At 55.5% G+C, this 56,455-nt stretch carries 54 protein-coding genes (2 of these 54 only partly in view); 26 read left to right on the top strand and 28 right to left on the bottom strand.

From position 1 onward, the window contains the following. Positions 1–529, bottom strand: partial view of a GntR family transcriptional regulator gene (locus tag FOC35_RS14195; protein WP_172569241.1) — the 5' portion only. The gene continues 194 nt to the left of window position 1, outside the view; only the first 529 of its 723 coding nucleotides appear in the window; the start codon lies at positions 527–529; its stop codon lies off the left edge, out of view. 106 nt (positions 530–635) lie between these two features. Here FOC35_RS14195 and FOC35_RS14190 point away from each other — a divergent pair, with 106 nt between their 5' ends. Continuing rightward, positions 636–2,201, top strand: coding sequence for an EAL domain-containing protein (locus FOC35_RS14190; RefSeq protein WP_172569240.1), 1,566 nt, complete (start codon positions 636–638; stop codon positions 2,199–2,201). Here FOC35_RS14190 and FOC35_RS14185 read toward each other — a convergent pair whose 3' ends face one another. Further along, the gene (locus FOC35_RS14185; protein ID WP_172569239.1) at positions 2,202–2,675 is read right to left on the bottom strand and encodes a helix-turn-helix domain-containing protein; all 474 of its coding nucleotides are present in this window, start codon (positions 2,673–2,675) and stop codon (positions 2,202–2,204) included. It lies immediately after the preceding gene. 139 nt (positions 2,676–2,814) lie between these two features. Further along, positions 2,815–4,332, bottom strand: a complete 1,518-nt coding sequence (norR, locus tag FOC35_RS14180; protein WP_172569238.1) for a nitric oxide reductase transcriptional regulator NorR — start codon at positions 4,330–4,332, stop codon at positions 2,815–2,817. 222 nt (positions 4,333–4,554) lie between these two features. Between norR and norV the strand changes: the two genes are divergently transcribed. Further along, a complete protein-coding gene (norV, locus tag FOC35_RS14175; protein WP_172569237.1) occupies positions 4,555–6,000 on the top strand; it encodes an anaerobic nitric oxide reductase flavorubredoxin in 1,446 nt (481 codons plus the stop codon). Continuing rightward, on the top strand, positions 5,997–7,133 hold the full coding sequence (gene norW, locus FOC35_RS14170) for an NADH:flavorubredoxin reductase NorW (RefSeq protein ID WP_172569236.1): 1,137 nt from the start codon (positions 5,997–5,999) through the stop codon (positions 7,131–7,133). Before norV ends, norW begins: the two co-directional genes overlap by 4 nt. 101 nt (positions 7,134–7,234) lie before the next feature. Here the strand turns inward: norW and FOC35_RS14165 are convergent, their stop codons facing one another. Further along, complete coding sequence (locus FOC35_RS14165; protein WP_172569235.1) at positions 7,235–8,314, bottom strand: oxidoreductase; 1,080 nt, start codon at positions 8,312–8,314, stop codon at positions 7,235–7,237. A gap of 176 nt (positions 8,315–8,490) precedes the next feature. Between FOC35_RS14165 and FOC35_RS14160 the strand changes: the two genes are divergently transcribed. Genes FOC35_RS14160 through FOC35_RS14145 form a run of 4 tightly spaced genes read left to right on the top strand, consistent with a single transcriptional unit; the run spans position 8,491 to position 13,327 of the window. Beyond that, complete coding sequence (locus tag FOC35_RS14160) at positions 8,491–9,996, top strand: sugar ABC transporter ATP-binding protein (protein ID WP_172569234.1); 1,506 nt, start codon at positions 8,491–8,493, stop codon at positions 9,994–9,996. Then, positions 9,993–10,988 (top strand): ABC transporter permease, encoded by a 996-nt coding sequence (locus FOC35_RS14155; RefSeq protein WP_172569233.1) that lies wholly within the window; start codon positions 9,993–9,995, stop codon positions 10,986–10,988. The genes FOC35_RS14160 and FOC35_RS14155 overlap by 4 nt, the downstream gene beginning before the upstream one ends. A 26-nt stretch (positions 10,989–11,014) precedes the next feature. Next, positions 11,015–12,079, top strand: a complete 1,065-nt coding sequence (locus FOC35_RS14150) for a sugar ABC transporter substrate-binding protein (protein ID WP_172569232.1) — start codon at positions 11,015–11,017, stop codon at positions 12,077–12,079. 9 nt (positions 12,080–12,088) lie between these two features. After that, positions 12,089–13,327, top strand: a complete 1,239-nt coding sequence (locus FOC35_RS14145; RefSeq protein WP_172569231.1) for an LVIVD repeat-containing protein — start codon at positions 12,089–12,091, stop codon at positions 13,325–13,327. 244 nt (positions 13,328–13,571) lie between these two features. On the opposite strand, the gene mtnK is transcribed toward FOC35_RS14145, so the two are convergent. Next, complete coding sequence (mtnK, locus tag FOC35_RS14140) at positions 13,572–14,771, bottom strand: S-methyl-5-thioribose kinase (protein ID WP_172569230.1); 1,200 nt, start codon at positions 14,769–14,771, stop codon at positions 13,572–13,574. Between the two features lie 107 nt (positions 14,772–14,878). On the opposite strand from mtnK, the gene mtnA reads away from it, so the two are divergent. Next, positions 14,879–15,904, top strand: a complete 1,026-nt coding sequence (gene mtnA, locus FOC35_RS14135; protein WP_172569229.1) for an S-methyl-5-thioribose-1-phosphate isomerase — start codon at positions 14,879–14,881, stop codon at positions 15,902–15,904. A gap of 116 nt (positions 15,905–16,020) precedes the next feature. On the opposite strand, the gene FOC35_RS14130 is transcribed toward mtnA, so the two are convergent. Together FOC35_RS14130 and mtnC are read right to left on the bottom strand one after the other, a co-directional pair. Beyond that, complete coding sequence (locus tag FOC35_RS14130) at positions 16,021–16,563, bottom strand: acireductone dioxygenase (RefSeq protein ID WP_172569228.1); 543 nt, start codon at positions 16,561–16,563, stop codon at positions 16,021–16,023. Next, complete coding sequence (mtnC, locus tag FOC35_RS14125) at positions 16,560–17,243, bottom strand: acireductone synthase (RefSeq protein ID WP_016537695.1); 684 nt, start codon at positions 17,241–17,243, stop codon at positions 16,560–16,562. Before mtnC ends, FOC35_RS14130 begins: the two co-directional genes overlap by 4 nt. 150 nt (positions 17,244–17,393) lie before the next feature. Here mtnC and FOC35_RS14120 point away from each other — a divergent pair, with 150 nt between their 5' ends. Beyond that, positions 17,394–18,554: a pyridoxal phosphate-dependent aminotransferase gene (locus tag FOC35_RS14120; protein ID WP_172569227.1), complete on the top strand. Its 1,161-nt coding sequence runs from the start codon at positions 17,394–17,396 to the stop codon at positions 18,552–18,554. A 31-nt stretch (positions 18,555–18,585) separates the two neighbouring features. Here FOC35_RS14120 and FOC35_RS14115 read toward each other — a convergent pair whose 3' ends face one another. From FOC35_RS14115 to upp, 3 genes are all read right to left on the bottom strand, one after another. After that, positions 18,586–19,287 carry a DnaA inactivator Hda gene (locus FOC35_RS14115; RefSeq protein WP_216845789.1) on the bottom strand — a complete coding sequence of 234 codons (702 nt, stop codon included), beginning with the start codon at positions 19,285–19,287 and terminating at the stop codon, positions 18,586–18,588. A gap of 97 nt (positions 19,288–19,384) precedes the next feature. Further along, on the bottom strand, positions 19,385–20,671 hold the full coding sequence (uraA, locus tag FOC35_RS14110) for a uracil permease (protein WP_039898604.1): 1,287 nt from the start codon (positions 20,669–20,671) through the stop codon (positions 19,385–19,387). A gap of 85 nt (positions 20,672–20,756) precedes the next feature. Then, entirely contained in the window at positions 20,757–21,383 is a 627-nt protein-coding gene (upp, locus tag FOC35_RS14105; RefSeq protein WP_016537699.1) for a uracil phosphoribosyltransferase, read from the bottom strand. Positions 21,384–21,607: 224 nt separating this feature from the next. Here upp and purM point away from each other — a divergent pair, with 224 nt between their 5' ends. The 4 genes from purM (at position 21,608) to ppx (ending at position 27,081) form a co-directional block, all read left to right on the top strand. Beyond that, entirely contained in the window at positions 21,608–22,645 is a 1,038-nt protein-coding gene (gene purM, locus FOC35_RS14100) for a phosphoribosylformylglycinamidine cyclo-ligase (protein ID WP_172569226.1), read from the top strand. Next, the gene (gene purN / locus FOC35_RS14095) at positions 22,645–23,283 is read left to right on the top strand and encodes a phosphoribosylglycinamide formyltransferase (RefSeq protein WP_016537701.1); all 639 of its coding nucleotides are present in this window, start codon (positions 22,645–22,647) and stop codon (positions 23,281–23,283) included. The genes purM and purN overlap by 1 nt, the downstream gene beginning before the upstream one ends. A 173-nt stretch (positions 23,284–23,456) precedes the next feature. Then, complete coding sequence (gene ppk1 / locus FOC35_RS14090; protein WP_172569225.1) at positions 23,457–25,517, top strand: polyphosphate kinase 1; 2,061 nt, start codon at positions 23,457–23,459, stop codon at positions 25,515–25,517. 22 nt (positions 25,518–25,539) lie between these two features. Continuing rightward, complete coding sequence (ppx, locus tag FOC35_RS14085; RefSeq protein WP_016537703.1) at positions 25,540–27,081, top strand: exopolyphosphatase; 1,542 nt, start codon at positions 25,540–25,542, stop codon at positions 27,079–27,081. A gap of 3 nt (positions 27,082–27,084) precedes the next feature. Here the strand turns inward: ppx and FOC35_RS14080 are convergent, their stop codons facing one another. Then, entirely contained in the window at positions 27,085–29,343 is a 2,259-nt protein-coding gene (locus FOC35_RS14080) for an EAL domain-containing protein (RefSeq protein ID WP_172569224.1), read from the bottom strand. 341 nt (positions 29,344–29,684) lie between these two features. On the opposite strand from FOC35_RS14080, the gene FOC35_RS14075 reads away from it, so the two are divergent. The 4 genes from FOC35_RS14075 to FOC35_RS14060 all read left to right on the top strand — a co-directional run bounded on the left by FOC35_RS14075 (position 29,685) and on the right by FOC35_RS14060 (position 32,436). After that, a complete protein-coding gene (locus FOC35_RS14075) occupies positions 29,685–29,876 on the top strand; it encodes a YfgG family protein (protein WP_071704107.1) in 192 nt (63 codons plus the stop codon). A 160-nt stretch (positions 29,877–30,036) separates the two neighbouring features. Then, positions 30,037–30,456 (top strand): VOC family protein, encoded by a 420-nt coding sequence (locus FOC35_RS14070; protein WP_172569223.1) that lies wholly within the window; start codon positions 30,037–30,039, stop codon positions 30,454–30,456. Between the two features lie 188 nt (positions 30,457–30,644). Continuing rightward, the gene (locus FOC35_RS14065; protein WP_172569222.1) at positions 30,645–31,646 is read left to right on the top strand and encodes a fatty acid desaturase; all 1,002 of its coding nucleotides are present in this window, start codon (positions 30,645–30,647) and stop codon (positions 31,644–31,646) included. After that, positions 31,639–32,436 (top strand): phosphate/phosphite/phosphonate ABC transporter substrate-binding protein, encoded by a 798-nt coding sequence (locus FOC35_RS14060; protein WP_172569221.1) that lies wholly within the window; start codon positions 31,639–31,641, stop codon positions 32,434–32,436. The genes FOC35_RS14065 and FOC35_RS14060 overlap by 8 nt, the downstream gene beginning before the upstream one ends. Positions 32,437–32,843: 407 nt before the next feature. Here the strand turns inward: FOC35_RS14060 and FOC35_RS14055 are convergent, their stop codons facing one another. From FOC35_RS14055 to FOC35_RS14035, 5 genes are read right to left on the bottom strand one after another with little or no spacing between them, the layout of a single operon-like run. Next, a complete protein-coding gene (locus FOC35_RS14055) occupies positions 32,844–34,175 on the bottom strand; it encodes an NtaA/DmoA family FMN-dependent monooxygenase (protein ID WP_172569220.1) in 1,332 nt (443 codons plus the stop codon). A 45-nt stretch (positions 34,176–34,220) separates the two neighbouring features. Further along, positions 34,221–35,120, bottom strand: a complete 900-nt coding sequence (locus FOC35_RS14050; RefSeq protein ID WP_016537711.1) for an ABC transporter substrate-binding protein — start codon at positions 35,118–35,120, stop codon at positions 34,221–34,223. Between the two features lie 37 nt (positions 35,121–35,157). Then, positions 35,158–35,826, bottom strand: coding sequence for an ABC transporter permease (locus FOC35_RS14045; RefSeq protein WP_172569219.1), 669 nt, complete (start codon positions 35,824–35,826; stop codon positions 35,158–35,160). Then, positions 35,826–36,455: an ABC transporter permease gene (locus FOC35_RS14040; RefSeq protein ID WP_172569218.1), complete on the bottom strand. Its 630-nt coding sequence runs from the start codon at positions 36,453–36,455 to the stop codon at positions 35,826–35,828. The genes FOC35_RS14045 and FOC35_RS14040 overlap by 1 nt, the downstream gene beginning before the upstream one ends. Further along, positions 36,448–37,527, bottom strand: a complete 1,080-nt coding sequence (locus tag FOC35_RS14035) for an ABC transporter ATP-binding protein (protein WP_039898610.1) — start codon at positions 37,525–37,527, stop codon at positions 36,448–36,450. The genes FOC35_RS14040 and FOC35_RS14035 overlap by 8 nt, the downstream gene beginning before the upstream one ends. 261 nt (positions 37,528–37,788) lie before the next feature. On the opposite strand from FOC35_RS14035, the gene FOC35_RS22895 reads away from it, so the two are divergent. Next, positions 37,789–37,920 (top strand): hypothetical protein, encoded by a 132-nt coding sequence (locus FOC35_RS22895; RefSeq protein ID WP_256380158.1) that lies wholly within the window; start codon positions 37,789–37,791, stop codon positions 37,918–37,920. A gap of 15 nt (positions 37,921–37,935) precedes the next feature. Here FOC35_RS22895 and FOC35_RS14030 read toward each other — a convergent pair whose 3' ends face one another. Beyond that, entirely contained in the window at positions 37,936–38,856 is a 921-nt protein-coding gene (locus FOC35_RS14030; RefSeq protein WP_172569217.1) for a LysR family transcriptional regulator, read from the bottom strand. A 185-nt stretch (positions 38,857–39,041) separates the two neighbouring features. On the opposite strand from FOC35_RS14030, the gene FOC35_RS14025 reads away from it, so the two are divergent. Further along, entirely contained in the window at positions 39,042–39,659 is a 618-nt protein-coding gene (locus tag FOC35_RS14025) for a LysE family transporter (RefSeq protein WP_172569216.1), read from the top strand. A 51-nt stretch (positions 39,660–39,710) separates the two neighbouring features. Here FOC35_RS14025 and FOC35_RS14020 read toward each other — a convergent pair whose 3' ends face one another. Next, the gene (locus FOC35_RS14020) at positions 39,711–40,916 is read right to left on the bottom strand and encodes a M24 family metallopeptidase (RefSeq protein WP_172569215.1); all 1,206 of its coding nucleotides are present in this window, start codon (positions 40,914–40,916) and stop codon (positions 39,711–39,713) included. 95 nt (positions 40,917–41,011) lie between these two features. Continuing rightward, positions 41,012–41,845 carry an enoyl-CoA hydratase/isomerase family protein gene (locus FOC35_RS14015; RefSeq protein ID WP_172569214.1) on the bottom strand — a complete coding sequence of 278 codons (834 nt, stop codon included), beginning with the start codon at positions 41,843–41,845 and terminating at the stop codon, positions 41,012–41,014. A 123-nt stretch (positions 41,846–41,968) separates the two neighbouring features. Here FOC35_RS14015 and FOC35_RS14010 point away from each other — a divergent pair, with 123 nt between their 5' ends. The 3 genes from FOC35_RS14010 to FOC35_RS14000 all read left to right on the top strand — a co-directional run bounded on the left by FOC35_RS14010 (position 41,969) and on the right by FOC35_RS14000 (position 43,751). Continuing rightward, positions 41,969–42,331 (top strand): helix-turn-helix domain-containing protein, encoded by a 363-nt coding sequence (locus FOC35_RS14010; RefSeq protein WP_172569213.1) that lies wholly within the window; start codon positions 41,969–41,971, stop codon positions 42,329–42,331. A 106-nt stretch (positions 42,332–42,437) separates the two neighbouring features. Next, positions 42,438–43,286, top strand: a complete 849-nt coding sequence (locus FOC35_RS14005) for an AraC family transcriptional regulator (protein WP_172569212.1) — start codon at positions 42,438–42,440, stop codon at positions 43,284–43,286. A gap of 57 nt (positions 43,287–43,343) precedes the next feature. Then, the gene (locus FOC35_RS14000) at positions 43,344–43,751 is read left to right on the top strand and encodes a DUF2000 domain-containing protein (RefSeq protein ID WP_172569211.1); all 408 of its coding nucleotides are present in this window, start codon (positions 43,344–43,346) and stop codon (positions 43,749–43,751) included. A gap of 90 nt (positions 43,752–43,841) precedes the next feature. Here the strand turns inward: FOC35_RS14000 and FOC35_RS13995 are convergent, their stop codons facing one another. From FOC35_RS13995 to guaB, 8 genes are all read right to left on the bottom strand, one after another. Then, complete coding sequence (locus FOC35_RS13995; RefSeq protein ID WP_172569210.1) at positions 43,842–45,125, bottom strand: type II toxin-antitoxin system HipA family toxin; 1,284 nt, start codon at positions 45,123–45,125, stop codon at positions 43,842–43,844. Next, positions 45,125–45,421, bottom strand: coding sequence for a helix-turn-helix domain-containing protein (locus tag FOC35_RS13990; protein ID WP_172569209.1), 297 nt, complete (start codon positions 45,419–45,421; stop codon positions 45,125–45,127). The genes FOC35_RS13995 and FOC35_RS13990 overlap by 1 nt, the downstream gene beginning before the upstream one ends. A 277-nt stretch (positions 45,422–45,698) precedes the next feature. Then, entirely contained in the window at positions 45,699–45,950 is a 252-nt protein-coding gene (locus FOC35_RS13985) for a helix-turn-helix transcriptional regulator (protein WP_172569208.1), read from the bottom strand. Between the two features lie 240 nt (positions 45,951–46,190). Then, the gene (locus FOC35_RS22760; RefSeq protein WP_254065288.1) at positions 46,191–46,670 is read right to left on the bottom strand and encodes a hypothetical protein; all 480 of its coding nucleotides are present in this window, start codon (positions 46,668–46,670) and stop codon (positions 46,191–46,193) included. Further along, on the bottom strand, positions 46,667–47,068 hold the full coding sequence (locus FOC35_RS13975; RefSeq protein ID WP_254065287.1) for a tlde1 domain-containing protein: 402 nt from the start codon (positions 47,066–47,068) through the stop codon (positions 46,667–46,669). Before FOC35_RS13975 ends, FOC35_RS22760 begins: the two co-directional genes overlap by 4 nt. A gap of 12 nt (positions 47,069–47,080) precedes the next feature. After that, positions 47,081–47,560 carry an Hcp family type VI secretion system effector gene (locus tag FOC35_RS13970; protein ID WP_172569207.1) on the bottom strand — a complete coding sequence of 160 codons (480 nt, stop codon included), beginning with the start codon at positions 47,558–47,560 and terminating at the stop codon, positions 47,081–47,083. A 299-nt stretch (positions 47,561–47,859) separates the two neighbouring features. Continuing rightward, positions 47,860–49,437: a glutamine-hydrolyzing GMP synthase gene (gene guaA, locus FOC35_RS13965; RefSeq protein ID WP_172569206.1), complete on the bottom strand. Its 1,578-nt coding sequence runs from the start codon at positions 49,435–49,437 to the stop codon at positions 47,860–47,862. A 67-nt stretch (positions 49,438–49,504) separates the two neighbouring features. Then, positions 49,505–50,971: an IMP dehydrogenase gene (gene guaB, locus FOC35_RS13960; RefSeq protein WP_016537729.1), complete on the bottom strand. Its 1,467-nt coding sequence runs from the start codon at positions 50,969–50,971 to the stop codon at positions 49,505–49,507. Between the two features lie 169 nt (positions 50,972–51,140). On the opposite strand from guaB, the gene xseA reads away from it, so the two are divergent. Continuing rightward, positions 51,141–52,526 (top strand): exodeoxyribonuclease VII large subunit, encoded by a 1,386-nt coding sequence (gene xseA / locus FOC35_RS13955; RefSeq protein WP_172569205.1) that lies wholly within the window; start codon positions 51,141–51,143, stop codon positions 52,524–52,526. A gap of 4 nt (positions 52,527–52,530) precedes the next feature. On the opposite strand, the gene FOC35_RS13950 is transcribed toward xseA, so the two are convergent. Continuing rightward, entirely contained in the window at positions 52,531–52,752 is a 222-nt protein-coding gene (locus tag FOC35_RS13950) for a zinc ribbon domain-containing protein (protein ID WP_172569204.1), read from the bottom strand. Between the two features lie 257 nt (positions 52,753–53,009). Between FOC35_RS13950 and FOC35_RS13945 the strand changes: the two genes are divergently transcribed. The 3 genes in view from FOC35_RS13945 to FOC35_RS13935 are tightly spaced (each overlapping or abutting the next) and all read left to right on the top strand, a layout consistent with a single transcriptional unit that may run on beyond the window. Continuing rightward, complete coding sequence (locus FOC35_RS13945) at positions 53,010–54,458, top strand: amidase (protein WP_172569203.1); 1,449 nt, start codon at positions 53,010–53,012, stop codon at positions 54,456–54,458. Beyond that, positions 54,451–55,761 carry a cytosine permease gene (locus FOC35_RS13940; RefSeq protein WP_172569202.1) on the top strand — a complete coding sequence of 437 codons (1,311 nt, stop codon included), beginning with the start codon at positions 54,451–54,453 and terminating at the stop codon, positions 55,759–55,761. Before FOC35_RS13945 ends, FOC35_RS13940 begins: the two co-directional genes overlap by 8 nt. After that, positions 55,754–56,455: the 5' portion of a cysteine hydrolase family protein gene (locus FOC35_RS13935; protein WP_172569201.1), read on the top strand. 9 nt of this gene lie beyond the right edge of the window; only the first 702 of its 711 coding nucleotides appear in the window; the start codon lies at positions 55,754–55,756; the stop codon falls past the right edge of the window. Before FOC35_RS13940 ends, FOC35_RS13935 begins: the two co-directional genes overlap by 8 nt.

Raw genomic sequence — 56,455 nt, 5'->3', positions numbered from 1 at the left:
TCACCACCGCCTGGTAGCTGGTCAGCAGGTGAGAAATGCGGTAACCCTTGCTCAGAACGTATTGTTGCAGCGAGCTTTCAATGGCCTTCTGGTTCAGGTCAGGGAAATCTTTTACCGGCATGCGCGAGGTTTCAATCTGCACTTTGCGGTTGTCTACCAGCCGCAGGCGGCAAAACTGCCAGATAAACTCGTCCTCGTTCAGGCCAAAAACCTGCTGCTCGTCGCGGTCGGGTAATTTCTTATGCAGGCTAACTAGCCGAAACGCAATGCGGTCGAAGTGTTTTTCAGTTATCGAGTTGTACACCAGTGGGCTATTGCGGGCCTGTTCGTTAATCCAGACGCCCGATCCCTGAATAATCGTCACCACGCCAATACTCACCAACTTTTCCAGCGCCTGGCGAATAGTAAAGCGCGAAACGCCGTATTCTTCAGCAAGCTGGCGCTCCGGCGGCAATTTACGCGGCCCCGGGCTTGCGTGCTGGTAAATTTTGCTCAGCAAATCCTGAGTCACAAATTCTTTTTTTTTCATCGCTGGCTCCTGTCCTTTGCGCTGAAACATAACACTGCTGCGCCGCCTGAACTATGCTGGCAGATAAATTCCTCTGACTTTTCACTTCTGACGCCAGGACACAACTATGGCAGGCAAAAAACTGGTCAGCATCGTTAACGCCGTGCTGATCCTCGCGGTACTGCTGCCGATACTGCTCAGCATTTACCTGGCGCATAACAAGGCCGAAAAAACCTTTCACAGCGAGCTGGAAAATTACGCCGACCGCGCGCTGCTGCGCAGCGAAAAAGTGATGGATCAGGCCGTTGAAGCACTCAAGCAAATCAACCGCTTCAGTAGCACATATTGCACCCGGCCTCACCTTGAAGCGATGCGCCGCGTAGCCTTTGATTTTCGCTACATTCAGGAAGTGCTTTACCTGGAGAATAATCGCGCCCGCTGCTCCTCGCTTGAAGCCAACAACAACGGCGCACAGCTTGGCCCACCTGACACCATCGGCCCGCAGGGGTTTTCCGCCTGGTATACCGACACCACCGATCTGGGCTTTCAACGGCCAATGATTTACGTCGGGAAAACGCCGCACGTCGTGGTTATCGATCCCGTCGCGTTTATTGACGTTATCCCTTTTGGCCATAACCCGGTCAATATCGCGATGGTTGGCCTTGAGCACGACAGGCAAATTGCCAGCAACGCCACGCTGCCCAATGACGGCTGGCATGCGCGGATACGCAAAGGCACAACCACCTGGTCGGACGGGCAAAACGATTACGTCATTCGCCGCGCGCCGGAACTGGGGCTGGCGATGATAGCCTGGGCGCCCAGCGCTCCGCTGCAAACGGCCTGGTATAAGCAAATGGTTATCTGGCTGCCCATCGGTATGCTGTTTAGCCTGAGCGCGGGCTGGTTTATCACCCGCCTGCTGCGCCGCCTGGAGTCGCCGGAAACCCGCATTCAGGACGCCATTCGCGGCCGCGAATTTAGCCTCGAATACCAGCCCATTATCGATTTGAAATCGGGTGAAGGCGTAGGGGCAGAGGCGCTTATACGCTGGCGTCTGCCGGACGGGAGCTTTATCAGCCCGGACATTTTTATTCCGATTGCCGAGCAAACCGGGCTGATCACCCAAATTACCGGGCTGGTTATCAATAAAGTCTTCAGCGAAATGGGCGACTGGCTGCACGCCCATCCGGGGCACCATATTTCCATCAACCTTTCGCCCTCCGACGTGCTGAGCGACCGCATCCTGCCGCTTATCAAACCGCTGCTGCTCAAGTATCAGATTAAGCCGGAGCAAATTGCGCTGGAGATAACCGAGCGCGGCTTTGCCGACCCGGCCACCAGCGCGCCGATTGTGGCGCAATACCGCCAGGCTGGGCACCCAATCTACCTTGATGACTTCGGGACCGGCTACTCCAGCCTGAGCTACTTGCAGGATCTCGCCGTCGATATTTTGAAAATCGACAAATCCTTCGTTGACGCGCTGGAGTATAAAAACGTCACGCCTTACATCATCGAAATGGCGAAAACGTTGAGTCTCGATACCGTAGCTGAAGGGATTGAAACCGCGGCTCAGGCGGCATGGCTACGGGAGCACGGGGTGACTTACGGGCAGGGCTGGCTTTACAGCAAAGCCCTGCCGAAGCAGGCATTTATCGACTGGATAGCGCGTAATCACGCCATTTGCCACCGTTAGCTATTTACGCAAAAGCTGCTGGAGGCGCTGCTGCTGGCGGCGCTCAAGCCAGCCTTTAAGGACAAATAAGCGCAGCCCGCCCATCACCAGCAGCGCGCCCCAGATAAGCGTCGGCCACAGAAACCAGTAACTTCCCGGAGAAGTCAGCAGGTTAATTGCGGCTAAACCGGCGCAGACAATCGCCCATACCAGCACGGAACGGTAGTAGCGATATTCGCGGGCAACGCGCCGTTTAGCCTCCTGAATGCGCATATCCAGCGCCTCTTCTGGCTCTGCCCCCGGGTCGCCGCCGTCGTCGTACAAATCGGTGACATTAAGGTCAAATGCCGCGGCGATGGCGCTCAGCGTTTCCAGGCTGGCCTGGCCGCCGTTTTCAATTCGCTGAATAGTTCTGACGCTCAGGGAAGAGAGCTCGGCGAGCTGTTCCTGAGACCAGGCGCGGGATAAGCGCAATGCTTTAATCTTGTTACTCATGGCTGGACATCCTCAAATGATTGAACCCGCCCTTACTATGGCCCGGCATGAGCAAAGCCAACACGACGCCGACGCGACACCAGCCTGACAGTAACCCGACACCGCCTGTCACCCGGGGCTGGCGCGGGCTTTGTGCTGATTATTTTACCCCGAGCCTCTTTGCCAGCCGGTGCAAATTGGCCACGTCCACGCTCAATTGCCTGGCGCTTGCCGCCCAGTTATGTCCATTGTTTGCCAGCGCTTCAATAACCATAGCTCGCTGAAAGGCGTCGGTCGCCTCTCTTAAATTTTCGACCTGCGGCAGCGGCGCTAAATCTGGCTGATTGGGAACAACCTCTGGCTGCCCGGAAAGCTGGAAATGATGAGGCAGCAGCACCAGTTCCCCTTCGGGATGGTTGGCGCGGGCCAGCACAATGGCGCGATAAATAGCGTGCTCCAGCTCGCGAATGTTTCCCGGCCAGCCGTAATGCATCAACTGCCGGCGGGCAGCCTCGCTCAAGACAACCTGCCGCAACCCCATTTTTACCCGGCTTTGCTCGCAGAAAAAACCGGCGAGCAGGGCAATATCCTCTCCGCGCTCGCGCAGCGGCGGAACATGCAGCGGGAACACGCTCAGGCGGTGGAACAGGTCGGCACGAAATTCTCCGGCCAGCACCTGCTGCTTAAGGTCACGATTGGTCGCGGCCAGCACACGGACGTCAACGCGCTGGCTGCGGTCATCGCCTACCCGCTGAATATCGCCATATTGCAGCACCCGCAGCAGCTTGGCCTGCAAAGCCAGAGGCAGCTCGCCAATCTCATCCAGGAACAGGGTGCCGTTGTCCGCCATTTCAAACTTGCCGGTGCGGTGGTGAATCGCGCCGGTAAATGCTCCTTTCACATGCCCGAACAGTTCGCTTTCGGCGACGCTTTCCGGCAGCGCGGCGCAGTTCAGATAAACCAGCGGGCTTGCTGAACGGGCCGATCCGGCATGAATTGCCCTGGCCACCAGCTCTTTTCCCACCCCGGTTTCCCCGGTGATCAGCACGTTTAAATCAGAAGCGGCAACGATATTGATCTCTTTTTTCAGCTGAGTAATCCCCGCCGACAGGCCGATCATCTCGCCAGCATTACCGCCGCCCGCCGCAGGCTTCGGCGCGCCTTCCGGCGTCTGCTTTTCCAGCCGCTCCAGCAGCAGCGCATTATTCAGCGCCCCGGAAGCCAGGACGCCAATCAGCCTCAGCTCTTCATCGCTGAAGCTGTCGAACTGTAGGGGATCCATTCCGTCCACGGTCAATGCGCCAATCAGGCTCTGGTCAGCAAACAGCGGCAGCCCAAGGCAGGCATGCACCTTCAAGTCTTCATGCTCGGGAATCAAACCATCATAAGGGTCCGGGAGCTCGCTGTCCGCCGGGAAGCGCACCACGTCCCCGGCTCTGGCAATGGCTTCAAGACGCGGGTGGGCATCAAGCGCAAAGCGCCGCCCCAGAACATCCGGCGCAAGGCCGTCGATAGCGAGCGGGTAGAAATAGCGTGCTTCATAGCGCAGGAGCGCGGTGGCATCGCCCCCCAGCAGGGTTCGCAACGTGCGGATGACGCGGGAAAAACGGTCGGAATGGCTAATACCGCTTTGCAGCTCAATGGCAATAGCCGCCAGAGAAGATAACGACAGGCTCATGGTCAGGCTCCGGAAAAGACAATGAGCCAAGCTTACGCCCGCATAGTCATAATGACAAATAGAGCAGTCATAAAGACTATTTTTATAATTGTCATTTTGACAACATACAAAATCAATAAAAATAATTAAACATTAAAAATCAAAGCAATACAAAACTGGCATAAAAACTGTAATAGAGCCTGTATCAGGACAAATAACGCTATTACATCAGTGAGGTTTTACATGGCTATTCAGGTTAAAAACAACATTCAGTGGGTTGGCCAGCGTGACTGGGAAGTTCGCGATTTTCACGGCACCGAATATAAAACCCTGCGCGGCAGCAGCTACAACAGCTATCTAATCCGTGAAGAAAAAAACGTGCTTATTGACACCGTGGACCATAAATTCAGCCGCGAGTTTGTGCAGAATCTGGAGCGTGAAATCGACCTCAACACGCTCGACTACATCATCATCAACCACGCGGAAGAAGACCACGCGGGCGCGCTGACCGAACTCATGTCCCGCATCCCGAACACGCCAATTTACTGCACGGCAAACGGCATCGACTCCATCAACGGGCATCACCATCATCCGGAATGGAACTTCAACGTGGTGAAAACCGGCGATACGCTTGATATCGGCAACGGCAAACAGCTTATCTTCGTCGAAACGCCCATGCTGCACTGGCCGGACAGCATGATGACCTACATGACCGGCGACGCGGTGCTGTTCAGCAACGATGCCTTCGGCCAGCATTACTGCGACGAACATCTGTTTAATGATGAAGTGGACCAGACCGAACTGTTCGAGCAGTGCCAGCGCTACTACGCCAATATCCTGACGCCGTTCAGCCGCCTGGTCACGCCGAAGATTACCGAGATCCTCGGCTTTAACCTGCCGGTGGATATGATCGCCACTTCTCACGGCGTGGTATGGCGCGACAACCCGACGCAAATCGTCGAGCTGTACCTGAAATGGGCAGCCGACTACCAGGAAGATCGCATCACCTTGTTCTACGACACCATGTCGAACAATACCCGCATGATGGCGGATGCCATCGCCCAGGGCATTACCGAAACCGACCCTCGCGTGGCTGTGAAAATCTTCAACGTTGCCCGCAGCGATAAAAACGAAATTCTGACCAACGTTTTCCGCTCCAAAGGCGTGCTGGTCGGCACCTCGACCATGAACAACGTGATGATGCCGAAAATCGCCGGGCTGGTAGAAGAGATAACCGGCCTGCGCTTTCGCAATAAACGCGCCAGCGCCTTCGGCTCTCACGGCTGGAGCGGCGGCGCGGTAGACCGCCTTTCTACTCGTCTGCAGGACGCCGGTTTCGAAATGTCTCTAAGTCTGAAAGCGAAATGGCGCCCGGACGGTAATGCGCTGGAGTTATGCCGCGAGCACGGTCGCGAAATCGCACGCCAGTGGGCGCTCACCCCGCTGCCTGCGGCGCAGAATAGCGTAACAGAAGCCGCTCCGGCAGCCGCAGAGCCAGCGGCAAACACCGATCTCGGTCCCTGCATGCAGTGCAGCGTTTGCCAGTGGATTTACGATCCGGCGAAAGGTGAACCTATGCAAAACGTTGAGCCGAATACGCCGTGGAGCGAAGTGCCGGATAATTTCCTCTGCCCTGAATGCTCGCTGGGCAAAGACGTCTTCGACGAACTGGCTACGGAGGTCAAATGAACCACGGCATCGTGATTATCGGCTCGGGCTTTGCCGCCCGCCAGCTGGTTAAAAATATCCGTAAACACAATGCAGAGGTGCCGATTCGGCTGATTGCCGCCGACCGCGTCGATGAATACAACAAACCCGATCTCAGCCACGTCATCAGCCTGAATCAGCGTGCCGAAGAGATGACCCGTCAGCCGGCAGGAGATTTTGCCGAACAGTACAACCTGACGCTACACGCCAACAGCTGGGTCAGTAGCATCGACCCGAAAAACAAGCGGGTGAAGTCTTCAGGGCGAGAGTGGCAGTACGACAAGCTGGTGCTGGCGACCGGCTCTTCCGCCCTGCTCCCGCCCATTGTGGGCAAGGAGCTGATGCTGACGCTCAATAGCCAGCAGGAGTATCAGGCCTGCGAGTCCAGACTGCGCGATGCTAAACGCGTGCTTATCCTCGGCGGCGGGCTGATAGGCAGCGAGCTGGCGATGGATTTTTGCCGGGCGGGCAAACAGGTCGCGCTGGTGGACAACGCCGGTCACCTGATGGCTTCTCTGCTGCCGCCTGAAGTGAGCGGAAGGTTGCAGTCAAAATTCAGCAGGATGGGCGTTGAACTGCTGTTTAATCAGCGCCTGGAATCGATAAGCGAAACGGAGCCGGGATTGTGCGCCACGCTCAACAACGGGCGAAAAATCTATGCTGATGCGGTTGTCGCGGCTATTGGCCTGCGCCCGAACATCGGCCTGGCTCAGCACGCAGGGCTGGAGGTAAACCGAGGGATCAAGGTGAGCAGCCAGCTGCAAACTTCCGATCCGGATATCTATGCCCTGGGCGACTGCGCGGAAATCGACGGAAAAGTGCTGCCGTTCCTGCAACCGATACAGCTAAGCGCCATGACGCTGGCGAAAAACCTGCTCGGCGCGGAGCAACCGCTGAAGCTCCCGGCAATGCTGGTAAAAGTGAAAACGCCCGAAATGCCGCTGCATCTGGCAGGGGAAACCCAGCGCGAGGATTTATGCTGGCATATTACCGCCAGCGGCGAAGGGCTGATTGCCAAAGGGCTGAACGCCGAACAGCAGCTGAAGGCGTTTATCGTTAGCGAGGAGCATATGAAGCTGGCGTTTGCTTTAGTGCGGGAGTTGCAGTTAGGGTGAAATGCCCTCACCCCGGCCCTCTCCGGGAGGAAGAGGGTGGAAAAAAGTAAGCTTCTGCACCGGGTTTTATCCTCTCCCCCTGTGGGGAGAGGGGCAAATCTTTACAGCGCCTCAACCTTCTCAAAAGCCGCTCTTAAAACCTCCGGCGAAAGCGCCAGAGGCAAAGCGTGTATAGACTCCCCGGTCTGCAAAGTGCGGGCAATCACCTTATCCAGCTCGGCGCGATGATTAATATCCACATCCAGCTGCGCCAGCCGAGTGGGCAGGTTGAAACGCTTGTACGCCCGGGTAAGCTGAGCCAGCACGTCGTCCTGCCCCAACAGTGCGCTCTGTACCAGAATTCCGTAAGCCACTTTAGTTCCATGAAGGAAACGGTCAGTTTGCGGCAGCGTCGTCAGGCCGTTATGTACCGCATGAGCGGCGGCAACGCGGGTATAGCGGTCACCCAGGCCGCCGACCATGCCTCCTCCGGCAACGATCGCCTCAACCACATCCAGAAACGCCTGACTTAATTCGCCGTTATTCTGGTCTTCCAGCGCCTGCTCGCTGCTCTCCAGCAATACATCGCGAATAGCCAGCGCCGCGCCAATCCCCAGACGAACGGTTAGCGGAAGATTTTTCGGCTCAGGACTAAGCACCACCGCCTCATACCACTTCGCCAGCGTATCGCCGATGCCCGCCAGCAGGTATTCCTGTGGCGCACGCAGAATAATTTCCGGCTCCACCAGCACCAGATGGTTGGCATCGTTGAAGATTTCATAGCGCAGCGCCTGCCCGGCATCGTTATACCAGACCGACAGCGGCGTCCAGGCCGCGCAGGTCGCGGCGATAGTCGGAATCGCCACCACAGGAGCGTTCAGCCTTCTTGCCACCACTTTGGCCGTATCCAGCAGCGCGCCGCCGCCAATGCCAATCACCACCTGCCGCTCGCCGGACAGGGCAACCAGCTTCTGCACTTCGCTCTCGCTACAGTGGCCGCCAAAGACAATGTGCTTCGCGCCCGGGAGATTAAATGACGCAGGCAGGAAAGGATGCGCGGCCTCAAAAGCACGCTCACCGTAGATCCACACCGCGTTGTTTAGCTGCTCTTCGCTGTAAAACTCGCTCAGGCGGGCAAGACTACCGGGATGGGAGAAGTAATTGGCGGGGCCGGTAACCACGCGGATAGCGGTGCTGGTCATGATTCATTTCCTTTCATGCGCTGACGGGATATATTCTATGCCGATGATATGTCCAGACATCTGGACGGCTAATATCATTTTGCTTTATCTTATGTCTTTTCGTTCATTGCCCGCAACCCAGAAGGCCGTTAAAAATTCGACAGATCAATTTATTAAACACGGATGCAGGCTCCGCCATGACAACGCTTAACCAGCTCGAGATGCGGCAGATATCCATCGCCTTCGGCGGCTTCAACGCCCTGAGCCAGGTTGATTTTCAGCTAAATGGCGGCTCGGTACACGCCCTGACCGGCGCAAACGGAGCGGGTAAATCAACGCTGATGGCGGTGCTTTCAGGGGCGCACGCTGATTATCAGGGCGAAATCCTGATTAACGGCGAAACGGTCGCTATCCGCAGCCCGCGCGATGCCAAATTGCTCGGTATTCACCTCGTGCAGCAGGAAGTTGACGTAGCGCTTATCCCCGGCCTGAGCGTCGGGGAAAACATCATGCTCGACAAGCTGGCAGAAGCGGGCCACCTCTACAGCTGGCCGCAGATTTACCGGCAGGCGCGCGCCGCGCTGGCGCAGTTGGAAGTGGCAATCGATGTGAAAAAGCGTATTGAGCAGTGTTCGCTGGCGGAAAAGCAGCAAATCCTGCTGGCGCGCGCCCTCTCCCATCGCTGCCGCTTTCTTATCCTCGACGAGCCTACGGCTCCGCTGGACAGCCAGGAGAGCGAGCACCTGTTTCGCGTGGTGCAGCGGCTACAGCAAAGCGGCATCGGCGTGGTGTTTATCTCCCACCGCATTCACGAGCTGAAGGCGATTTGCGACCAGATGACGGTCCTGCGCGACGGCAAACTGGTGGACAGCGGCCCGATGGGGCATCTCAGCGGCGAAGAAATTGTTGAAAAGATGCTCGGCCACCAGCTCGACGATATTTATCCTCCGCACCGCCCGCCGGTTGCGAACAACACGCTGCTTGAGGTGGAAGGGCTTCATGACGATGCGCTGCTGCGGGACATTTCTTTACGGCTGCGTAAGGGCGAGATTCTCGGCATTGCCGGGCTGGCGGGCGCGGGCAAAACCGAGCTGTGCAAGGCGCTGTTCGGTGCTACCCGCAGCACCGTCGCACGCGGCGAATTGAAGGGGAAAAACTGGCGGCCAAAAGACCCGGCGGATTCCGTGACGCGCGGCGTGGTGCTGGTGCCGGAAGAACGCCGTAAAGAAGGCATTTTTATCGACGAGTCGGTCACCATGAACCTTGCGGTCAGCGCCGACAATCAGTTCTCCCGCAGGGGATTATTCGACCACCGCAAAGCGAAGCGCTGGGCGGAGGAAACTATTCAGCGGCTGGGGATCCGTACCAGCGGCCCGGCGCAAGCGCTGCGCCGTCTTTCGGGCGGCAATCAGCAAAAAGTCGCCATCGGCAAGTGGCTGCGCAGCGAAGCCGAAGTGCTGATTTTTGACGAACCGACCAAAGGCGTGGACATCAAAGCCAAAACCGACCTCTTCGTGCTGATAGACCAGCTGGCTCGCCAGGGTAAAGGGGTGATTTACGCCTCCGGCGAGTTTGCCGAACTGGTCGGGCTATGCGACCGCATCTGCGTGCTGTGGGACGGGCGCATCGTCGCCGAGCTTGACGGCCACCAGGCCACCGAAGAAACACTTTTACTCTACTCCACCGGAGGAACGCCCGCGTGAGCAAAGCATTATCCCTTAAGGCCGGCGTTTCCGGCCGCCAGCAGTTTTTTGACTTTCTCTACAAATGGGGGATGTTGCTTACCGTTGTTGCCCTGGTGGCGCTGTTCGGCATCGCTTCAGACAGCTTCCTTGAGCCAAACAACATCATTAACATCCTGCGCTCTATCGCCATCGTCACGGTCATTGCCGTCGGCGTATCGATTTCGCTCACCGTCGGCGGGTTTGATTTGTCCGTTGGCTCCACCGCTTCTCTGGCAAACGCACTGGTCATTTCACTGTTCGTCTGGCACGGCTTTGGCACCACGGAAGCGATTATCACGACGTTGGTGCTTTGTACTCTGGTCGGGCTGTTTAACGCCTTCCTGATAGTGGTTCTGAAAATTCCCGATATGCTCGCCACCCTCGCCAGCCTGTTTGTTATCCAGGGCGTGGCGATGACTTACAGCTACGGCGGCTCGATTACAGAAAATATGGTACTGCCGAGTGGCGACATGGCCGAAGGCACTATTCCTGCAAGCTTCGGCCTGCTGGGCCAGGTGCCGACCATCGTCATCATCATGCTGGTGGTAACCCTGGTGGCACAGCTCGCGCTTTCCCTGACCAAACACGGCCGACGCATGTATGCCATCGGCGGCAATCCGGAAGCAGCGCGCCTTTCCGGCATTCGAACCACCCGCTACCGCGTGGCGGCCTACGTGCTGGCATCTTTACTTGCGGGGCTGGGCGGCATTCTGCTTGCGTCGCGCATTGGCTCGTCGCAGGTCAATGCAGGTGGCGGCTACCTGATGGATGCCGTGGCCGCCGCATGGATTGGCTTTTCTCTTGCAGGTTCCGGTAAACCAAACGCCCTCGGCACGCTGGTTGGCGCGGTGATTCTGGGCGTGCTGCAAAACGGGCTGGTGATGCTCTCCGTGCCCTACTACGCGATGGACATAATTAAAGGCCTGGTGCTGGCTGCAGCGCTGGCGATTACTTACATACAACGACGCTAAAACAACATTCACACAGGGTAACGACGATGAAAAAATTAACCACCTCTTTGCTGGCGCTGAGCCTGCTTTCCGCTCTGCCGGGCTACGCGGCAACCGTCGCTCCGGTGCCGGAAAAGATCGCCGCTCATGACGGCCCTATTCGCATTGCCGTTATCCGCAACCTGGGTTCAGACGACAACACCACGCAGTTTGTTGCCGGTGCGGTTCAGCAGGCTAAAAAGCTGGGCTTTAAGGTCAGCACTTTCCTGAGCAACGGCGACGATGCCCGCTTCCAGGACTTTGTGAACCAGGCCATCAGCCAGAAATATGACGGGATTATTCTTTCTCAGGGCCGCGACCCGTACTCAACCGAGCTGGTAAAAAAAGCCGTTGCCGCCGGTATTGCCGTCTCAGTCTTTGATACTGCCGTTAACGGCGCTATTCCCGGCGTGACCGTGACCCAGCAGGACGATGCCTCGCTGACCGACCTCTCCTTCGGCCAGTTGGTAAAAGACTTCAACGGCAAAGCCAATATCATCAAACTGTGGGTGGCCGGTTTCCCGCCAATGGAACGCCGCCAGACCGCTTACCAGGCGTTGCTAAAAGCTAACCCTGGCATCAAAGAGCTGGAATCCATCGGAGCCGTTTCTTCCGACGTACAGGGCGATACCGCCAACAAAGTCGGCGCGGTGCTGGCTAAATATCCAAAAGGCAAAATCGACGCTATCTGGGGTACATGGGACGCCTTCAGCCAGGGCGCTTATAAAGCGTTGCAGGAGAACGGCCGCACCGAAATCAAACTCTACAGCATCGACGTTTCCAACCAGGATATTCAACTGATGCGCGAAACAAACAGCCCGTGGAAAGTTAGCGTGGCGGTCGATCCTAAGCTTATCGGCGCCACCAACGTGCGCCTGGTAGCCTACAAAATTGCCGGGGAGACAACGCCTGCTACCTATGATTTTAAAGCCGCTGCCATTCATCAGGCGCTGCTGGCAAGCCAGCCGGGGCCGGTAAACGTGTCTTCTCTGGGCAAAATCATTCCGGGCTGGGGCCAGACCGACGACTTTATTGCGCCGTGGTTTGCCACCCTCGAAGCTAAAAACAAATAAGGAGTGCCGATGGCTCTGCCACAACCCGAATACAGCCGCAATATGCGGCTTATCGGCCACAGCGACCAGGGTGGAAAGCCGGACGGCGTGCAGCTGATGGTGCATCGCGGTTACGCCTACATCGGGCATATGGTTTCCCAGGGCTTCTCGATTGTTGACGTGCGTGACCCGAAGCACCCAAAGGCGGCGGGCTTTGTGCCTGCCCCTCCGGGCACCTGGAACATTCATTTGCAGGCGCACGACGACCTGCTGCTGGTTATCAACGCCCGCGACCTGTTTGCCGACGTTCGCTTTGCCGATGAAAAGGTTTACTACACCAAATCGGTGGGTGAAACGGTACGTGACGTTCAGGGCAAGGGCTGGAGTGCCGGGCTGCGTATTTTTGATATCTCCACGCCGGATAAACCAAAAGAAATCAGCTTCCTGTCGCTTAGCGGCATCGGCATTCACCGCTGCTGGTACGTTGGCGGGCGCTGGGCTTATGTTTCGGCGCTGATCGACGGTTTTAGCGACTATATTTTCCTGACTATCGATCTTGCCGACCCGCGCAACCCGCAGGTGGCGGGCAACTGGTGGTTACCGGGGATGAATACCGCCGCGGGCGAGCAGCCGACCTGGCCGGAAGGCAAGCGCTATGCGCTGCACCACGCAATAATCAGCGGCGACACGGCGTATGCCAGCTGGCGCGACGGCGGCCTGACGCTGCTGGACGTTTCAGACCGCTCGCAGCCTCAGCTCATCAGCCACCGCAACTGGAGCCCGCCGTTTGGCGGCGGCACCCATACCGCGCTGCCGCTGCCGAACAGAGACTTGCTGGTGGTGCTGGACGAAGCGGTGCTGGACAATCAGGAAGACGGCGAGAAGCTTATCTGGCTGTTTGATATTCGCGACCCGGCGAATCCGGTCAGCATCTCGACTTTCCCGCAGCCGGACGAAATTGATTATGTGGCAAAAGGCGCGCACTTTGGGCCGCACAACCTTCACGAAAACCGACCGGGGAGCTTTATCAGCGACACGCTGATTTTTGCGACGTATCAAAACGCGGGCGTCAGGGCTTACGATATTTCCAATCCGTATCGCCCGGTAGAAACCGGAGCGCTGGTTCCGGCCGCGCCAGAGAAAATGATGGATACCCGGCCAGGACGACCGCGCATTATCCAGTCCTGCGATGTGTTTGTGGATGCAGAAGGGATTATTTACAGCACCGATTATAACGGCGGACTGTCGATTATTGAGTATTTGGGATAGCTTGCCCCTCACCCCGACCCTCTCCCCACAGGGGAGAGGGGGAAAAGGAAGGACCTCGCTGCGGGACTTAAAGCAACTCTTAAGCAGCGGATTATTGCGTGAACGGAATCACCTCTGGGTCTGCATAAACGGCTGTAACCAGTAGAGATAACCTCTACAAGCTCGGCTATGTCCCCGACGAACGCCCTCTTTCATTCCCTCTCCCTCCGGGAGAGGGTTAGGTGAGGGCCCGTAAGGGAAAAACTCAACCTTTCTGACGAACCCTGGCAATAAACTCCTCCACCGAATCCACCTGCCCGGCAATCAGAATCAGGAATTTACCCAGCTCTATTGCGTGGCTGATGCAGGCCAGACGGGTCGCTTCATCTTCAATGCTTTCAAGATCGCTAACGTGAGACAGGCCGACAGAGCGGCGGATAAGCTCGGTGCCGCAGAAACCTACCGCATCAATCCACACTTTTTGCAGGAATTGCTCGACGTAGCCTTCGGTTGCCAGCGCGGCGTCGCGGGTTTCACTGCGGGCCAGAACGGTGAAACGCTCTGTGAAGGTGAGCCACAGTTCCTGAATATCTTTCAGGCGCTGCTCGCGATGGCTTGCCGCATCGCGCGGGCCAAAATGCCCCGGTAGCGCGCAGTAGTTCAGCAGCAGGTTGCCAACGGCAGTGCCGATGTCGAAGCCAATCGGGCCAACGTATCCGAATTCGGCATCAATCGCCTTCAGGCTGCCTTCGGCGACGAAAATCGAGCCGCTGTGAATATCGCCGTGCAGCAGTGCCTCGGCGCTGGAGAAGAATTTATGTTTCAGCTGGGCTACCGCAAGCCTGAGCTCGCGGTCGTTGCGCAGGGCCGCGACCTGCGGCTCCAAATCCGCCGGATAATTATTACGCTCATGAACCTGATACGGATCGTTGAAGAACAGATCCTCGGTGATCTCGCACATTTCCGGGTTAATAAAACGCCCTACCAGCGCTTTTTTCGCGTGCGGATGCAGATAAAAGTCGGAGGTGTGGAACAGCGTTTTTGCGAGATAGTCGCCAAGCTGGCTCGCCGCCTGGGGGTAGTAAGCGCCCTTAACCAACTCGCCGCGCCAGATGCGATGGCTGGAGAGATCTTCCATCACCATCACCGCCAGCTCCGCGTCGTAATGCACCACATTTACCGTGTGCTCCGGGCTGTGCTGATAGTGTTCAACCAGGGTCTGCGCTTCAATACGCGCCCGGTCGAGAGTCAGCGGCCAGGACTCGCCCACGCAGCGCACATACGGCAGCGCCTGCTTGACGATAATCCGGCTAACGCCCTGGGTATCAAAGATTTTAAAGACCAGGTTGAGGTTGCCGTCGCCCACTTCCTGCGCGTCCACCAGCTCTGAGGGCGAAGCCAGCCCGCCAAACTGTTGAGCGTATGCCACTGCATCTGCGGCGTTAAAAGTGCGGTATTGCGACATGGCGAGCCTCTCAGAAAATAAAATTAAACAAGACGTTTGGACGTCTATACATCTGGAAGCCATGTTGGCACAATATGCTGCAACAACGCAACATGGAATTAACACACATGCAGAATTTAAAAACCACCAGCCTTGAAGTGAAGGATAGCCAGCTCTGGATCCTCGACCAGCAGGCGTTGCCGCAGCAAAAAAACTGGCTGGCCGCCCACACTGTAGAACAGCTGGTTGCCCATATTCATACCCTGAGCGTGCGCGGCGCGCCGCTCATCGGGCTGTCTGCCAGCCTGCTGCTGGCGCTGCTGGCGGAACAAGGTTTTTCAAAGCCGCAGCTTGCTGAAGCGCTGGAAACCCTCAGAGCCTCCCGCCCGACCGCCGTAAACCTGATGAACAATCTCGACCGCATGAAGCAGGCCCTGGCGCAGCACGACTTTGTTGCGGCGCTGGGTGAGGAAGCGCTGCGCCTGGTGGCGGAAGATAAAGTGCTGTGCGACAACATCGCTACCGCGGGCGCAACGCTTGTGAAGCCCGGCAGCCGCCTGCTGACCCACTGCAACACCGGCGGCCTGGCTACCGCAGGCGTGGGCACCGCGCTCGGCGTTATCCAGCGGGCCTTCAGCGAGGGCAATGTTGCCAATGTTTGGGTGGATGAGACTCGCCCGCTGTTACAGGGTGGCAGGCTTACCGCTTGGGAGCTTGGCGAGCTGGGTATCCCGTATCAGCTGATCTGCGACTCTATGGCTGCCAGCCTGATGGGGAAAAAACAGGTTGATGCTATTTGGGTGGGCGCAGACCGTATCGCGGCGAATGGCGATGTGGCAAACAAAATCGGCACCTACAGTCTGGCGGTGCTGGCGCATTACCACGGCATTCCGTTTTACGTTGCTGCCCCGCATACCACGCTGGACAGAAGCTGCCCGAATGGCGAAGCGATTCCTATCGAACAGCGTGCGGCAAGCGAGGTCACCGGCGTGACGGGAAGTTTTGGCAGCGTGCAGTGGGCGCCGGAAAACGCGACGGTTTATAACCCGGCGTTTGATGTCACTCCGGCTGAATTGATTAGCGGCTGGATTCTGGACACCGGCGTGGTGACGCCGGAACAGGTTCGGGATGGGGTATTTTTACCGCTGAAATAACCCCCCCTCATCCTGACCTGCTCCCCAAAGGGGAGAAGGGATAAAAGTACGGCAGCCCCACTCTTTTCCCCCTCTCCCTTCCAGGGAGAGGGCCGGGGTGAGGGTCAAATCACAAACTACGGCAGGCGCGGGTAAGCATCCGCAATCGCATCACCGGTAAAGTGAGCCACCCAGCCTTCCGGGTTATCGAAAATGCGGATCGCGGTAAAGTGCGGCTCGGAACCCATATCAAACCAGTGCGGCGTACCGGCCGGAACGGAGATCAAATCGTTTTTCTCGCACAGGATCTGATAGACACGGCCATCCAGATGCAGGCAGAACAGTCCTGCGCCCTCAACAAAGAAACGCACTTCATCTTCGCCGTGGGTATGCTCGGAGAGGAACTTGGTGCGCAGCACGTCTTTTTGCGGGTTATCGGCACGCAGGCTGATAACATCCCAGCTTTGGTAGCCCTTCTCTTCCACCAGTTTATCAATAGCGTGCTGATAGGCATTGATGACCGTTTCAGGCGTAGGGTTGGCTCCTAAATCCTGGTTCGCTTCCCAGCGCTCAAAACGCACGTCTTTAGCGTTTAGCTGATCGCGAATTTGCTCCGCATCCGTGCTGTGCCATACCGGCTCCTTTGCTTCGGTATCGGTAAAAATGGTTAATGCGCTCATGAAGAAAACGACTCCGGATTAATGTGGTCGAAACGGTTGACCTGGCGATGACTGCTGGCTTCGTCGGCCTCGCCGCGAATCAGCTGTACGGTATTCCAGCCCGCTTCCCGTGCGGCATCCAGCTCCTGGTGAATATCAGACAAGAACAGCAGCGCTTCGGGCGCAATGCCGGTCTGCTGCGCGATGTTGCGATAGGACTGCACTTCACGCTTGGCGCCGACATGGGTATCAAAGTATCCGCTAAACAAGCCGGTGATATCGCCGGCGTCGCTGTAGCCAAACAACAGCTTCTGCGCCGCCACCGAGCCGGACGAATAAACGTACAAATCAACACCCTGCTGCTTCCAGGCCTCCAGCGCGGGCAGAACGTCATCATAGAGATGGCCGGTGAAGTCACCATTCACGTAGCCATCCCGCCAGATTAAGCCCTGCAGCGCCTTCAGCGCGGTAGATTTACGATCTACATCCATGAAGCTAAATAATGTCTCAATCAGCCGGTCAATATCCGCCTGCGGTTCATTAATTTCCGTCCGCAGGTCGTTGAGGATTTCGCTAATCTCGTTGTGGTGCTCGCGCACATACCCGGCCAGCCGCTCGCGGGCGTAGGGAAAAAGGATGTTATGCACGAAGCGGATGTCGCTGGTGGTGCCTTCAATATCGGTAACAATGGCGCGGATCATTCTCTCTCCAGCCGTTAGCTCGGCTTTATGTTGGCAACGAGTGTCATTATTATTTAGACGTCTAAGCGTCTTGATTGCTAAATCTTAACATCGTGTTATAGTCCCGGCAACACAGGGAAACACACGCATCACGTTTAAGGTCGTAGAATAATGAGCCACTCCCCTTTGATTCCAGAAAGCAAACTGCCGGCACTCGGCACCACTATCTTTAGTCAGATGAGCGCGCTGGCGCAGCAACATAAGGCTATCAACCTTTCGCAGGGCTTCCCGGATTTTGACGGCCCACGCTATTTGCAAGAGCGCCTGGCGTATCACGTCAGCCAGGGCGCCAACCAGTACGCGCCGATGACCGGCGTGCAGGCGCTGCGCGAAGTCATTGCCGATAAAACTCAAAAACTTTACGGCCACAAACCTGATGCCAACAGCGACATCACCGTTACCGCTGGCGCAACCGAAGCGCTTTATGCCGCGATAACCGCTCTGGTTCGCCCTGGCGACGAAGTTATCTGTTTTGATCCGAGTTACGACAGCTACGCCCCGGCCGTAACGCTTTCCGGCGGCGTACTCAAACGTATTGCGCTCCAGCCGCCGCACTTCCGCGTTGACTGGCAGGAGTTTGCGGCGCTGCTTAGCCCGCGTACTCGCCTGGTTATTCTTAACACACCGCATAACCCGTCCGCTACCGTGTGGCATAAATGTGATTTTGCCGCGCTGTGGCAGGCCATTGAGCAGCATGAGGTTTATGTTCTCAGCGACGAGGTTTATGAGCATATTTGCTTCGATGAAGAAGGCCACGCCAGCGTGCTTGCTCATCCGCAGCTGCGCGAGCGCGCTATCGCCGTCTCTTCGTTCGGGAAAACCTTCCATATGACAGGCTGGAAGGTGGGTTATTGCGTGGCTCCGGCGGCGCTTAGCGCCGAGCTGCGCAAAGTGCACCAGTACCTGACGTTCGCAGTTAACACCCCGGCGCAGCTCGCCATTGCGGATATGCTGAACGCCGAGCCGGAGCACTATCAGGAATTGCCTGAGTTCTATCGCGCCCGCCGCAACCGCTTTATTGAAGCGTTAGCCGACAGCCGTTTTGAAATTCTGCCGTGCGAAGGCACCTACTTCCTGCTGGCGGACTACAGCGCAATTTCCGACCTGGATGACGTAAGTTTCTGCCAGTGGCTGACGAAGGAAGTGGGCGTGGCGGCAATCCCGCTTTCGGTATTCTGCGCGGACGCGTTCCCGCACAAGCTGATTCGCCTGTGCTTTGCCAAACAAGAAGCCACGCTTGATGCAGCGGCCGAGAGATTGTGCAGGGTTTGAGCCTGAATTCCCCGTCGCAGGACGGGGAAGATTAAAGCCCGAGAATTTCTTTGACGAATGGAATGGTGAGCTTGCGCTGGGCGGTGATTGAAGCGCGATCGAGCTGATCGAGCGTCATAAACAGAGTGCGCATTTCGCGGTCGAGGCGTTTAAGCAGAAAACGACCCACGTCTTCCGGCAGCTCAAAACCGCGCAGGCGGGCACGCAGCTGGAGCGCCTGTAATTTGTCGTTATCGGAAAGCGGCTGTAGCTTGTAGATTTGCCCCCAGTCGAGCCGCGAAGCCAGATCCGGTAATTGCAGATTTAACTGACGCGGAGGGCGATCGCCGGTGATCAGCAGGCGCGTTTTGCCGGACTCGAGAATGCGGTTATAAAGATTGAAGATCGCCATTTCCCACGGTTCATCCCCCGCCACGCATTCAATGTTATCGATGCACACCAGAGAAAGCTGTTCCATGCCGTCGAGCACTTCCGGTACGAACCAGGTGCGCTTATCCAGCGGCACATAGCCCACGGCTTCACCACGTTGGGAAAGCTCCGCGCACGCGGCATGAAGCAGATGGCTTCGCCCGCCACCTTCGCGCGACCAGAAATAGATATACCCGCTGTGATCCTGACGGAGAACCGCTTGCAGCGCGGCTAACAAAGAAGGGTTGTCGCCCGGCCAGAAACTCGCAAAGGTTTCATCGTCGGGAAGATAGAGTGGCAGTGAGAGCTGTGCCGGCGTATTCAGAAGTACCTCAACCATAACAGGCAGAAAATCGCGATGAGTCTACCACAGTTTTGGGGGTGGATAGAACCGGGCGAGGATCCGCCCGGTTTTAAGAGGATTACGACTGGGCGTCGTTCTCTTTGGCGTCCAGAACAACTTCTTCCGGGCGCAGGATGCTAATCAGCTTGAAGATCAGGCTCAGGCCCACGCCAACGATGGTCGCCAGCGCCATGCCCTTCAGTTCGGCCGCGCCGATGTGAACTTTCGCGCCGCTCACGCCGATAATCAGGATAACTGAAGTCAGGATCAGGTTTTGCGCTTTGCTGTAATCCACTTTGGACTCGATCAGCACACGAATACCGGACGCGCCGATCACTCCGTAAAGCAGCAGGGAAACGCCGCCCATAACCGGCACCGGGATAATTTGGATAGCCGCCGCCAGCTTGCCCACGCAGGAAAGCAGAATCGCGATGATCGCCGCGCCGCCGATAACCCAGGTGGAGTAAACGCGGGTGATGGCCATTACGCCAATGTTCTCGCCGTAGGTAGTGTTTGGCGTGGAGCCGAAGAAGCCGGAGAAAATGGTCGAGATGCCGTTAGCAAACATCGAGCGGTGAAGGCCCGGGTCGCGGATCAGGTCTTTTTTAACGATGTTGGCGGTCACCACCAGGTGGCCAACGTGCTCGGCAATCACCACCAGCGCGGCAGGCAGGATGGTGAAGATAGCGAACCATTCAAAACGCGGCGTGTAGAAGGTTGGCAGCGCGAACCAGTGCGCTTCGCGAATTGGAGTAACATCAACCACGCCCATCGCGAAGGAGAGCGCGTAGCCCGCCAGTACGCCGATAAGGATCGGGATAATCGCCATAAAGCCGCGGAACAGCACCGAGCCGAATACCGTTACCGCCAGCGTCACCAGCGAAATGATAATGGTGGTGGAATCAGGCGAACTACCTTCGGCCGGTAACAGGCCAGCCATGTTGGCTGCTACGCCAGCCAGCTCCAGACCGATGACGGCAACAATCGCGCCCATTGCCGCAGGCGGGAACATCACGTCCAGCCAGCCGGTGCCGGCTTTTTTCACAATCAGCGCCACGATGCAGAACAGCACGCCGCACATAATAAAGCCGCCCAGCGCCACTTCATAACCCAGCGGCAACAGCAGCAGCACGGGAGAGATAAACGCGAAGCTTGAGCCCAGGTAAGCCGGGATTTTACCTTTACAGATAAACAGATACAGCAGCGTGCCGAGGCCGTTAAACAGCAGCACCGTGGCCGGGTTAATGTGGAACAGAATCGGCACCAGGACCGTTGCGCCGAACATGGCAAACAGATGCTGAAGACTTAACGGAATCGTTTGCAATAAAGGTGGTCTTTCACTGACCCCGATAGCACGGCGTGTCATGTTGGTTTTCCTCTGAGTATGATTTTAGACGTACGGTGTTTGCTGAAATCAAAAAAAAGCCGACTTTCGAAGTCGGCTGCTTTTATTATTTAGTACCAAATATCTTGTCGCCCGCGTCGCCGAGGCCGGGAATAATGTACCCGTGCTCGTTCAGCCCCTGGTCGATAGAAGCGGTGAACAGCTCCACGTCCGGGTGGGCTTTTTCCAGCGCCGCGATGCCTTCCGGCGCGGCAACCAGAACCAGTACTTTAATGCTGGTGCAGCCCGCTTTTTTCAGCAGGTCGATAGTGGCAATCATGGAACCGCCGGTCGCCAGCATCGGGTCAACCACCAGCGCCATGCGCTCTTCTATATTAGAAACCAGCTTCTGGAAGTAAGGAACCGGCTGCAGGGTCTCTTCGTCACGGTAAACGCCCACCACGCTGATACGCGCGCTTGGTACGTTTTCCAGCACCCCTTCCATCATGCCAAGACCGGCACGCAGGATTGGCACTACGGTAATTTTCTTACCTTTGATCTGGTCGATTTCCACCGGGCCGTTCCAGCCTTCGATGGTGACCTTCTCGGTTTCCAGATCCGCAGTGGCTTCGTAAGTCAGCAGGCTGCCAACTTCTGAGGCGAGTTCACGAAAGCGCTTGGTGCTGATGTCTTGCTCACGCATCAGGCCCAGCTTGTGTTTGACGAGTGGGTGTTTCACTTCCACGATCTTCATACTCTTTCTCCCCCGAGATAGTTGGCTACCACAAAAAAAATCGCCGGATTATACCGCTTTTTTGCCGCTGCGCTACAGCTAATGGGATGATCGAGATCAACCGGACTGGAATGAGTCTATCTCAGGAATTCTTTTCTTGCCGATGATAAGAGGCTCGCAAACGTTTGCCTGCACTGTTAGAATTGCCGCGTTTTTTATTTTATGCCACCCGTGGGGAACGAGCAGTGACCGATAAAACCTCTCTCAGCTATAAAGATGCCGGTGTAGATATTGATGCTGGTAACGCTCTGGTCGACAGAATTAAAGGCGTAGTGAAAAAGACCCGCCGCCCGGAAGTGATGGGTGGACTGGGCGGTTTCGGTGCGCTGTGCGCGTTGCCTCAAAAATATCGCGAACCGGTTCTGGTTTCCGGCACCGACGGTGTGGGCACCAAGCTGCGTCTGGCAATGGACTTAAAGCGTCACGACGCTATCGGCATCGATCTTGTGGCGATGTGTGTTAACGACCTGGTGGTTCAGGGCGCCGAGCCGCTGTTCTTCCTCGACTACTACGCTACCGGCAAGCTGGACGTGGATACCGCCGCCAGCGTTATCACCGGCATCGCCGAGGGCTGCTTGCAGTCTGGCTGCTCGCTGGTAGGCGGCGAAACTGCCGAAATGCCAGGCATGTACCACGGTGAAGATTACGACGTCGCCGGGTTCTGCGTAGGCGTGGTTGAGAAGTCTGAAATCATCGACGGCTCCAAAGTGGCCGACGGCGACGTGCTGATTGCTCTGGGTTCAAGCGGCCCGCACTCTAACGGCTACTCTCTGGTGCGCAAAGTGCTGGAAGTCAGCGGTACCGATCCTCTGGCGACAGCGCTGGAAGGTAAACCGCTGGCGGACCACCTGCTGGAGCCTACCCGTATTTACGTGAAAAACATTCTTGAGCTGATTGAGCAGGTAGACGTGCACGCCATCGCCCACCTCACCGGCGGCGGTTTCTGGGAAAACATTCCGCGCGTGCTGCCGGACAATACTCAGGCCGTTATCACCGAATCCTCCTGGCAGTGGCCGGCGGTATTCAGCTGGTTACAGCAGGCCGGAAACATCAGCCGTCACGAGATGTACCGCACCTTTAACTGCGGCGTGGGCATGCTTATTGCGCTGCCTGCCGCCGAAGCTGATAAAGCGGTTGAGTTGATGCAGGCCAAAGGTGAAAAGGCGTGGAAAATCGGTATTATCAAAGCATCTGATTCCGAAGAGCGCGTGGTCATCGAGTAATGAAACACATCGTGGTGCTGATTTCCGGCAACGGAAGTAACCTGCAGGCCATTATTGACGCCTGCAAGCAGAAGAAGATAAACGGCACCATCAGCGCGGTGTTCAGTAACAAGGCCGAAGCCTTCGGCCTTGAACGCGCCCGCGAAGCCGGCATTGCTGCCCATGCTCTGGCGGCCAGCGAATTCGCCAGCCGTGAAGCGTTCGACCGCCAGTTGATGCAGGAAATAGACGCTTACGCACCGGACGTTGTGGTGCTGGCGGGCTATATGCGCATTCTTAGCCCGGCTTTTGTGGCTCGCTACAGCGGCCGCCTGCTCAACATCCACCCTTCACTGCTGCCGAAATACCCCGGCCTGCATACGCACCGCCAGGTGCTGGAAAACGGCGATGAAGAGCACGGCACGTCGGTGCACTTTGTTACCGATGAGCTGGACGGCGGGCCGGTTATTTTGCAGGCCAAGGTGCCGGTGTTTGAGGGAGATGACGAAGATGATGTTACCGCCCGCGTTCAGCACCAGGAGCACGCTATCTACCCTCTGGTCGTCAGCTGGTTCCTTGAAGACCGCCTGAAAATGCGCCACAACGCCGCGTGGCTGGACGGCGTACAGCTGCCCCCGCAGGGATACGCAGCAGAATAATGACGGTAAAAAGGGCTTCGGCCCTTTTTTTGTATTTATCTCTCATAAAGTTGTCATGGTCAGATGAGAGACTTTCATCTGCATAGTTGGACATTCTCCGCTAAAGCTCGCCATAATAACTGACGTGACGGTGACGGCATTGCCACGTCCACGAAAACGGAGTGTGAGGACTAATGGGTCAGGATAAGCTGTATATCGAAAAAGAACTGAGCTGGTTGTCTTTTAACGAACGCGTTCTGCAGGAAGCGGCGGACAAGCTCAACCCGTTGATTGAAAGGATGCGCTTTCTCGGCATCTATTCCAATAACCTCGATGAATTCTATAAAGTCCGCTTCGCCGAACTGAAACGGCGTATTTTGATCAGTGAAGAACAAGGTTCTCCCTCCAACCAGCGCCACCTGCTGAACAAGATCCAGTCCCGGGTGCTGAAAGCCGACCAGGAGTTCGACGGCCTGTACAATGATTTGCTGCTGGAGATGGCACGCAATCAAATCTTCCTGATTAACGAGCGCCAGCTTTCAGAAAACCAGCAAAGCTGGCTACGCAGCTACTTCAAACACCAGCTTCGCCCGCACATCACGCCGATTCTGATTAACCGCGACACCGACCTGGTGCAGTTCCTGAAGGACGATTACACCTATCTGGCGGTGGAGATTATTCGCGGCGACACCCTTCGCTATGCGCTGCTGGAAATTCCGTCGGACAAAGTCCCGCGCTTCGTGAACCTGCCGCCGGAAGCACCGCGCCGCCGCAAGCCGATGATCCTGCTGGATAACATCCTGCGCTATTGCCTCGACGATATCTTTAAAGGCTTCTTCGACTACGATGCGCTCAACGCCTACTCGATGAAGATGACGCGCGACGCCGAGTACGACCTGGTCACCGAGATGGAGTCCAGCCTGCTGGAGCTGATGTCTTCGAGCCTGAAGCAGCGCCTGACCGCCGAGCCGGTGCGTTTCGTTTACCAGCGCGACATGCCGGATGCGATGGTTGAAATGCTGCGCGATAAGCTGACCATTTCAAACTACGACTCGATTATCCCCGGCGGCCGTTACCACAATTTTAAAGACTTTATTGGCTTCCCGAACGTCGGCAAAGCTAACCTGGTGAACAAGCCGCTGCCGCGCCTGCGCCACATCGGGTTCGATAAATTCCGCAACGGGTTCGACGCAATTCGTGAACGCGACGTGCTGCTTTATTACCCGTACCACACGTTTGAACACGTCCTCGAACTGCTGCGTCAGGCTTCGTTCGACCCAAGCGTGCTGGCGATTAAAATCAATATTTACCGCGTGGCGAAAGACTCGCGCATTATTGATTCGATGATCCACGCCGCCCATAACGGCAAGAAAGTGACCGTGGTCGTTGAGCTACAGGCGCGTTTTGACGAAGAGGCCAACATCCATTGGGCCAAGCGCCTGACTGCCGCCGGAGTACACGTTATCTTCTCCGCGCCGGGGCTGAAAATTCACGCCAAGCTGTTCCTTATCTCGCGTATGGAAGGTGAAGAGATCGTGCGTTATGCGCACATCGGCACCGGCAACTTTAACGAGAAAACCGCGCGGCTTTATACCGACTACTCGCTGTTAACCGCCGACGCGCGCATTACCAATGAAGTGCGTCGGGTATTTAACTTTATCGAAAACCCTTATCGCCCGGTGACCTTCGATTATCTGCTGGTTTCGCCGCAAAACTCGCGCCGCCTGCTGTATGATTTGGTTGACCGTGAGATAGCTAACGCCCAGAAAGGTCAGCCGTCGGGAATAACGCTGAAGCTGAACAACCTGGTCGATAAAGGACTGGTTGACCGGCTGTATGCGGCATCCAGTTCCGGCGTGAAGGTAAACCTGCTGGTGCGCGGCATGTGTTCTCTGATTCCAGAACTGGAAGGCATCAGCGATAATATCCGCGTGATAAGCATCGTTGACCGTTATCTCGAGCACGACCGGGTGTATATCTTTGAAAACGGCGGCGACAAAAAAGTATTCCTGTCTTCCGCCGACTGGATGACCCGTAACATCGATTATCGTATTGAAGTAGCCGTCCCGGTCCTCGATCCGCGTCTTAAGCAGCGTATGCTTGATATCATTGATATCCAGCTAAATGACACTGTAAAAGCGCGCATCATCGACAAAGAACTGAGTAATCGCTATGTGCCGCGCGGCAACCGCCGTAAGGTGCGTTCTCAATTAGCGATCTACGATTATATTAAATCTCTGGAACAACCTGACTAACGCTCTCAGGCGAAGATAAATTATGCCGATATCAAACCATGCTCCACGGCCGCAGGAGTTCGCTGCGGTCGACCTCGGCTCGAACAGTTTCCACATGGTAATAGCCCGTGTGGTGGATGGCGCCATGCAAATCATTGGCCGCCTGAAACAACGCGTGCACCTCGCGGACGGCCTCGGCCCTGATAATAAGTTAAGTGAGGAGGCCATGGAGCGTGGGCTTTCCTGTCTGGCGCTGTTTGCCGAACGTCTGCAGGGATTTGCAGCCGACAACGTGTGCATTGTGGGCACCCACTCGCTGCGCGAGGCCACCAACGCCGCCGAGTTTCTGAAACGTGCTGAGAAAGTTATCCCCTACCCGATTGAAATCATTCCCGGGAACGAGGAAGCGCGCCTGATTTTTATGGGCGTGGAACACACTCAGCCGGAGCGCGGCCGCAAGCTGGTTATTGATATCGGCGGCGGCTCTACCGAGCTGGTTATCGGCGAAGATTTTGAGCCAATGCTGGTCGAAAGCCGCCGTATGGGCTGCGTCAGCTTTGCGCAAAACTTCTTCCCGGGCGGCGCTATCAGCCCGGAAAGCTTTAAGCGCGCGCGTCTGGCGGCCATCCAGAAGCTGGAAACCCTCTCCTGGCAGTATCGTCTGCAAGGGTGGAAAGTGGCGCTTGGCGCGTCCGGCTCGATTAAAGCCGCTCATGAAGTGCTTATCGAGATGGGTGAAAAAGACGGGATGATCACCCCGGAACGCCTGGAGATGCTGCAACAGGAAGTGCTGAAGTTTAAAACCTTCGACTCGCTAAGCCTGCCGGGACTCTCCGAAGAGCGTAAAGCGGTGTTTGTGCCGGGGCTGGCGATTTTATGCGGCGTGTTTGACGCGCTGGCTATCCGCGAGCTGCGTCTTTCAGACGGCGCGCTGCGCGAAGGCGTGCTGTACGAAATGGAAGGCCGCTTCCGCCACCAGGATATCCGTATTCGCACCGCGCAAAGCCTGGCGGAGCAGTACCACATCGACAGCGACCAGGCCCGCCGGGTGCTTGAAACCGTCGAACTGCTTTACCAGCAGTGGGAAACGCAGAACAAGAAGCTGGCTAACCCGCAGATGACCGCCCTGCTGAAATGGGCCGCGATGCTGCACGAGGTTGGGTTGAGCATCAACCACAGCGGCATGCACCGCCACTCGGCCTATATTCTGCAAAACAGCAACCTGCCCGGCTTCAACCAGGAGCAGCAGATGCTGATGGCTTCCCTGGTTCGCTATCACCGCAAGGCGATTAAGCTTGACGATTTGCCGCGCTTTACGCTGTTTAAAAAGAAACAGTTCCTGCCGCTAATCCAGGTTATCCGTCTTGCCACGCTGCTCAATAACCAGCGCCAGGCAACGACCACGCCGCCGACGCTGGTGCTGGAAACCGACGACAACCACTGGACGCTGCGCTTCCCGCACGACTGGTTTAGCCAGAACACGCTGGTGCAGCTCGACCTGGAGCGTGAGCAGCAGTACTGGGAAAGCATGACCGGATGGAAGCTCATTATTGAAGAAGAGGCCGCTCCGGCCCTCTCCGCCTGATAATTACTCCAGCCCCTTCGCGCCAGACGGTGCGGAGGGCGCTGCTTCTTCCACCAGACTTTCCAGCGTCTGTGGGCGGCCAATTAAATAGCCCTGAACGTAATCAATGCCCATAGCCCGCACCGCCTCTTTAAGCTCCTCGGTTTCGACGTACTCGGCCACCACCTGCATCTTCTTCATTCGCGCCAGCTGGCATATCGAACTGACCACCTGATAGTCGAGGCTGCTGGTCAAAATATTGCGGATAAAGCTACCGTCAATTTTCAGGATATCGGCGCTCAGCTCCTTGAGACGCGCATAGCTTGCGTAGCCGGTGCCGAAGTCGTCTATAGCCACCCGGCAGCCCATTCTTTGCAGCATTTTTAGCGTCAGGTTCGCCTGCTCGAGGTTGGTTAACGAGTGGCTTTCGGTTATCTCAAACACCAATTGCCACGGCTCAATTTGGTACTTCGTCAGCAGATGCTGGATTTCTGTAGGCAGTTGAGCCTGGCAAACCGAAGCCGGAGTCAGGTTAATGGCAAGCCTGCAGCCCGGCAGGCTTGACCGATGCAGGTCCATAAACTGCAGCGCGGAGTTAAGCACCCACTGGTCAATGCGCGATGAAAGGCCAAATTCGTGGGCAACCGGCAGGAACAGATCCGGGGAAAGCATCTCGCCTTTATCCCCACGCATTCTCAACAGCACTTCGTGATAGACATCGCCGCGCAGCCCTTCGATACGCTGCGCCATCAGCACAAAGAGATTGTTATCCAGCGCGCTTTGCAGCCGGTTCATCATCTCTACTTTGCGCTTCACCGCATTCTGCACATGATTCGAGCCTTTCTGTTGCAGGCTTTCAGGGTGCTGGGTGGAGAGCGAAAGCCCCGCCATCGTGCTGAGCTCGCCAAGCAGCAGGTAGAGATGGGACACCGGGTGGCGCACAAAGCAATAGCTAAGGCCGACCTGTGGCTGAAGCGGCATACCATCCCAGATAAAGCGGAACCGCTTTACATGCTCATAAATGGACTCGATTTTATCCTGATGAGACTCATAGTTGAGCCGCAGGGCAAGATCGTGCCCGGAAAGGTTATAAACCTTCTCGCCCGGCGCCAGTTCGTTGCGCAGAAACTCCGCCAGCTGCTGCTTATACTGAATGCGCAGCAGCACGCCATAGTTGCGCCCAAGCAGCTCCAGTTCGGGGATAGAGATAAGGCCCAGCGCCGACCAGGGGTAATTCCCAAGGTCGCGACACAGGGCGCGCAGGTTCGGCATTTGCATCATCGGGTCAATAAAGGCAACTCGCCGGGCTTTATGATGCAAAAAACGCTGGCGAGTAGTCACCGCAGCCATCAAATAAATAGTGATGGAGAAGACCGCATAGCAGGATGAGGCTATAGCCAGATGCAGCTGGAACCCCATATCCGGCGGGAGATAATTATGGAACCCGCTGCACAGAATAATCAGGACAATTGTCCAGATATTGGTAATAAACAGGAAGCCAAAGCGCATCGCCCCCCACAACATAACCGGCAGGATCAGCGTCAGGGTATAGTCGGTATTAAATATCGTTTTGCTTTGGCTAATAGGGAACAGCAGCAGCCAAATAAGCAGGCTGACGGCCGCCACCCAAAGCACTGTTTCGCTCCGGGTAACGCCCTTTTGCCGCTGAGCCATCATTCGTGACCAGAAACTTTTGGTAAATCGCGGGTTAACAATCATCCGCAAAATAAAATAGAAGAACGGCAGCCCGGTTAATCCCCCGACTAATACAGCCTGAAAATTAATTAATGTTCGTGCGCTCCACGGCGTGGCTGAAAGAATGGAAAATGCCGTGTCATACCAGCCTAAAAATAACCCAAATTCATAAAGTATGAGAAACAGAGAAGCATTAACCAGCACCAGCCAAAACATACGCTGGGCGGTAAATTGCAGCGTGCCAAAGGCTACCGAACTGCGCCGCGGCACAAAATAGAGGTAGCAGCGCCAGCTAATCACTATCGGCACCAAAAAATGTAATACCGCCAGCAGCGCTATCCAGCTTCCCTGAGAAGGGAAGTAGCGAATTATTAGCGCAAGGATAATGCCGGGAAATGCCGCGCGCCCAAACAGCACGACAAATGCGGTCAGCAGCGGCAATGACATATACAGCAGGAACACCCGCGCACCGTCCATCACCGTTTGCGCGTTGAAGGTTGCGGCCAGGGGCAGCAGCAGGCTCGGCAGAATTAAGGGCAACGCCCACCATTTATTTTTCGTTTTGTTATACCAGGTCGCTAATTGCATACTTCTTCGCCAGAATTCCTGTTCCTCTTCAGGTCTCTCCCCGGAGATCCAACCCGGGATGTTATTGCCATATTGCTACGGCGCGGAGAGCAAATTTTAGTTAGCTAACATCAATGATAATTGATGCATATCAGTATCGAACACTCGAACAACGCGTGAAGGAAAAATTTGAACTAAAGCCCCATCAGCTTAGCTTACAATAGCGCCTGCCAATGCCCATTAACTGCCCGGAATTTAGCGGTTGACCTACTTTTACGCGCTGAAGAATTGACCTCGCTTGCTCAGTGTGACTAAATAACCGCGTCGCCCGCAGTTGCCGGGCCAATCCTAAGGACCCTTGCGTGACACAGGTTACGACTATGCAAAGACGAAACCGTTTTAATAATCGCATGACCCGCATCATTCTGCTCATCAGTTTTCTGTTCTTTTTTGGTCGCTTTATTTATTCCTCTATTGGCGCCTGGTATCACCATCAGGATAAAAAAGTAGAGGCACAGCAAAGCAGCCAGCAGGTTGATAGCGCTAACCGCTAGTTGTTACCCCCTCCCTTTGCGGCACATGCCCGGCAAAAGATACCCGACGCTCAGTTGTTCAAAAATGCTTATTCCGGCGACCGACGGCCCCATCGGCTTGACCTAAGGTTAACTTGAGGTCGTAAAGTTGCGCCATTGAAAACAGCAACATGAGCGATTTATGAAAAATATTGATGTCGGCTTCACCCACGTCGCCTTTATGGTGAAAGATCTTGATAAGAGCATCGATTTTTACCTCCGCTACACCGCAATGAAGGTTATCCACCAGCGCGAGCCAGACCTGCCGGACGCACGTAAAGTCGCCTGGCTGAGCGACCGTACCCGCCCCTTTGCGCTGGTACTGGTTCAGGCGGATAACCACACCGACACGCCGCTCGGCGGATTTGGCCACCTGGGCGTAGCCTGCGCCACCCAACAAGAGATTGACCAGAAAACCGAAATGGCGAGAGCCGAAGGTGTCCTGCGCAGAGAGCCTGAACAGCTCGGCGACCCGGTTGGCTATTTTGTTTTCTTCGCCGACCCAGACGGCAACACGCTCGAACTCTCTTACGGCCAGCGCGTGGGCATTGAGTCTATGTAGCCTATTCAGGGCGGTAACTGTACCGCCCAAATCCTGCTCTTTTAGCCGCCCAACTTCGGCCGCTGAACGCCCTTCTCGCTAAATCATTTTCTGTTCTAAGCATAGCAATTTATATTCCTACCAGCTTTAGCGGCGACGATTTACTCTCTGCCAAATTAATCGGCAAATTGGCATCAGTGGTTGGCTAAATGAGTGGAAGATCCTCAGTTTATTTAAATGAAGAGCAGCGGGAATTCGTGCATAAATTGCAGCGCTCCTGGCTATGGCGCACGGAGCTGCCGACCTGGCTGCTGATTATTACTATTTATGGCGGCTGGTTTGCCACGGTAGCCTGGTGGAAAACCCTCGGTTTATTCCCGGCCACGCTGCTGCTCATCTGGTTCAGCACCTGGTACATGTCATTGCAGCACGAGCTGCTGCACGGCCATCCGACTCGTTTCAAACGGCTGAACCAGCTGTTTGGGCTGCTGCCGTTTTCTATCTGGTATCCTTACGGTACCTACCGCGACCTGCATCTCAAGCATCACCAGGATGAAGATTTAACCGTGCCGGAAACCGACCCGGAGAGTTATTACTTTACCCGCCGCCGCTGGCAGCACTTTAGCGGCGTTCAGCGCGTGCTTGTGCGCCTGCGCAACACCTTCCCCGGCCGCCTGTTATTAACGCCGATACTCACCATGCGCTGGACGGTGCTCAATATCCTGGAGTCATTTCGCAGCGGCAACCGCCCGGCCATCGCCATGTGGATAGTACACCTGGTTCTGCTGGTTCCGGTACTCGGCTGGCTGGTACAGCACGATTTTTCGGTCATCTATTATCTGCTGGCCATCACCTGGCCCATGCTGGCGATGACCAAAGTTCGCTCCTTCTTCGAACACCGCGCCGCTGAAGACCCGGAAGCGCGCACCGTAATTAACGAAGCCGGGATGTTCTGGAGACTGCTGTTCCTGAATCTCAATTATCACTCGGTACACCACGACCTGCCACGCGTGCCGTGGTACGGCCTGCCGACGGTTTACCGTGCCTATAAAGAGGAATACCTGAAACGTAATCAGGGCTTCTTTGTGAACGGCTACGGCGAGCTGATGCGCGAGCACCTGATTAAACCGATCAAGGTTGAAATTAACCCGTTCTTCCCGGACGGACGCCTGGCACAGGACACTTTGCAGCAGGAGAAAGCCCATGAGTAAGCTGATTTCCCTGCCGATGTACGATGTGCATCACCCGGATACGGAAGCGTTGCTGGGGGCATTGCGCCAGTTACTGAAAGAGGAGGAGCTGGAAGGCAGCAAGCTGCTCTATAGCGAGCCGGAAGACTGCCTTGCCCACTGGCAGAAGCCGGAGCTACTGCTAAGCCAGACCTGCGGCTACCCGTTACGCACTCTGCTCCCGGATGTTCAGGTCGTTGGCACGTTTCATTACCGCGCCACGGGCTGCGACGGCTTCAACTACAGCAGTCTGCTGGTCGTTCGGGAGGCTGACGCCGACAAAACGCTTCAGGACTTCCGCAACAAGCGGGTGATTTGCAACAGCGAAGACTCGCAGTCCGGCTACCACACGCTGCGTAGCCTGGTGGCTCCGCTACAAAAGGATGGGCGATTCTTCTCAGAAATTACGTTTAGCGGCAGCCACCGGCAGTCTATGGCCGAAGTGAAAGCCGGTGCGGGGGATATCGCAGCTATTGACGCGGTAACGTGGGCGTTGGTCAGCCAGCACGAACCAGAACGAGTTCAGGGTCTTGCCGTCATCGGCACGACATCAAGGGTTCCTGGCCTGCCGATGATAACTTCGGCGCAGACTTCCGCGGAGGATTTGGCTGCGTTACGCCGGGCGCTGAAGCGGCTGGTGAGCGAGCCAGAATGGCGTGAGATCCGCGAAGCGCTGCTGATTACAGACTTTAGCATGACCCATCGCGATGACTATCAGCCTATTAGCGATGCCGCGCAGAAGGCTGCCGCGAGTGGATTAGTGACGCTTTAGGTTATTGGGCTTTACCTTTTCCCCCAGAGAACCGTGCCGCGCTTCAAAACCACAGTCATGCTGAACATCACTGTTGCTTCCGTCTCACAGCCACGCCCTTGTTCCCGGCTCTCATCGCCCCCGGTTATGACCCAACTCAGGCGGGGTTGAGCTGCCGGGAGCAGCGAAAGAGGGCGATCGTCGGGAACGAATCGCGAACGACCACGAATGTTTGGGTGATAACCGGCGGGTTTACCGCTTCAGCGGCGATGAGCTCGCCGGGCGCCGGGGGTTGTCAGGGGGCATGGCGTAATGCCACCTGACACGTTCACCGGCCCGGTGACTACATATAAATATGGACTTGAGGTGAACGGAACCTCATCCAATCCTTCATAGACAATATTTGTGACTAAGAACCAGAGTCCTTATCACCCACGCCTGAACTGATTCACCACCGGCGGCAATCCCAGCTTCTCACGCAGCGTTCCCGGGCGGTAGGCCTGCTGCATCACGCCGCTTTTCTTCAGGAGTGGTACAACCTGGTCGATAAAGTTATCAAAATCGACCGGCAGGAACGGGAACATCAGGTTATAGCCATCAACCGCTCCGGCGTGGAATGCCTCGCTTAGCGTGGCGGCAACTTCTTCCGCCGTGCCGATCACCAGCCAGCTGTCCGAGCTTTGAAGCAGCAATCTTCCCAGTTCCAGCACCGTCAGCTTCGGATCGTAGCCTTTGATTATCTGCAAAGCGGTTCGCAACCCGTCGAAGCCGTTCTCTTCCGGCAACGGCGGCAGCGGGGAATGCGGATCGTACTCGCTAAGATCCATCCTCAGGTAAGTTCCCAGCAGATCCAACGCCATGCCGTCGTTCATCAGTTGCTGAATAAGCTGCTGCCGCTGTTCTTTTTCTTCCGGGCTATTCACCACCACCGGCAGCACGCCGCCGAGGATCTTGAAGTGCTCCGGAGAACGCCCCAGCTCGCGCAGCCGCCTGTCCATATCCGCGCGATACGCCAGGCCCTTCTCAATATTGCTCATAAAGACAAAGTGGATATCTGCCTGAGCGGCGGCCAGCTGCTTGCCGGACTCGGAAGACCCCGCCTGCACCACAATCGGGTGACCCTGGGGCGGGCGCGGCACGTTAAGCGGCCCGCGTACCTTAAAGAATTTGCCTTCATAGTTCAGGGGATGCACACGCTCGGGGTTCGCAAAGAAGCCGGTCTGCTTATCTATCAGCACCGCATCATCTTCCCAGGAATCCCACAGCTTGCGCACCACCTCGATAAACTCGGCCGCACGCTCGTAGCGCCTGCCGTGCTCCGGCAGCGTGTTCAGCCCATAGTTAGCGGCCTCTTCCGGCAGCCAGGACGTGACGACGTTCCAGCTGGCACGCCCCTCGCTCAGAAAGTCCAGCGAGGCAAAATAGCGCGCCAGGTTATACGGCTCGGTATAGGAAGTTGAGGCGGTAGCCATCAGGCCGATGTTTTCGGTCGTGGCCGCCAGCGCTGCCAGCAACGTAATCGGCTCCAGGCGCGGGTTGGCATAATGCGGGATGCCGCTCGGCACCGTATCCCAGATGGCTACGTGATCGGCAATAAAAATATTGTCGAGCGTTGCGGCCTCGGCTTTACGCGCCAGCTCGGTGTAATACTTCAGGCTGTAAATTTCTTTGCCGGGAGCCTCCGGGTGCCGCCATGAAAAGCGGTAGTCGCCCTGAGGGTTAAAGAAGAACAGGTTAAAAATGGCGGTAGCTTGCGACATGTCGGAATACTCGTAGTGAAATGGCCCTCCCTGGCCGGGGACTCTTTATTTAGCGGCCAGTTTTTCTTTTACCCACTGGTCGGCAACTTTAGCCGGATCTTTATGATCGACATCCACCAGCTTGTTCAGCTGGATTAAATCTTTGGTGGTTAACTTAGCGGAGATGTTATTAAGAATTTCTTCGACCTTCGGCGAAACGGAGCCTTTATGGATCAGCGGCACCAGGTTTTGCGCAGGCTGTTCGTGCTTGTCATCTTCCAGCACAACCCATTTTTCCTTCAGCAGGTCGCCCTGGGTAGAAACCAGCGTGGCGACGTCAATCTTGCCGGAATTCAGCGCCAGGCGGCTCAGCGGGCCACCGATATCCAGCGACTTGAAGGATTTGAATTTAATGCCGTACACGCGCTCCAGGCCCGGCAGGCCGAGGGCTCGAGTGGCGACTTCTGGCGGGCCGCCAACCACCAGCTCAGGTGCGACTTTCGCCAGGTCGGACAGCGTTTTCAGATTATATTTTTTAGCCGTTTCTTCACGCACGCCCCACGCGGTAATAGACGCGGCCGGAGAAGGATTCAGCAGCACCAGGTCAGCTGGCAGCGCCTGCTTCAGCTCGTCCGAAACTTCCTGCTCGGTGGTCGCCTTGCTGCCGCCGTGATAGTAGTTAAGCAACGCGCCAAGGTATTCAGGCACCACGTCCAGCTCGCCGGTTTTCAGCGCCGGAATAATGATTTCGCGGTTGCCGAGGTTCAGGCGGGTTTTCACATCTATGCCCTGGTGCTTCAGCGCGCTGGCGTAGATATTGGCCAACACCGTTTGCTCAGAGTAGTTCGCCCCGCCGATGGTGACGGTTTCCGCATGAGCGGCGAAGCCAGCGCTTGCCAGCCCGGCGGCCAGTAAAGTAACCCGGAAGCCCCTGCCTGCTGTGGATAACCAGTTTTTTATCATCATAACCCTTCTCTCTTTTATGTTGTGTTGTGCGCAGGTCTTAGCCTGCCGTTGGCACTGCAAAATTGAACCAGCGCTTCGCCGCCTGCGACATCAGCAGTTCGCAGCCAATCGCCAGCAGCGAGATAACAACCGAACCGGCGATAACCTGGGGGTAATCACGCTGGCCCAGGCCATCGATAAGAAAGCGCCCTAAGCCATCCAGCCCGGCATAGGCCGCCACCACCGCAGTGGCGATAAGCTGCAATAGCGAGGTACGGATCCCGGCAAAAATCAGCGGCATCGCCAGCGGAATGCGCACTTTCAGCAGACTTTGCAGCGGCGTCATGCCCATGGCTTTGGCGGCATCGCACAGCGTTTGATCCGCATGGCTAATGCCGACGTAGGTATTGGTCAGCATCGGCGGGATAGCCAGCGCCACCAGGGCGATAAACACCGGCACATCGTTAAAACCGAGCAGCATGATGCACAGCAAAATAATCCCCAGCGAAGGGAACGCCTGCCCGATATTAAACAGGTTGATCGCCAGGAAGCCGCCGCGCCGCCAGTAGCCGAACAGGATGCCGAGCGGCTGGGCGATGAGCGCCCCAATAACGAGGCTAATCAGCACGTAATAAAGATGCTCCGCGAAGCGATGCCAGATGCCCAGCTCGCCGCTCCAGTGGTCGCCCTGCAGGAACCACAGCCAGGTCTCATGGAGAATATTCATCAGCGCGTCCACCCGGTCAGGCTGTACCCAAGGCGGGTTATGAGCAGGTCAAGAAACAGCGACAGCACCAGGCTTAGCGCCAGGCTGACGAGGATCGGCGTCAAAAAGTTTTGGTTAAACCCAAGGATCATCAACTGCCCCAGCCCGCCCTGGCCGATAAGCGCGGTAACGATAACCAGCCCCACCAGCGTGACCGAAGCAATGCGCAGCCCGGCAAACAGCGCGGGCAGGATCAGAAACAGTTCAACCTCAATAAAGCGGCCAAAGCGCGTATAGCCGAGCGCCCTCCCGGATTCCAGTACGTCCGCTGGCAGCTCCTGCATACCCGCCAGCACGTTACGCAGCAGGATCAGCAGGGAATAGAGCGTAAGGCCAATTACCGCCGTGGTAATCGACAGCCCGGTCCACGGCAGCAGCAAAATAAAAAGCGCCAGCGAAGGGATGGTAAACAGCACGCCGCTCAGCGAGATCAGCGGCCCGGCAAGCGCGGGCCAGGCAATGGAAAGCAGCAGCATAATCGCGGTCAGCACCGTGCCCATCGCCAGCGACAGCAGCACCATCTGCAAATGTTGCAGCATCAGCTCGCCGATCATGTCCAGATTGTCGGTCACCCATTGCCAGTCAATCATTGCGGTGCAGCTCCTGGTGGCGGTTAAGCGCGTCGCTCAGAACGCCGCTATCGATAGCGCCCGCGTAGTGGCCTTCCGCCGTCACGCGCACCAGCACGCCCTGCGGCACGTCCAGCAATGTGCTGTAAACATGGCGCAGCGACTGCCCTTCTTCGGCAATACGCACCGCCGCCTGCTGCCCGTTTTCCTGCCAGTGCAGCGGCCGTTTTTCAGCGTCCAGCACCAAAGCTCGCTGCTGGCCGAGTAGCGGATGCTCGCCGGATAGCGGCACGCCATCGTGAGTGAGAACCGGCACGTCGTGGCGCGGCAGGTCGCCGACCCTCATCATACCGAGGCGTTTGAGGTTCGGTTCCGGGCCGATGAAGTCGCGCACAAAGTCGCTGGCGGGCCAGGAGAGAATATTGTCCGGGGTATCAAACTGAGCCAGATGCCCGCCCTCGCGGAAGATAGCGATGCGGTCGCCGAGCCGAATGGCTTCGTTGATGTCGTGAGTCACCAGAATAATGGTTTTGTGCAGCCGGGCCTGAAGCTCCAGCAGGTCGCCCTGCAACTTGTCCCGCACCACCGGGTCGATGGCGGCAAAAGGCTCGTCCATCAGCAAAATTGGCGGGTCCGCCGCCAGCGCGCGGGCAATAGAGACGCGGCTTTGCTGCCCGCCGGAAAGCTGGTGCGGGTAACGCTTGAGCACTAAAGGATTGAGCGACATCAGCGCCACCAGCTCGTCAATGCGCCGGGCAATCGCACGTTTGTCCCAGCCCAACAGGCGCGGCACGGTGGCAATATTTTCCGCTACGGTACGATGGGGGAACAGCGCCGGGCTTTGCATCACAAAGCCAATCTTGCGGCGAATTTGAATAATGTCGGCGCTGGAGAGCGGCTGACCCTGGATATAGACCTCGCCGCTGTCCGGAATGTCCAGCCGGTTAATCATCCTCAGGGTGGTGGTTTTCCCGCAGCCGCTGGGCCCAACGAAGGTGCAAAACTCCCCTTCGTTAATCGTCATATTCAGCGAATTGATTGCGTGCTGCACATTGCCCGGATAGATCTTATTGATGTTTTCTAGTTGAATCATGATGCTTCTGAACTTCCTCATACCGCGCAATCGAAGCCTGACGCGCTTATACGTTTCAGCACACTTTGGGGCAGTATTGCAGAGTCAAATGCGTTCACAAATTCAACATGATGCTAAGAATTGCCGGAAAATAACTATATCTCGAAAGACAATTACACTTATAAAAACAAAGGATTAATTATTTACCCTGAGTTATTGGAATAACTATTGTGGCAACACTTCTTCGCACTATTATTTAAAAAACAATAAGGAGAATGACGTATGCCCCAGCTCTATGCCCGCCCTTTAGCCACCGGCGATACGCTCGCGGTATTTTCGCCCTCTTCCGCCGCTACCGCCTGCCGTGCGGATGCGGATCGACTTCGACAGCCGGGAGATATCGCTGACCAGTAAATGGCTGGAAGCCGATCAGTAATCGAAAGCCAGCATGCCCGAGCGCCAGACGCTGGTCGTACGGATCAGCGCCTTATCGCGCAGGAAGTTAATCAGCGTGGCGATCACTTTGTCATGGCGTAGCTCAGGGCGCGTAACGATGAACAGGTGGCGGCGCAGAGGCTGGGGCAAATCCAGAATGCGCATATTCTCCGGCACCGGCAGCACGGAAAGCCACGGCATAATGGAGAAGCCCAGCCCCTGGTTCACCAGCCCGACTATGCCGCTATCGCTGGCAAGTTTATGAACAACCTCGTTACGCAGCCCCATTTCGCGGCAGCGTTCAACAGCGGGATTTAACGTATTTGCGCTGGGTTGAATAAACGGCAGCTTTTCCAGCTGATGCCAGTTAAAGGGCTGTTGTAACCGAAAACTGCGCGGCAGCATAAGCACATACGGGTCGCTGATGTACGGCACGCCGTGCAGCGAGTCCGGGTAGCCCTGGATGGTAATGCCGATGTCCGCCCGCCCGGACACAACCGCGTCGTTGAGGTGATGGTATTCCGTCGCGCTGTCATCAATATCCAGATGGATATCGGGCAAGGCCGTGGCGAGCGCCTCAAAATACGGCGGCAGCAGGTTGGCCGTCGCGCTGCGAAAACAGGCCACGCGTACGCGCCCGGCGAGCTGCGGCGCTTCCGCCGCCGTCTGCTCAATGCCGTCCAGCAGCTGCATGATTTTTTTCGCAGCTTTGAGGATCTGCGCGCAGGCGACAGTTGGGGCACAGCCGCTGCGCGAGCGGTGCAACAGACGCACGTTCAGGTGTTGTTCCAGCTCGGCAATGGCATGGCTGATGCGCGACTGAGTACAGCCCAATGCTGCGGCTGCGGCGCTAAAACCATTGTTTTCAACTACAGCTATCAGCATTTCCAGCTGATTCAGCTTTATTCCGGCCATATTTTCAGTCAGTTATTGGAAGAGGCATGCTTCGACAAATCGAATTTCTTCATAGATAAGGAAAACATATCACGGTTTTCGGTTGCCGCCTATCGGCCTTCTTTCCCATCATAAAGCCAGCCAGTACGGCGCATAAAAGCAAGAACGCACCACCTGAACCAAGCACTTTTAAGGAAAACCTGAGCATGCCCGGCATCATCCATTACGGCACCTTTGTCGTCTCTTTCATCCTGCTGTTAATCATTCCCGGCCCCGGCAATCTGATCCTGATAACCAGCGCCAGCAAAGGCGGCGCGCGCAGCGGCTACCTCTGCCTGATGGGAATATTGCTGGGTGACCAGGTGCTGCTGTGGCTTGCCATTGCGGGCGTGGCAGCGCTGCTTGAGTCCTCGCCTCACGTTTTCCTGGTGATTAAATGGCTGGGTGCCGCTTACCTGCTGTGGATGGGTGCGCAACTGCTGATGAAGGCAAAAACCGGCGCTCCGCCGCCGCCGGTGACAGGCAAAAGAACGCCGTTTTTACAGGGCCTGGTCATCACCCTGATGAACCCCAAACCCATTTTGTTTTACGTGATGTTCCTGCCGCTGTTTATCGACCCGGCAAGCAGTTTGGGGATCCCAACGTTCGCGATTCTTGCAGGTACCGCCGCCGCGCTGACCTTTATCTATTGTTCGATAATGATTTTTCTGACCACGTCGCTTGCCGAAAAGGTCCGTACTCGCCCCGGCATGGTCTACCTGCTGGAGAAAGCCACCGGCCTGTTCCTGGCGCTGTTTGCCTTTAAGCTGGCATTTTTTAGCTGATGCTCATGACTAAGCGAAAATAGCGGGGCTGATTAACGCCCCGCATTGAGCTTATTCAAAACGCCGCAACTCCCGGGGTAGCTGGCTAAATAGCTCATAGCCGTCGTCGGTTATCAGCAACATATCTTCCAACATGATAGCCCCAACCCCGATGCCGTAGTAAGGCGTTTCAACGCTGAAAACCATTCCCGGTTCAAAGGTTTCGGTGGCAGCAGCGCTGATGAAAGGCGCCTCTTCCAGGCCCAGGAACAGCCCATCGCCATGCCCTAAATGCCCCCGGTTATAATGGGGCAAACCACTGGCTTTGATTTTGCTCATCGTATCGTTGAATACGTGGCTGAGCTTCACGCCCGGGCCAATCAGGCTAAGCATGTGCTCATGGCCCTGTAAAATGGTCTGGTAGATTCGCTCAGCCATTGCCGTAGGCTGGCCGAACACCACGGTACGCGCCAAATCCGCGCCATAACCGGCCACATCCACGCCGCAGTCAAATTTGATTAAATCCCCCGATTTAACGGGTTCACGGCTCGGAATGAGTTTGGGCGCAAAATCATCGCCCACCGAGATCAAATGAAAGCGCGAAAGGTTCGTCTCCGGGTGCTGCATCACGGCCGCTTTATAGGCGGCGGTGAGATCCCAAGCCGAACAGCCCTCGCCAATCGCCTTAAAGGCCTCACTGATGCCATATTCGGTGATCTGTGCGCTTTTACGCAGGAAGGCTATCTCCCACGGGCTTTTGACCATCCGCAGTTCGTTGAAGATTGCCGTTGAATCCACCAGCCATAAATTCGGGATCGTCTTATCCAGGGTCAGCTTGCCGCAGTTGCTCATCGCATTCAGCTCGATAGCGATGTTTTTATCCAGCACGCCTGCGTCCGCTAACGTGGATTTGAGGAGAGTGAAAACCGCCTCAACCGGCGGGCCAATTGGCCGTTCTTTCACCACCCGCTGCGGGTTAAAAGGCTCATCGACATCCACCCAAACCGGGAAGGTCTTCAGCTCATAATTCGCCAGATCAAACTGCAACCCGGCGGCCTCGAACTCGTTCATTACGATCAATGAGGGTAGATTTTCATCCCGGAAAATGACCGCCAGCGCCGCGCCGGTATGGCGAAAGGTGTACATAAAGAAACTGGCAAAACCGGTGACATGGCAAAAGTTGTCCGGGGTGGTCACCACCAGAGCCTCAATATTGTTCCGGGCCATGATTGCTCTGGCTTTGGCCGTGACCGCCTGGAGATGATCTGCTTTATTCATGGTGCTCTTTACCTCAGTCTTGTTTAACTTTTGCCGTAGTCAGGCCGCCAGATGTTTTAGCAGATCAAAAGGGATTTATATAGCGGGCTTTTTAGTTAGATACTAAGCTCGCGCAGCAGGCTTTCGAGCCTTATTTCTCCCTCTACGGTTTGCGCCCCGGCCTTCAGTCCGCCACGGATCAACCTCTCTGCCGCAGGCCGCGCGAAGAGTCCAGCCCAGGCATCGTGTTCATGGTGGAACCCTTCCTGAAGATCGGAAGCCGGGATAGCTTTTTTCGCCGCCTCAATCACGCCTTCAGGCAGGCTGGCTATGTTATCCGCTAGTCTCTCGACAAAAGAGTCCAGTTCATCATCAGATAATGCCCGGTTGATCCAGCCATATCGCTCCGCCAGTTTGGCCTCAATAAGATCCGCACCCAGCACCACTTCAAGCGCTCTTCCTCGCGTCATCCTATCGGATAGATATTGCGTCGCCCCGCCGCCAGGAACGATACCCATTAATGCTTCACACTGAGCAAGCCCTGCCCGTTTTTCTGCGGCAAATGCCATATCCGCTGCGGCAACAAACTCAGCGCCACCGCCTCGCGCCAGGCCGGCCAGCTTAATGATGGTAACCTGCGGCTGGCTACGTAAGAGTTCACCAAAAGCCTGGAAAGGATTAAGCCCATCAGGAGCAGCCTTCGCCAGTTCATCGAAGGCGTGAGGCTCATCAATCAGCGTCATATCAACATGAGCAATAAAGAATTCTGGAATGGCACTATCAAAAACTAAAACATGGACAGCCGGATCGTTCCTCGCAGAAAGCAGAACATGAGTGAGCTCGGACATTAGCGCGACATCAAGAACATTCACCGGAGGATTATTGATCGTCACCGTCAACACGCCATTACGCTGAGAGATCAGGAGTTTGCTGTAATTTGTCTTTATCATCGGGGTTTCCTTTATTATCTGGAAAGAGCGAGGTCGTATTTTCACCATTCCCCAGATAGTATATTTTGGATACCTGGCGTCAATTACGCACCTTAAACATCCCAGGGATGCTGGAGGATACCTATGGTTAAGACTGAAACTGTTTACCGGGCAGACTGCCCAAGCCGTATCGTGCTCGATCAGATAGCCGATAAATGGTCAATGATGGTGCTGGAAGTGCTGCGAGAACCGCAGCGTTTTAACGCCATTAAGCGAAGGCTGGATGGCGTGACGCAGCGAGTCCTGACGCAGACGCTGCGCAAGCTGGAACGCAACGGCATGGTCAAACGCAGAGTTTTGGATGGCCGGGTGCTCGGCGTGGAATATTCACTGACGCCGCTAGGACAATCCTTGCAGGAGCCTTTCTCACGCCTGTTTAACTGGACGCTGGAAAATATAGACACCATCCAGCGCTGCCAGAAGCTGTATGACGCTGAGAGTGAGTAAATTACCCTCCAAAAAACATGGCCTGCAGGGAATGCAGTTTGGGGTTATCGAGCATGTTAACTTTTGAGAAAACAGTTTTCTTCACGATAGCTACGAGACCAGATGGATGACAACGCGCGACAAAACGAGCAGTGACTGGGTTGATATCAACCGCGATGAAGAGAGCGGCATAGAGAGCATTAATGCCCATTTCTCCGGCCACGCTTATGACGCGCACGATCACGACGAAGTGCTTGTCGGCGTGACGCAGCAAGGGCTCCAGCGCTTTAACTGCCACCGCGCCACGCACACCAGCCATCCGGGCAGAGCCATTCTGATTGAACCGGGCGCGGTGCACGACGGCCACGCACCCGAAGCCGAAGGCTTTACCTACGCGATGCTCTACCTGCCCCAGGCCTGGGTGAGCGAGAACATGCAGCGCCGTGGGCTGGGCAATATCTCCACGCTGGAAGCCGCCTTCCATAACACCCTGGCGGACGACCCGCAGCTCAGCATTGCTATCCGGCAGGCGTTTTTTGCCGTCCACCATCGAGAAGGCCAACTCGCCCGCGACCAGACGCTCGACCACCTTGTCGCCCTGCTTTCACGCCACATCAGCATCAGGCCGCCTTCGGCCTCAAACGATGCGCTCAGGCAAATGTATGAAGTCAGGGATTTTCTTCACGATCGTATGCATCTGGACATCGGCCTGGGCGAACTCGCCCTGCACTCCGGCATCGACAGGTTCCGGCTCAACCGCCAGTTTAAGCAGGCTTTTGGTCAGTCGCCTCACGCTTACCTTGTGCGGCTTCGCCTGCGCACTGCCCGGGCGCTACTGGCCCAAGGGAAAGAGCCTGCGCTGGTCGCCTCGCAAACCGGATTTGCCGACCAAAGCCACATGGGACGCTGGTTCCAGCGCGCCTATCGCCTCTCCCCCGTCGCCTACCAGCGCCGCTGCACAAACGTTCTATACTGACCGCCCTGCTATCTCCGATGATGTCTTCCCCGAAAGATGAACGGAGAAGCAGGACAGATGTTTGATACCAAAATTGCCTTTATCGTACGCGACGATTTACCCACCTGGCAGCGCCTGAACGTAGTGGCGTTTCTCGGCACCGGAGTGGCAGCCGCCTCCCCGGAAATCATGGGTGCGCCATACGTGGACGCAAAAGGCCGTGAATACGGCAATTTGTCCGGCCAGCCGATGCTGATTTTCGAATCCGATCTCGCCGGGCTGCAAACCGCTCACCGCAAAGGCCTGGAGCGCGAGCTCACCCTGATCCCTTACGTGCACGCCATGTTTTCCACCGGACATGACGAAGCCAACCGGGAAGTCTTTAAAGCGGAAAATGCCGACAACATGAACCTGGTCGGCCTGGCGATGCGCGGCCCGAAGAAGGTGGTGGATAAGGTGATAAAGGGGTTGGCGCTGCATAAGTAAACCAGATCCAGAGACAAAAAAGCCCGCTGCGACAATCATGCGGGCTTAGTTTTTACATCAATATTGCGCATCAGCAGAAAGTCTATCCGCTCAGGCTTCAAAATCCTGATGCCGCTTTTTCAGTACATTGAAAATACCTTCTCCTGCCTTCTGGGGGATATTCAACCTGTCGAACACCTCTCTCCACTTTGACAACGCAGCCAGGGTCTGTTCGATATACTCCTCTGGTTTGAGGTATTTATAATCGCGACAGATCTCCAGAATCCTTTTTCTGGTGGGCTTACCCGGCGTGCGCCCGCCAAAATCAGTAGTGTGCTCCCCCATTGCGTTCGAAAATGTTAAATCATAAGCAGGAGCCAGCATCCAGCGCTCCTTTTCACCTGGCTCTGTGGATTCATGGCAAAGAAATGCGAAGTTTTTTGCGTGGTCGTCATGATTATGCGACAGAGCATTAAAAATCATCAGCCGCGCCATCTTTTCAACCTCTTTAGAGTCTTTAGTCATTTCCTGCGTCAGCTTCAGCAAGTCCGGATAACTAACGGATGAAAGTGTTCTGAAATCAGCATAAACAAGTGCGGACACGGTCATCATGTGAATCTTACGATTACCTTTACGATCGAAGCGCTTTGTGGCAAAAAAGTTCTCGACCGCTCCTTCGGGCATTTGCATATTCAGAAGACTGGACTCAGCCATTATTACTCCGGCATCTCTGGCCATTTCAGCGTAGGCAAACTCAATTCCTCCGGTCTCAACCGGCTCATCCAACGCCCTGAATTTAACTATCCAGTGTTGGTAGCCTTCCGGAAGAGAACCAAAGGCTGACGAAGCCTCTTCCCCATTTTCAGACAATGCGACTATAGCTTTAGGCCTTGCGCCACCGGGAGATCCACCCGCCAGCCGCAGTTTATTTAATACTGCTGCAGTTTCCCCCTGCTGAACGTCAATCGACGCCTCATAGAGCTCGCAGAGGCTCACCGGGCCAGACGATGCGGTACTGTCTGTTTTAGGCTGATATTCAAAAGCCCCCATACCTCGTTCCCCCATGTAGGCAAGGCGATCAAGAGGAGTAAGGGTCCGATGGGAACCGTCTCCATAAATGCTGCTGAAAAACCGATCCATCAACAACATCCCCCAACCATCCGGCAAGGAATCCGCAAAAGGCCCATGGAGACCTTCAAATAAACGAGAATCTGCGGCAAGTTGAGGTTTGTCATCCCATTTCATGGTCAAAGGCGAGAGATTGAACCCATCAGCGAGCCATTCCCGATCGTAGGCGAAGTAAATCCCTTTTCCCTCAGCCTTATAGAGCTCTCCAACTTTTATGCCTTCTTTCAGCACGGTCAACGCTTCTACGTGTTTCAATACCTTCGCCATTATTTCATCCCCCGCTTGCGCCTGGCATTCTTGAGTTCTTCAATAGAATGCGGATGCTCTTGTTTGAAAAGTCTGGTCACGGATGGCAACTCATCCAGCGCGGTAGCCAGCAGGATCATCGCTTCCAGAGTAATCACCCCGGTAGTTTCGAATCGCTTGATAGTAGACTCTGAGACACCCGCTTTTTCAGCAAGTGTCTTTCGGGAAAGATTTTTCGCAAGACGAAGCGTTTTTGCGTTACTCCCCACCTGCTGAGCCACTTCTGCCGGGGTATAAAGCAGATGCATAAAAGACATTTTTTGCCTTTACTATAAAGTGTTCACATATGAATCATTATAACATTCAAATGTACTCAAAGGGTCATAAATGACCATTTCAAATAAAAATCAAAAAAGGTCATTTATGACCAATTTTATCGATAAAAATAGAATAAAAGGTCTTATATGGACCATTAAACCACAGAAATAATGGCATGTAATTTATTGATTTAAAAATAAGTAAAAGCAATAACATAGCTATTGCCCTTAGGTTGCAGGAACAAACTTCGCATAGCAGAGTTCAATCATAGTCAGGCTAAATATTCCCCTGCCCGTCTTGCTCCACCGCTCCAGTATTCAAAGCCTGGTAGCGCGAAGGCCAGATCTCTTCCGGCGGCTTATCCAGTGCTTCGGCAATAAGCCGCTCCCCCTTCGGCCAGCGTCGGGTTAACGCATTTGCCAGCGTAGATGACGCCAGCCCTGCCCGCCTTGAAATTGCCGCCAGCGACGTTCCTTTCTTCTTCACTCCGGCAATGATATCTGCTGGATGCCAGTCCTGAGCCTTCATACTTTTCCCTCCGTATTTAATGTTTCAACACGGATAAGCATCGCCTTTGTTTGCGGCATACTCCACGGACTATGAGTCACATAAGTAAGTTTTTTACGCTACAGATCACGTTAAAAGGAAATAACCACGAAGAAGGATATGAGAGAGTTTCCATGTATTAGATATGGTTTTAACAGATCACAAGATACATATGCCAGCTATCATTAAATAAGCAAAATGACAGTCCGCAAAAACGTTAACTCATTTGTTCATCGCACTCGTTAATGTAGAGAGACATTTTTCTTTCCAATGACTTTCAGATGTTAATTTTTTAAGCGCAGCACTAGCCTTCAAATAATAGGAATCAATTTCGTCCTGCGTGGGCTCGATGAATGGAATACCACATATATAGTCAACGTTACTACTATTAACAAACTTCAATATCTCAGATGGATTAACAGAAAGTGCATAAGCCATTGCTATATTCAATCCTTCCTGAAAGGAAGTCATACCAAGAAATGGCTCTTTATTTAATTTAGGGTATAACTCTACCCAGCGCGCCTCGCCATTAGAGAGGTATGTAGATACATCATCATAATCAGGCTCTGAAAGTTTTTTCATATCAGCGGATTTTATTGCGAAAACGACTTTATTAAATAATACTTGCTCTGTGGAATTCACATTATTTGAAGTGCACGATGACACAATAAATAACAAAGCCGTTGGAATAAGTTTTTTCATCTCACTATCAGCTCCTTATCCAGACTATCTGCAATTTTTCTTCTAACATCAAAGGAGGCCACAATACATCCATTAGAAGCTGTACCATAGCCATTATCTCCGTGAATAAGGAATCCTGCACGCCCACACATATTATTTCCAGCATAAGGTGTTAATCGAATAACAAATCGTTCGGCAGTCGGATGTTTCGCGATAGGATTTCCAATCCTATACTTATCTCTGGGTAAAGGCCCTTTATTTTGTTCGCACTCTAATGCCGGGTCGTCTTTATAGCCATCAGCACCGGCATATAGAGCATTAAACTTATACTCTCCATTTTGCGAGAATGATTTTTTTCTTACATCATAAACCCAGGTCACATTACCTCCTTTTAATATACCGATAAAAGCCTGTGTCATAAACCCATTAAATTAGGCTCGCTCCTTCCATGAATCGGAATGCTGAATATTTCCATCACAATACTTCCATGTAATTTTTTCATACCTGAGCGTTACTGACTCAAGATGATTGATGTTTTCAATTGATTTAATATTATGCATGAGAGGATTAACAGAAACTACTTTAACGGCTTCAAGCAACATATTGAAGTATTCTTCTTCCTGACCAGCATAGTTAATCCTGTACCATTTTATTTCGGCTGACTTGAGGGTTTGCCCAGAAGGGGCTGCCTTATAAAGATACGGACTGGAAGAGTCAAACTCTTTTTCAAATTCCAATGCGCTGTGAACGCGAGTTCCTGTGAGTTTTCCCGTATGGGAATCAGTAGGTATGCTTAGGCCATGCATGAAACTAAGTATTTCAATACTTCCCTCTCTGTCCTGAACATCAACAGAGCCTTTAATATCCGCGTCGCCATCGTCCTTTAACCAAAGATAAGCTGGAATTGCCATGTTATTAAACCTCGATATAGAATCAGATAATTAAACTTACAGAAGAAACCGCACAACCAATTGATTTACATCAAGCGAAATAAACCACCAGAATAAATGAGCGATAACTTCAAATTATTGATACGACATTGGGCTGGGTAAAGCTAAATGGCGGAAATGGAGGAGGACGTATAATAATCCGTTGCCCCTCCTTTAAAATAAAGAAAAGAGCAAAATATATTAATTTGAGTCTTGTCTAAATTTAGAGGCCCACTTTACTTAAGCGGGCCTCTAAGCACTTTACACAACTAAGAGAGTGATTATTCCCACTCAATCGTGGCAGGCGGTTTACCAGAAATATCGTAAACCACGCGGGAGATGCCGTTCACTTCGTTGATGATGCGGTTGGACACGCGGCCGAGGAAGTCGTACGGCAGGTGCGCCCAGTGCGCGGTCATAAAGTCGATGGTTTCTACCGCACGCAGGGAAACAACCCAGTCGTACTTGCGGCCATCGCCCATTACGCCCACGGAACGGACCGGCAGGAACACGGTGAACGCCTGGCTCACTTTGTTGTACAGGTCGGCTTTGTGCAGCTCTTCAATGAAGATAGCATCGGCGCGGCGCAGCAGGTCGCAGTACTCTTTTTTCACTTCGCCCAGCACACGAACGCCGAGACCAGGGCCCGGGAACGGGTGGCGGTAAAGCATGTCGTACGGCAGGCCCAGCTCGAGGCCGATTTTACGCACTTCGTCTTTGAACAGCTCACGCAGCGGTTCAACCAGGCCCATCTTCATCTCTTTCGGCAGGCCGCCCACGTTGTGGTGAGATTTGATGACGTGCGCTTTGCCGGTCGCAGAAGCAGCAGACTCGATAACGTCAGGGTAGATGGTGCCCTGCGCCAGCCACTTAACGTCTTCCAGCTTCAGCGCTTCTTCGTCGAACACTTCAACGAACACGCGGCCGATGATCTTACGCTTGGCTTCCGGGTCGTTCTCGCCCGCCAGCGCGGTCAGGAAGCGCTCTTCGCCTTCAACGTGAACGATGTTCAGGCCAAAGTGGTCGCCGAACATGTCCATTACCTGAGCGGCTTCGTTCAGGCGCAGCAGGCCGTTGTCCACGAACACGCAGGTCAGGTTTTTACCGATGGCGCGGTGCAGCAGCATCGCGGTTACGGAGGAGTCAACGCCGCCGGACAGGCCGAGGATAACTTTGTCGTTACCGACCTGCTCGCGGATGCGGACAATAGCGTCTTCGATGATTTTTGCCGGGGTCCACAGCGCTTCGCAGCCGCAGATTTCCAGAACAAAACGCTCCAGCAGACGCTGGCCCTGACGGGTATGGGTCACTTCCGGGTGGAACTGCACGCCGTAGAAGCGTTTTTCTTCGTTGGCCATAATGGCAAACGGGCAGGTCTCGGTGCTGGCAACGGTCACGAAGTCGGACGGGATGGCGGTAACTTTATCACCGTGGCTCATCCACACGTCCAGCAGCGGCTGGCCGGCAGCGCTCAGAGAGTCTTCGATGCCGCGAACCAGGGCGCTGTCGGTTTTAACTTCAACCTGCGCATAGCCAAATTCACGCTCGGTAGAGCTTTCAACGTGGCCGCCAAGCTGCATTGCCATGGTCTGCATGCCGTAGCACACGCCAAACACCGGCACGCCAGCTGTAAACACATACTCAGGGGCGCGCGGGCTGTTCTCTTCGGTGGTGCTTTCCGGGCCGCCGGAGAGAATAATGCCGCTTGGGTTGAACTCACGAATTTGAGCTTCGGTAACATCCCATGCCCACAGTTCGCAGTAAACGCCCAGCTCACGGACGCGGCGCGCCACCAGCTGAGTGTACTGAGAACCGAAGTCGAGGATCAGGATGCGATGTTTATGAATGTTTTCCGTCATTGACGTTAATTCCGAGGCAAGTGAAACGAGAATATAAAGAGCCCGGCGCGTGGCCGGGCTAGTGAAATCAGGAGCCCATGCGGTAGTTCGGAGACTCTTTAGTGATGGTCACGTCGTGAACGTGACTTTCCTGAATACCCGCACCGCTGATGCGTACGAATTCCGCTTTGGTACGCAGCGCGTCGATAGTACCACAGCCGGTCAGGCCCATACAGGAACGCAGGCCGCCCATCTGCTGGTGAACGATCTCTTTCAGGCGGCCTTTATAAGCCACGCGGCCTTCGATACCTTCCGGTACCAGTTTGTCTGCTGCGTTGTCGGTCTGGAAGTAACGGTCGGAAGAGCCTTTGGACATCGCGCCCAGAGAACCCATGCCGCGGTAGGATTTGAAAGCACGGCCCTGGTAGAGTTCGATTTCGCCCGGAGACTCTTCGGTACCTGCCAGCATGCCGCCAACCATTACCGCAGCTGCGCCAGCGGCAATAGCTTTGGCGATGTCGCCGGAGAAACGGATACCGCCGTCGGCGATAACCGGAATACCGGTGCCTTCCAGCGCTTCAACCGCATCAGCCACGGCAGTAATCTGCGGAACGCCAACGCCGGTTACGATACGAGTGGTACAGATGGAGCCAGGACCGATGCCGACCTTAACAGCGCTACAGCCAGCTTCTGCCAGGGCGCGAGCGCCAGCGGCGGTTGCTACGTTACCGCCGATGATTTGCAGGTCAGGATATTTAGCACGGGTTTCACGAATACGTTGCAGAACGCCTTCGGAGTGGCCGTGAGAGGAGTCAATCAGCAGAATATCAACGCCAGCGGCGACCAGCGCGTCAACACGCTCTTCGTTGCCTGCGCCTGCGCCAACCGCAGCCCCAACACGCAGACGGCCCTGCTCGTCTTTACAGGCGTTAGGTTTACGCTCTGCTTTCTGGAAGTCTTTAACGGTGATCATGCCCAGCAGGTGGAACCCGCCGTCAACAACCAGCGCTTTCTCAACGCGTTTTTCGTGCATTTTTGACAGCACAACGTCGCGGGCTTCGCCTTCTTTAACGGTAACCAGACGCTCTTTCGGAGTCATATACACGCTAACAGGCTGGCTCAGGTCGGTTACGAAGCGCACGTCGCGGCCGGTGATGATGCCGACCAGTTCGTTTTCTTCGGTGACTACCGGGTAACCGGCAAAGCCGTTACGCTCGGTTAACTCTTTCACTTCACGCAGGGTGGTGGTTGGCAGCACGGTTTGCGGGTCGGTTACCACGCCACTTTCGTGTTTTTTAACGCGCTTTACTTCTTCTGCCTGGCGTTCAATCGACATATTTTTGTGGATGAAACCAAGACCGCCTTCCTGCGCCAGGGCGATAGCCAGACGCGCTTCCGTCACGGTATCCATCGCTGCGGACAGCATAGGGATATTCAGACGAATAGTTTTGGTCAGTTGGGTGCCGAGATCGGCCGTGTTCGGCAGAACAGTAGAGTGAGCTGGAACGAGGAGAACGTCGTCAAACGTCAGTGCTTCTTTAGCGATACGTAGCATGGCAATATCTCAACCTGGGGTGAATGAGAACAGATAAAATATTGCCGCGGCATTATACAGAGCGTAAGCGATTGCATCCACACTTTTTTCGCAAAACTCCTTGCTAATGGCGAAACGGAAGGTAGTATCGACCTATTAACCTGCTGATTTAAAATTTGATCCAGCTCACATGCCGACACAAAATTCTCCCTCAATTTATACCGTTTCACGCCTGAATCAGACGGTGCGTCTGCTGCTGGAGCAGGAGATGGGTCAGGTCTGGATCAGCGGTGAAATTTCCAACTTCAGCCAGCCCTCTTCCGGCCACTGGTACTTCACGCTGAAAGACGATACCGCCCAGGTTCGCTGCGCGATGTTCCGCAACAGTAACCGCAGGGTAACGTTCCGCCCGCAGCACGGGCAGCAGGTTTTAGTCCGCGCCAACATCACGCTTTACGAACCGCGCGGCGATTACCAAATCATCGTCGAAAGCATGCAGCCTGCCGGTGAAGGGCTGTTGCAGCAGCAGTACGAGCAGCTCAAGCAGAAGTTGAGCGCCGAGGGACTGTTCGACCAGGTACACAAACAGCCGCTGCCCGTTCCCGCTCGCCAGGTCGGGGTTATTACCTCTAAAACCGGTGCGGCCCTGCACGACGTGCTGCAAGTATTACAGCGCCGCGATCCGTCCCTGCCGGTCATTATCTATCCAACCGCCGTTCAGGGCGCAGACGCCCCGCTGCAAATCGTGCGAGCTATTGAACTTGCTAACCTGCGTAATGAATGCGACGTGCTGATTGTCGGGCGCGGCGGCGGCTCGCTGGAAGATTTGTGGAGCTTCAATGATGAGCGGGTTGCACGGGCAATTTTCGCAAGCAAGATCCCGGTCGTTAGCGCCGTAGGGCATGAAACTGACCTCACAATCGCCGATTTTGTCGCTGATTTACGTGCGCCAACGCCTTCCGCCGCGGCGGAGATTGTTAGCCGTAATCAGGTAGAATTACTGCGCCAAATCCAGTCCCAGCAGCAGCGCATGGAAATGGCGATGGATTATTATCTGGCGCAGCGCACTCAGCGCTTTACGCGCCTGCACCACCGCCTGCAACAGCAGCATCCTCAGCTGCGTTTAGCCCGCCAGCAAACCACGCTTGAGCGCCTGCGCCAGCGGCTGAATGTGGCAATAGACGGAAAAGTTCGCCGTGCCAACCAGCAGCAGCAGCGCTTGGCTCAGCGTCTTAATCAGCAGCAACCTCAGCCGCGCCTTCATCGCGCCCAGTCTCGGTTACAACAGCTTGAATACCGCCTGTCGCAGTTAGTAAGCGCTCAGCTCAGCCAGACAAAACAACGCTTTGGCACCGCCCTGGCGCAGCTTGAGGCGGTTAGCCCGCTGGCAACTCTGGCGCGTGGCTATAGCGTCACTACGGCCGAAGACGGCAAGCTGCTGAAGAAAACCAAACAGGTGAAGTCCGGAGACACGCTAACCACGCGCCTGGACGACGGCTGGGTCGAGAGTCAGGTTACGGGCATCAAACCGGTGAAAGCGCCGCGTAAGCGTAAGCCAGCGGCGAAAGACGAGTAAGAACTCAGAGCGCGACGGGAACAAACTCCACGCGCTTTTTAGAAATCAGCCCATGGCCGTTCTGGCAGAAATAATCCACCGCACCACACGCTTTCAGCACCTGTAAAGGTTTATGGCAGTCCGGGCAGAGTGCCTCCAGGCGGAAATCTTTGGCGCAGGGCTCACAGCGAGCGCCCCCGTCCGTTTGTTTCAGTTCGTTTTTACACGCCGGGCAATTCACCATCATTCTTCCCTCCCGCTAAGTCATTAATGGGAACCATTATATACCCATAGCGTTAAAATGGACTCACTCCGGCACTGTGCAAAGGACAGGCAAATTTAGCGCATTAATGCACCATTTTTGCCCAACCTCACCTTCCGTTTACGCACGCTTGTATCCAGCCTGGTATCCCAGACGGCACCGCGCCTTAGCCTTCAGTTTTTTGAACCCTTTGGCATGGTAATTGAATGGCTCCCTTGTGCAGCTAACCTGGGAGCCCCCCGATGTTTGATAAATTGTTGGATAAAGATGCGACCACTCTTGCAGCGTTAGTTCGCTGCGGCGAGGTTTCCGCGCGGGAATTAACCCAGGCGGCAATTAACCGGCTGGAGCAGCGGGAGCCTTATATTCAGGCATTTTGCACCGCCACGCCGGAGCTCGCCCTGGCGCAGGCTGATGCCGTCGATGCTAAACGTTCTGATGGGCAAGTATTGGGCCCGCTGGCAGGTGTGCCTCTGGCGGTTAAAGACCTGATCTCTACTGCCGGGGTACGAACAACCTCGGGTTCCGCTGCCTATAAGGATTTTATCCCGGAAGACGACGATATCTGCGTTGAACGCCTGCTCGCCGCCGATGCCATTCTGCTGGGTAAAACGACCGCGCCCGAGTTTGGCTACAGCGGCGTTGGGCATAATCCATTATTTCCCTCGCCCCGTAATCCCTGGGATCTGAGCAAAACCCCAGGAGGCTCCAGCGCAGGTTCAGGCGCAGCGCTCGCCGCGCGGCTCTGCCCGATAGCGTTAGGCAGCGACGGCGGAGGTTCGGTTCGTATTCCTGCCGCGCACTGCGGCGTATATGGCCTGAAAGCCTCTATGGGCCGGGTGCCGCTGTGGCCCGGCTGCCGTGACGAGCGCTATCCGGGAGTTTCCAGCTGGGAGTCGCTCGAGCACGTGGGGCCGATGACGCGCACGGTAAGGGACGCCGCATTGATGATGTCCGTTATCGCTGGCCCGGACATGCGTGACAGGCATTCTATCCCCAGCGCGGATGTTGACTGGCTGGCGGCGTTAGAAAAACCGCTGAGCGGTCTGCGCATCGCGTTTAGCGCCGATTTCGGCTACATCGCCGTCGATCCCGAAGTACGCCAGGTTACCACCGAGGCCGCCCGCCGTTTCGCACGCGAGTCTGGAGCAGAGCTGGATGAAGTAGACCCCGGGATCGCCGATGAAGTGGCCTCTTTCGCTGCGCTTGTCGCCTTTGAGAGCGACCTTTCAGGCATGCGTAAAATGCAGGCCGAACTGGGGCCAAAAATGTCGCCGCACCTCAGCGCCATGCTGCAACACGAATGGCATGCAGAAACTTTTACCGACGCCAACACCACGCGCAAAAAAGTCTGCAACCAGCTTTGGCGCTTTATGCAGCGCTACGACCTGCTGTTGACGCCAACGCTGGCCGTGCCGCCTTTCCCGCTGAATATGCAAGGCCCGGAAATGATCGATGGCCGCATGGTGAGGAGCGACCACTGGCTGTCGTTCTGTTTCCCCTTCAATTTTACCGGCCAGCCCGCCGCTTCCGTTCCCGCTGGTTTCACCGCCAGCGGATTGCCGATTGGGCTGCAAATTGTGGGTCGTCACCTGGACGACGGCCTGGTGCTCGCGGCAAGCGCCGCTTTCGAGCGCATTCAACCATGGAATCATCTCTATCCCGCCTTGCCTGGAGTTGCCCATGAATAACAAGTCCACCCCTGCTCTGGAGCAGGAATTTGAACACGAGCCGGTACCGCTCAGCCATCGCCACTCCACAGGCTCCGTCTCGGCGGTGTGGTTTGGCTTCCCGATGATCCTCACTAACGCGCTGTTTGGCGGCATTATCAGTTGGTCCCTCGGGTTCTGGCCCGCCATCATTGCGATTCTGCTGGGCAACCTGGTGCTGTTTGCCTACGTTGGCTCGCTAAGCTGGTTTGCCGGGCATACCGGCATGAACTTCGCCTTACAGGCAAAACGAACCTTCGGCACCAAAGGCTACATTTTGGTTTCGGGATTTCTGTCCACCGTGGTGATTGGCTGGTACGCATTCCAGACCGGCCTGACCGGAACCGTGATTAACCAGACCTTCGGCTGGAACGCCATGGCGGTGACCGCATTCGCCATCGTGCTTTACACCGGCATCACCTTCCTTGGGGTACGTGCCCTGTCGGTGCTCGGCATGATTGCCGCTCCGCTGTTCGTGGTGCTTGGGCTTGTCGCCTTATGGCTGATTAGCCAGACCCACGATTTCAGCACCATGACCCAGTGGCGCGGCAGCCCTGCAGCCGTCGGCACCATGAGCATGGGCACGGCGGTAACAATGGTTATCGCCGGTTTTGCCGACTCGGGCACGATGACGGCAGATTTCACCCGCTGGTCAAAAAACGGCAAATCAGCGGTCATTGCGGCTTTCTCAGCTTTCCCCGTAGCCAACGTCATCTCTTATCTTTTCGGCGTCGCTATAGTTGCCGTGGGGGCGGCCGTTGACCCGGCAAGCAGCGGCGGCAACTTCCTGCCAATGCTGATGGGCCACGGTGAAATTCTGTCGGCCATCGCCTGCCTGTTTGTCTTTATCAACCTCGGTTCTGTCTGTACCCACTGCCTGTACAACGGCGCGGTAGGCTACAGCCATCTGTTCCACAGCAAAATGCGCCTGTGGACGCTGATTCTGGGCGCAATCGGCGGGGCGTTAGCACTTGCGGGCGTCTGGTCATATTTCCTGGAATGGCTGAGCCTGCTGGGGGTTGTTGTTCCGCCGTTTGGCGCGGTAATGATCGTTGATTTGATCTTTATGGCCAAAATTAGCCATAACCGTAAAACAAGCCGCATGCGCGGTGGCGCCTTTGCGGCATGGGCTATCGGTAGCCTCTGTGCCGTGGTAGCTCACCTGCTGTTCCCGCAGTTTGGCGAAGCGGTTATTGGCCTGGTCACCGCCGCCTCCAGCTACACCCTGATAATGAAGCTAAAACGCGAAACGTCGGTCACCGTGCTGGAGGAAAAAAATGCCTGATTACGCTATTCACTCAACGCCCTACGCCTGGCCGTTTGACGGCAGCTACAGCACCAGCGATACCGCGCTTATCGTCATAGATATGCAAACAGACTTCTGCGGTAAAGGGGGCTACGTCGACAGCATGGGCTACGACATCGCGCTGACTCGCGCGCCGATAAAACCCCTGCAACGTGTGCTGGCCCGCATGCGTGAGCTGGGCTTCCCGATTATTCATACCCGTGAGGGGCATCGCCCTGATTTAAGCGACCTGCCGGCGAACAAGCGCTGGCGCTCAAAACGGATGAACGCCGAAATAGGCGCTCAGGGTCCCTGCGGCCGCATTCTGATTCGCGGAGAGCCGGGCTGGGAAATCATTCCCGAGCTGGCACCGCTTCCGGGAGAAGTGATTATCGACAAACCGGGGAAAGGTTCTTTTTATGCTACCGATCTGGAGCTGATTTTGCGCAGCCGGGGAATCCGTAATCTGATCCTGACCGGCATTACAACCGACGTCTGCGTGCATACCACGCTGCGCGAAGCTAATGACCGAGGGTTTGAGTGCCTGGTGCTGACCGACTGCTGTGCAGCAACGGAGCTGAAGCACCACGAGGCGGCGTTAGGCATGATTCATATGCAAGGGGGGATTTTTGGGGCTGTGGCGAGTTCAGAGACTTTACTGGAAGGGCTTGCGGGCAAAACAACAGCGGCGCTG

The sequence above is a fragment of the Cedecea sp. FDAARGOS_727 genome (genome assembly GCF_012273235.1).
Taxonomy (GTDB): Bacteria; Pseudomonadota; Gammaproteobacteria; order Enterobacterales; family Enterobacteriaceae; genus Cedecea; species Cedecea davisae.
Note: the sequence above shows the minus strand (reverse complement) of the source record. Positions and strands in the feature narration are given on the sequence as shown.

Bases quoted from the DNA above. Each gene is read 5' to 3' on its own strand.
- FOC35_RS14030 (WP_172569217.1), bottom strand. From the start codon at position 38,856: ATGGCCGGAATAAAGCTGAATCAGCTGGAAATGCTGATAGCTGTAGTT.
- norW (WP_172569236.1), top strand. From the start codon at position 5,997: ATGAACCACGGCATCGTGATTATCGGCTCGGGCTTTGCCGCCCGCCAG.
- FOC35_RS14020 (WP_172569215.1), bottom strand. From the start codon at position 40,916: ATGAATAAAGCAGATCATCTCCAGGCGGTCACGGCCAAAGCCAGAGCA.
- FOC35_RS13970 (WP_172569207.1), bottom strand. From the start codon at position 47,560: ATGGCAATTCCAGCTTATCTTTGGTTAAAGGACGATGGCGACGCGGAT.
- norV (WP_172569237.1), top strand. From the start codon at position 4,555: ATGGCTATTCAGGTTAAAAACAACATTCAGTGGGTTGGCCAGCGTGAC.
- FOC35_RS14165 (WP_172569235.1), bottom strand. From the start codon at position 8,314: ATGACCAGCACCGCTATCCGCGTGGTTACCGGCCCCGCCAATTACTTC.
- xseA (WP_172569205.1), top strand. From the start codon at position 51,141: ATGCCGACACAAAATTCTCCCTCAATTTATACCGTTTCACGCCTGAAT.
- guaB (WP_016537729.1), bottom strand. From the start codon at position 50,971: ATGCTACGTATCGCTAAAGAAGCACTGACGTTTGACGACGTTCTCCTC.
- FOC35_RS14035 (WP_039898610.1), bottom strand. From the start codon at position 37,527: ATGATTCAACTAGAAAACATCAATAAGATCTATCCGGGCAATGTGCAG.
- FOC35_RS13995 (WP_172569210.1), bottom strand. From the start codon at position 45,125: ATGGCGAAGGTATTGAAACACGTAGAAGCGTTGACCGTGCTGAAAGAA.
- FOC35_RS14015 (WP_172569214.1), bottom strand. From the start codon at position 41,845: ATGATAAAGACAAATTACAGCAAACTCCTGATCTCTCAGCGTAATGGC.
- ppk1 (WP_172569225.1), top strand. From the start codon at position 23,457: ATGGGTCAGGATAAGCTGTATATCGAAAAAGAACTGAGCTGGTTGTCT.
- FOC35_RS14050 (WP_016537711.1), bottom strand. From the start codon at position 35,120: ATGATGATAAAAAACTGGTTATCCACAGCAGGCAGGGGCTTCCGGGTT.
- FOC35_RS14040 (WP_172569218.1), bottom strand. From the start codon at position 36,455: ATGATTGACTGGCAATGGGTGACCGACAATCTGGACATGATCGGCGAG.
- FOC35_RS13975 (WP_254065287.1), bottom strand. From the start codon at position 47,068: ATGACACAGGCTTTTATCGGTATATTAAAAGGAGGTAATGTGACCTGG.
- FOC35_RS13985 (WP_172569208.1), bottom strand. From the start codon at position 45,950: ATGAAGGCTCAGGACTGGCATCCAGCAGATATCATTGCCGGAGTGAAG.
- ppx (WP_016537703.1), top strand. From the start codon at position 25,540: ATGCCGATATCAAACCATGCTCCACGGCCGCAGGAGTTCGCTGCGGTC.
- FOC35_RS14080 (WP_172569224.1), bottom strand. From the start codon at position 29,343: ATGCAATTAGCGACCTGGTATAACAAAACGAAAAATAAATGGTGGGCG.
- FOC35_RS14190 (WP_172569240.1), top strand. From the start codon at position 636: ATGGCAGGCAAAAAACTGGTCAGCATCGTTAACGCCGTGCTGATCCTC.
- mtnC (WP_016537695.1), bottom strand. From the start codon at position 17,243: ATGATCCGCGCCATTGTTACCGATATTGAAGGCACCACCAGCGACATC.
- FOC35_RS14185 (WP_172569239.1), bottom strand. From the start codon at position 2,675: ATGAGTAACAAGATTAAAGCATTGCGCTTATCCCGCGCCTGGTCTCAG.
- FOC35_RS14150 (WP_172569232.1), top strand. From the start codon at position 11,015: ATGAAAAAATTAACCACCTCTTTGCTGGCGCTGAGCCTGCTTTCCGCT.
- mtnK (WP_172569230.1), bottom strand. From the start codon at position 14,771: ATGTCGCAATACCGCACTTTTAACGCCGCAGATGCAGTGGCATACGCT.
- FOC35_RS14045 (WP_172569219.1), bottom strand. From the start codon at position 35,826: ATGAATATTCTCCATGAGACCTGGCTGTGGTTCCTGCAGGGCGACCAC.
- FOC35_RS14005 (WP_172569212.1), top strand. From the start codon at position 42,438: ATGACAACGCGCGACAAAACGAGCAGTGACTGGGTTGATATCAACCGC.
- FOC35_RS14160 (WP_172569234.1), top strand. From the start codon at position 8,491: ATGACAACGCTTAACCAGCTCGAGATGCGGCAGATATCCATCGCCTTC.
- FOC35_RS14060 (WP_172569221.1), top strand. From the start codon at position 31,639: ATGAGTAAGCTGATTTCCCTGCCGATGTACGATGTGCATCACCCGGAT.
- FOC35_RS14000 (WP_172569211.1), top strand. From the start codon at position 43,344: ATGTTTGATACCAAAATTGCCTTTATCGTACGCGACGATTTACCCACC.
- FOC35_RS14130 (WP_172569228.1), bottom strand. From the start codon at position 16,563: ATGAGCGCATTAACCATTTTTACCGATACCGAAGCAAAGGAGCCGGTA.
- upp (WP_016537699.1), bottom strand. From the start codon at position 21,383: ATGAAGATCGTGGAAGTGAAACACCCACTCGTCAAACACAAGCTGGGC.
- FOC35_RS13950 (WP_172569204.1), bottom strand. From the start codon at position 52,752: ATGATGGTGAATTGCCCGGCGTGTAAAAACGAACTGAAACAAACGGAC.
- FOC35_RS14055 (WP_172569220.1), bottom strand. From the start codon at position 34,175: ATGTCGCAAGCTACCGCCATTTTTAACCTGTTCTTCTTTAACCCTCAG.
- FOC35_RS13945 (WP_172569203.1), top strand. From the start codon at position 53,010: ATGTTTGATAAATTGTTGGATAAAGATGCGACCACTCTTGCAGCGTTA.
- guaA (WP_172569206.1), bottom strand. From the start codon at position 49,437: ATGACGGAAAACATTCATAAACATCGCATCCTGATCCTCGACTTCGGT.
- FOC35_RS13940 (WP_172569202.1), top strand. From the start codon at position 54,451: ATGAATAACAAGTCCACCCCTGCTCTGGAGCAGGAATTTGAACACGAG.
- FOC35_RS13990 (WP_172569209.1), bottom strand. From the start codon at position 45,421: ATGTCTTTTATGCATCTGCTTTATACCCCGGCAGAAGTGGCTCAGCAG.
- uraA (WP_039898604.1), bottom strand. From the start codon at position 20,671: ATGACACGCCGTGCTATCGGGGTCAGTGAAAGACCACCTTTATTGCAA.
- mtnA (WP_172569229.1), top strand. From the start codon at position 14,879: ATGCAGAATTTAAAAACCACCAGCCTTGAAGTGAAGGATAGCCAGCTC.
- FOC35_RS14070 (WP_172569223.1), top strand. From the start codon at position 30,037: ATGAAAAATATTGATGTCGGCTTCACCCACGTCGCCTTTATGGTGAAA.
- purN (WP_016537701.1), top strand. From the start codon at position 22,645: ATGAAACACATCGTGGTGCTGATTTCCGGCAACGGAAGTAACCTGCAG.
- FOC35_RS14010 (WP_172569213.1), top strand. From the start codon at position 41,969: ATGGTTAAGACTGAAACTGTTTACCGGGCAGACTGCCCAAGCCGTATC.
- FOC35_RS14025 (WP_172569216.1), top strand. From the start codon at position 39,042: ATGCCCGGCATCATCCATTACGGCACCTTTGTCGTCTCTTTCATCCTG.
- FOC35_RS14145 (WP_172569231.1), top strand. From the start codon at position 12,089: ATGGCTCTGCCACAACCCGAATACAGCCGCAATATGCGGCTTATCGGC.
- FOC35_RS22760 (WP_254065288.1), bottom strand. From the start codon at position 46,670: ATGAAAAAACTTATTCCAACGGCTTTGTTATTTATTGTGTCATCGTGC.
- FOC35_RS22895 (WP_256380158.1), top strand. From the start codon at position 37,789: ATGCCCCAGCTCTATGCCCGCCCTTTAGCCACCGGCGATACGCTCGCG.
- FOC35_RS14120 (WP_172569227.1), top strand. From the start codon at position 17,394: ATGAGCCACTCCCCTTTGATTCCAGAAAGCAAACTGCCGGCACTCGGC.
- norR (WP_172569238.1), bottom strand. From the start codon at position 4,332: ATGAGCCTGTCGTTATCTTCTCTGGCGGCTATTGCCATTGAGCTGCAA.
- FOC35_RS14065 (WP_172569222.1), top strand. From the start codon at position 30,645: ATGAGTGGAAGATCCTCAGTTTATTTAAATGAAGAGCAGCGGGAATTC.